Annotated in this window: 57 protein-coding genes (2 of these 57 only partly in view); 16 read left to right on the top strand and 41 right to left on the bottom strand. The window is 52.9% G+C overall.

Annotated elements, in window-relative coordinates; genetic code table 11:
* On the bottom strand, nt 1–98 hold the beginning of the coding sequence (catA, locus tag CJP46_RS15300; RefSeq protein ID WP_094596461.1) for a type A chloramphenicol O-acetyltransferase. Its footprint begins 553 nt before the window's first position; only the first 98 of its 651 coding nucleotides appear in the window; its start codon is at nt 96–98; its stop codon lies off the left edge, out of view.
* Between the two features lie 213 nt (nt 99–311).
* On the opposite strand from catA, the gene CJP46_RS15295 reads away from it, so the two are divergent.
* Nucleotides 312–470: a DUF1259 domain-containing protein gene (locus CJP46_RS15295; protein ID WP_306431050.1), complete on the top strand. Its 159-nt coding sequence runs from the start codon at nt 312–314 to the stop codon at nt 468–470.
* An 83-nt stretch (nt 471–553) separates the two neighbouring features.
* Here the strand turns inward: CJP46_RS15295 and CJP46_RS15290 are convergent, their stop codons facing one another.
* Nucleotides 554–679 (bottom strand): sporulation protein YjcZ, encoded by a 126-nt coding sequence (locus CJP46_RS15290; RefSeq protein ID WP_094596460.1) that lies wholly within the window; start codon nt 677–679, stop codon nt 554–556.
* A gap of 182 nt (nt 680–861) precedes the next feature.
* Here CJP46_RS15290 and CJP46_RS15285 point away from each other — a divergent pair, with 182 nt between their 5' ends.
* From CJP46_RS15285 to CJP46_RS15275, 3 genes are read left to right on the top strand one after another with little or no spacing between them, the layout of a single operon-like run.
* Nucleotides 862–2,214: a spore germination protein gene (locus CJP46_RS15285; protein WP_094596459.1), complete on the top strand. Its 1,353-nt coding sequence runs from the start codon at nt 862–864 to the stop codon at nt 2,212–2,214.
* Nucleotides 2,207–3,274: a GerAB/ArcD/ProY family transporter gene (locus CJP46_RS15280; RefSeq protein ID WP_094596458.1), complete on the top strand. Its 1,068-nt coding sequence runs from the start codon at nt 2,207–2,209 to the stop codon at nt 3,272–3,274. Before CJP46_RS15285 ends, CJP46_RS15280 begins: the two co-directional genes overlap by 8 nt.
* On the top strand, nt 3,271–4,365 hold the full coding sequence (locus CJP46_RS15275) for a Ger(x)C family spore germination protein (RefSeq protein ID WP_179281177.1): 1,095 nt from the start codon (nt 3,271–3,273) through the stop codon (nt 4,363–4,365). The genes CJP46_RS15280 and CJP46_RS15275 overlap by 4 nt, the downstream gene beginning before the upstream one ends.
* A gap of 166 nt (nt 4,366–4,531) precedes the next feature.
* Here CJP46_RS15275 and CJP46_RS15270 read toward each other — a convergent pair whose 3' ends face one another.
* The 21 genes from CJP46_RS15270 to CJP46_RS15170 all read right to left on the bottom strand — a co-directional run bounded on the left by CJP46_RS15270 (nt 4,532) and on the right by CJP46_RS15170 (nt 29,645).
* Entirely contained in the window at nt 4,532–4,657 is a 126-nt protein-coding gene (locus CJP46_RS15270; RefSeq protein ID WP_094596456.1) for a dihydroorotate dehydrogenase, read from the bottom strand.
* A 218-nt stretch (nt 4,658–4,875) separates the two neighbouring features.
* Entirely contained in the window at nt 4,876–6,204 is a 1,329-nt protein-coding gene (gene glnA / locus CJP46_RS15265) for a type I glutamate--ammonia ligase (RefSeq protein WP_094596455.1), read from the bottom strand.
* Nucleotides 6,205–6,237: 33 nt separating this feature from the next.
* Complete coding sequence (locus CJP46_RS15260) at nt 6,238–6,651, bottom strand: MerR family transcriptional regulator (protein ID WP_076171220.1); 414 nt, start codon at nt 6,649–6,651, stop codon at nt 6,238–6,240.
* Nucleotides 6,652–6,738: 87 nt separating this feature from the next.
* Nucleotides 6,739–7,992, bottom strand: coding sequence for a methionine gamma-lyase family protein (locus CJP46_RS15255; protein WP_094596454.1), 1,254 nt, complete (start codon nt 7,990–7,992; stop codon nt 6,739–6,741).
* 22 nt (nt 7,993–8,014) lie between these two features.
* The gene (gene hflX, locus CJP46_RS15250; protein ID WP_094596453.1) at nt 8,015–9,319 is read right to left on the bottom strand and encodes a GTPase HflX; all 1,305 of its coding nucleotides are present in this window, start codon (nt 9,317–9,319) and stop codon (nt 8,015–8,017) included.
* Nucleotides 9,320–9,368: 49 nt separating this feature from the next.
* Nucleotides 9,369–10,367, bottom strand: a complete 999-nt coding sequence (locus CJP46_RS15245; RefSeq protein ID WP_094596452.1) for an AAA family ATPase — start codon at nt 10,365–10,367, stop codon at nt 9,369–9,371.
* Nucleotides 10,368–10,451: 84 nt separating this feature from the next.
* On the bottom strand, nt 10,452–11,108 hold the full coding sequence (locus tag CJP46_RS15240; RefSeq protein ID WP_094596451.1) for a YdcF family protein: 657 nt from the start codon (nt 11,106–11,108) through the stop codon (nt 10,452–10,454).
* Nucleotides 11,105–11,662 carry a ribonuclease FAU-1 family protein gene (locus tag CJP46_RS15235; protein ID WP_094596450.1) on the bottom strand — a complete coding sequence of 186 codons (558 nt, stop codon included), beginning with the start codon at nt 11,660–11,662 and terminating at the stop codon, nt 11,105–11,107. Before CJP46_RS15235 ends, CJP46_RS15240 begins: the two co-directional genes overlap by 4 nt.
* Nucleotides 11,663–11,795: 133 nt before the next feature.
* A complete protein-coding gene (locus tag CJP46_RS15230) occupies nt 11,796–14,486 on the bottom strand; it encodes a penicillin-binding protein 1A (RefSeq protein ID WP_094596449.1) in 2,691 nt (896 codons plus the stop codon).
* A 190-nt stretch (nt 14,487–14,676) separates the two neighbouring features.
* The gene (gene hfq, locus CJP46_RS15225) at nt 14,677–14,916 is read right to left on the bottom strand and encodes an RNA chaperone Hfq (RefSeq protein WP_076171204.1); all 240 of its coding nucleotides are present in this window, start codon (nt 14,914–14,916) and stop codon (nt 14,677–14,679) included.
* A gap of 19 nt (nt 14,917–14,935) precedes the next feature.
* A complete protein-coding gene (gene miaA, locus CJP46_RS15220; protein WP_094596888.1) occupies nt 14,936–15,916 on the bottom strand; it encodes a tRNA (adenosine(37)-N6)-dimethylallyltransferase MiaA in 981 nt (326 codons plus the stop codon).
* Nucleotides 15,906–16,697 carry a class I SAM-dependent methyltransferase gene (locus CJP46_RS15215; protein ID WP_094596448.1) on the bottom strand — a complete coding sequence of 264 codons (792 nt, stop codon included), beginning with the start codon at nt 16,695–16,697 and terminating at the stop codon, nt 15,906–15,908. The genes miaA and CJP46_RS15215 overlap by 11 nt, the downstream gene beginning before the upstream one ends.
* A 140-nt stretch (nt 16,698–16,837) precedes the next feature.
* Complete coding sequence (mutL, locus tag CJP46_RS15210; RefSeq protein WP_094596447.1) at nt 16,838–18,943, bottom strand: DNA mismatch repair endonuclease MutL; 2,106 nt, start codon at nt 18,941–18,943, stop codon at nt 16,838–16,840.
* A gap of 57 nt (nt 18,944–19,000) precedes the next feature.
* A complete protein-coding gene (gene mutS / locus CJP46_RS15205; protein ID WP_094596446.1) occupies nt 19,001–21,778 on the bottom strand; it encodes a DNA mismatch repair protein MutS in 2,778 nt (925 codons plus the stop codon).
* A gap of 63 nt (nt 21,779–21,841) precedes the next feature.
* Entirely contained in the window at nt 21,842–23,101 is a 1,260-nt protein-coding gene (locus CJP46_RS15200; RefSeq protein WP_094596445.1) for a putative amidoligase domain-containing protein, read from the bottom strand.
* Nucleotides 23,102–23,214: 113 nt separating this feature from the next.
* Nucleotides 23,215–23,775 (bottom strand): outer spore coat protein CotE, encoded by a 561-nt coding sequence (locus tag CJP46_RS15195; RefSeq protein ID WP_094596444.1) that lies wholly within the window; start codon nt 23,773–23,775, stop codon nt 23,215–23,217.
* Nucleotides 23,776–24,037: 262 nt separating this feature from the next.
* Nucleotides 24,038–25,015 carry an aromatic acid exporter family protein gene (locus tag CJP46_RS15190; RefSeq protein WP_094596443.1) on the bottom strand — a complete coding sequence of 326 codons (978 nt, stop codon included), beginning with the start codon at nt 25,013–25,015 and terminating at the stop codon, nt 24,038–24,040.
* Between the two features lie 225 nt (nt 25,016–25,240).
* Nucleotides 25,241–26,023, bottom strand: a complete 783-nt coding sequence (locus CJP46_RS15185) for an ABC transporter permease (RefSeq protein WP_373558007.1) — start codon at nt 26,021–26,023, stop codon at nt 25,241–25,243.
* 89 nt (nt 26,024–26,112) lie between these two features.
* The gene (locus CJP46_RS15180; RefSeq protein ID WP_094596442.1) at nt 26,113–26,883 is read right to left on the bottom strand and encodes an ABC transporter ATP-binding protein; all 771 of its coding nucleotides are present in this window, start codon (nt 26,881–26,883) and stop codon (nt 26,113–26,115) included.
* Between the two features lie 23 nt (nt 26,884–26,906).
* Complete coding sequence (locus CJP46_RS15175) at nt 26,907–27,917, bottom strand: ABC transporter substrate-binding protein (RefSeq protein ID WP_094596441.1); 1,011 nt, start codon at nt 27,915–27,917, stop codon at nt 26,907–26,909.
* Between the two features lie 210 nt (nt 27,918–28,127).
* The gene (locus tag CJP46_RS15170; protein ID WP_094596440.1) at nt 28,128–29,645 is read right to left on the bottom strand and encodes a carboxypeptidase M32; all 1,518 of its coding nucleotides are present in this window, start codon (nt 29,643–29,645) and stop codon (nt 28,128–28,130) included.
* A gap of 123 nt (nt 29,646–29,768) precedes the next feature.
* Here CJP46_RS15170 and CJP46_RS15165 point away from each other — a divergent pair, with 123 nt between their 5' ends.
* The 6 genes from CJP46_RS15165 to CJP46_RS15140 all read left to right on the top strand — a co-directional run bounded on the left by CJP46_RS15165 (nt 29,769) and on the right by CJP46_RS15140 (nt 33,495).
* Nucleotides 29,769–30,092: an iron-sulfur cluster biosynthesis family protein gene (locus CJP46_RS15165; RefSeq protein WP_179281176.1), complete on the top strand. Its 324-nt coding sequence runs from the start codon at nt 29,769–29,771 to the stop codon at nt 30,090–30,092.
* Nucleotides 30,093–30,141: 49 nt separating this feature from the next.
* Nucleotides 30,142–30,705 (top strand): beta-class carbonic anhydrase, encoded by a 564-nt coding sequence (locus tag CJP46_RS15160; RefSeq protein ID WP_094596438.1) that lies wholly within the window; start codon nt 30,142–30,144, stop codon nt 30,703–30,705.
* Nucleotides 30,706–30,945: 240 nt separating this feature from the next.
* Nucleotides 30,946–31,506 (top strand): PadR family transcriptional regulator, encoded by a 561-nt coding sequence (locus CJP46_RS15155; protein ID WP_094596437.1) that lies wholly within the window; start codon nt 30,946–30,948, stop codon nt 31,504–31,506.
* 138 nt (nt 31,507–31,644) lie between these two features.
* Complete coding sequence (locus tag CJP46_RS15150) at nt 31,645–32,082, top strand: hypothetical protein (protein WP_094596436.1); 438 nt, start codon at nt 31,645–31,647, stop codon at nt 32,080–32,082.
* A gap of 5 nt (nt 32,083–32,087) precedes the next feature.
* On the top strand, nt 32,088–32,384 hold the full coding sequence (locus CJP46_RS15145) for a YxcD family protein (protein WP_094596886.1): 297 nt from the start codon (nt 32,088–32,090) through the stop codon (nt 32,382–32,384).
* 166 nt (nt 32,385–32,550) lie between these two features.
* Entirely contained in the window at nt 32,551–33,495 is a 945-nt protein-coding gene (locus CJP46_RS15140; RefSeq protein ID WP_094596435.1) for a hypothetical protein, read from the top strand.
* A 172-nt stretch (nt 33,496–33,667) separates the two neighbouring features.
* Here the strand turns inward: CJP46_RS15140 and pdxK are convergent, their stop codons facing one another.
* Both pdxK and CJP46_RS15130 read right to left on the bottom strand, forming a co-directional pair.
* A complete protein-coding gene (gene pdxK / locus CJP46_RS15135; protein WP_094596434.1) occupies nt 33,668–34,480 on the bottom strand; it encodes a pyridoxine/pyridoxal/pyridoxamine kinase in 813 nt (270 codons plus the stop codon).
* A 276-nt stretch (nt 34,481–34,756) separates the two neighbouring features.
* Nucleotides 34,757–35,920, bottom strand: coding sequence for an alpha/beta hydrolase family protein (locus tag CJP46_RS15130; RefSeq protein WP_094596433.1), 1,164 nt, complete (start codon nt 35,918–35,920; stop codon nt 34,757–34,759).
* Between the two features lie 222 nt (nt 35,921–36,142).
* On the opposite strand from CJP46_RS15130, the gene CJP46_RS15125 reads away from it, so the two are divergent.
* Nucleotides 36,143–36,406, top strand: a complete 264-nt coding sequence (locus CJP46_RS15125; protein ID WP_094596432.1) for a hypothetical protein — start codon at nt 36,143–36,145, stop codon at nt 36,404–36,406.
* 97 nt (nt 36,407–36,503) lie between these two features.
* On the opposite strand, the gene CJP46_RS15120 is transcribed toward CJP46_RS15125, so the two are convergent.
* Nucleotides 36,504–37,457: an aminoglycoside phosphotransferase family protein gene (locus CJP46_RS15120; protein ID WP_094596431.1), complete on the bottom strand. Its 954-nt coding sequence runs from the start codon at nt 37,455–37,457 to the stop codon at nt 36,504–36,506.
* Between the two features lie 44 nt (nt 37,458–37,501).
* Nucleotides 37,502–37,906 carry a CBS domain-containing protein gene (locus tag CJP46_RS15115; protein WP_094596430.1) on the bottom strand — a complete coding sequence of 135 codons (405 nt, stop codon included), beginning with the start codon at nt 37,904–37,906 and terminating at the stop codon, nt 37,502–37,504.
* A gap of 397 nt (nt 37,907–38,303) precedes the next feature.
* Between CJP46_RS15115 and CJP46_RS15110 the strand changes: the two genes are divergently transcribed.
* Nucleotides 38,304–38,819 (top strand): sigma-70 family RNA polymerase sigma factor, encoded by a 516-nt coding sequence (locus CJP46_RS15110; RefSeq protein WP_094596429.1) that lies wholly within the window; start codon nt 38,304–38,306, stop codon nt 38,817–38,819.
* Nucleotides 38,816–39,667 carry an AMIN domain-containing protein gene (locus CJP46_RS15105; protein ID WP_094596428.1) on the top strand — a complete coding sequence of 284 codons (852 nt, stop codon included), beginning with the start codon at nt 38,816–38,818 and terminating at the stop codon, nt 39,665–39,667. Before CJP46_RS15110 ends, CJP46_RS15105 begins: the two co-directional genes overlap by 4 nt.
* A gap of 116 nt (nt 39,668–39,783) precedes the next feature.
* Here CJP46_RS15105 and CJP46_RS15100 read toward each other — a convergent pair whose 3' ends face one another.
* From CJP46_RS15100 to CJP46_RS15090, 3 genes are all read right to left on the bottom strand, one after another.
* Nucleotides 39,784–40,968: a hypothetical protein gene (locus CJP46_RS15100; RefSeq protein WP_143812978.1), complete on the bottom strand. Its 1,185-nt coding sequence runs from the start codon at nt 40,966–40,968 to the stop codon at nt 39,784–39,786.
* Nucleotides 40,969–41,199: 231 nt separating this feature from the next.
* On the bottom strand, nt 41,200–42,354 hold the full coding sequence (locus tag CJP46_RS15095) for a serine hydrolase domain-containing protein (RefSeq protein ID WP_094596426.1): 1,155 nt from the start codon (nt 42,352–42,354) through the stop codon (nt 41,200–41,202).
* A 168-nt stretch (nt 42,355–42,522) separates the two neighbouring features.
* Nucleotides 42,523–43,335: a helix-turn-helix domain-containing protein gene (locus CJP46_RS15090; protein WP_256992352.1), complete on the bottom strand. Its 813-nt coding sequence runs from the start codon at nt 43,333–43,335 to the stop codon at nt 42,523–42,525.
* A gap of 134 nt (nt 43,336–43,469) precedes the next feature.
* Here CJP46_RS15090 and CJP46_RS15085 point away from each other — a divergent pair, with 134 nt between their 5' ends.
* Nucleotides 43,470–44,279 carry a phytanoyl-CoA dioxygenase family protein gene (locus CJP46_RS15085; protein ID WP_094596425.1) on the top strand — a complete coding sequence of 270 codons (810 nt, stop codon included), beginning with the start codon at nt 43,470–43,472 and terminating at the stop codon, nt 44,277–44,279.
* Between the two features lie 112 nt (nt 44,280–44,391).
* On the opposite strand, the gene CJP46_RS15080 is transcribed toward CJP46_RS15085, so the two are convergent.
* From CJP46_RS15080 to CJP46_RS15055, 6 genes are all read right to left on the bottom strand, one after another.
* Complete coding sequence (locus CJP46_RS15080; RefSeq protein WP_094596424.1) at nt 44,392–44,868, bottom strand: GyrI-like domain-containing protein; 477 nt, start codon at nt 44,866–44,868, stop codon at nt 44,392–44,394.
* Between the two features lie 59 nt (nt 44,869–44,927).
* A complete protein-coding gene (locus CJP46_RS15075) occupies nt 44,928–46,412 on the bottom strand; it encodes an effector binding domain-containing protein (protein ID WP_094596423.1) in 1,485 nt (494 codons plus the stop codon).
* A gap of 2 nt (nt 46,413–46,414) precedes the next feature.
* Entirely contained in the window at nt 46,415–47,194 is a 780-nt protein-coding gene (locus CJP46_RS15070) for a VOC family protein (RefSeq protein ID WP_094596422.1), read from the bottom strand.
* Nucleotides 47,195–47,198: 4 nt separating this feature from the next.
* Entirely contained in the window at nt 47,199–48,017 is an 819-nt protein-coding gene (locus tag CJP46_RS15065; RefSeq protein ID WP_094596421.1) for a VOC family protein, read from the bottom strand.
* On the bottom strand, nt 48,004–48,825 hold the full coding sequence (locus tag CJP46_RS15060) for a VOC family protein (protein WP_094596420.1): 822 nt from the start codon (nt 48,823–48,825) through the stop codon (nt 48,004–48,006). Before CJP46_RS15060 ends, CJP46_RS15065 begins: the two co-directional genes overlap by 14 nt.
* An 89-nt stretch (nt 48,826–48,914) precedes the next feature.
* Entirely contained in the window at nt 48,915–49,673 is a 759-nt protein-coding gene (locus CJP46_RS15055) for a sigma-70 family RNA polymerase sigma factor (protein ID WP_094596419.1), read from the bottom strand.
* A gap of 309 nt (nt 49,674–49,982) precedes the next feature.
* Between CJP46_RS15055 and hmpA the strand changes: the two genes are divergently transcribed.
* The gene (hmpA, locus tag CJP46_RS15050; protein WP_094596418.1) at nt 49,983–51,203 is read left to right on the top strand and encodes an NO-inducible flavohemoprotein; all 1,221 of its coding nucleotides are present in this window, start codon (nt 49,983–49,985) and stop codon (nt 51,201–51,203) included.
* Nucleotides 51,204–51,313: 110 nt separating this feature from the next.
* Here hmpA and CJP46_RS15045 read toward each other — a convergent pair whose 3' ends face one another.
* The 3 genes from CJP46_RS15045 to CJP46_RS15035 form a co-directional block, all read right to left on the bottom strand.
* Complete coding sequence (locus tag CJP46_RS15045; RefSeq protein WP_094596417.1) at nt 51,314–52,324, bottom strand: phytanoyl-CoA dioxygenase family protein; 1,011 nt, start codon at nt 52,322–52,324, stop codon at nt 51,314–51,316.
* A gap of 105 nt (nt 52,325–52,429) precedes the next feature.
* The gene (locus CJP46_RS15040) at nt 52,430–53,326 is read right to left on the bottom strand and encodes an AraC family transcriptional regulator (RefSeq protein WP_094596416.1); all 897 of its coding nucleotides are present in this window, start codon (nt 53,324–53,326) and stop codon (nt 52,430–52,432) included.
* 227 nt (nt 53,327–53,553) lie between these two features.
* Entirely contained in the window at nt 53,554–55,434 is a 1,881-nt protein-coding gene (locus CJP46_RS15035; RefSeq protein WP_094596415.1) for a beta-L-arabinofuranosidase domain-containing protein, read from the bottom strand.
* Between the two features lie 198 nt (nt 55,435–55,632).
* Here CJP46_RS15035 and CJP46_RS15030 point away from each other — a divergent pair, with 198 nt between their 5' ends.
* Nucleotides 55,633–56,487: a helix-turn-helix transcriptional regulator gene (locus tag CJP46_RS15030; RefSeq protein ID WP_094596414.1), complete on the top strand. Its 855-nt coding sequence runs from the start codon at nt 55,633–55,635 to the stop codon at nt 56,485–56,487.
* A 109-nt stretch (nt 56,488–56,596) separates the two neighbouring features.
* Here CJP46_RS15030 and CJP46_RS15025 read toward each other — a convergent pair whose 3' ends face one another.
* Nucleotides 56,597–57,421, bottom strand: coding sequence for a sugar phosphate isomerase/epimerase family protein (locus CJP46_RS15025; RefSeq protein WP_094596884.1), 825 nt, complete (start codon nt 57,419–57,421; stop codon nt 56,597–56,599).
* 216 nt (nt 57,422–57,637) lie between these two features.
* Nucleotides 57,638–57,671, bottom strand: partial view of an ADP-ribosylglycohydrolase family protein gene (locus CJP46_RS15020; protein ID WP_094596413.1) — the final stretch only. 1,274 nt of this gene lie beyond the right edge of the window; the window shows 34 of its 1,308 coding nt (coding positions 1,275–1,308); the start codon falls outside the window, past its right edge — the gene reads right to left on this strand; the stop codon is at nt 57,638–57,640.

Raw genomic sequence — 57,671 nt, 5'->3', positions numbered from 1 at the left:
TTGGCCGTCATGCTGAAGGTGCACCGACTCTGATTAAAATAGTGATCAAAATAAGGCTGTCTGTCCCACTGTCCGGTTTGTATCGGAATAAATTTCATTTATGAGCCCTCCTAAAATGTGTAATTCGTGATTTTAGGAGGGTAAATCAACGGATTTCACCACGACGCTCACTCCATTTATTTTATTACTATGCCATTGTAACCAATTTCGCTGGACAACAAAACATTTTATATATTCATAGACATCTGCTTTTCCCTTCAACCGCTATATTGCATAAGTTAGAGCAACAAGAGAGGAAAAGAGAGTCTGTTATGAACATTTCCAAATCACTGTGCGACCGATTGGCCGCCATTCATAATCACTGGCTCTTTGAAAAGCCAAGGCTGATGTATCTTCATTTGGAAACGGTCGGGAACCCCGTCACGTTTGCCAGAAAATTAAGAACGGCTTTAAACGTGCTGAAAAAGTAAGCTTGGCGCTCGTTAAAAACCGTTTCATTCCCTATAAAAAAAGCCCGCCAGCATGTGCCGGCAGGCTTTCAGATCCCTTTATCTTAGTAAATGAAGGCTCTCGTGATGATGACCAGCAGGATGAAGAGAACCAGGATTGCTCCTACGCCTCCACCCCAGAGACCACCATAACCGTATCCTACTCCAACGCCTCCAACGCCGTCGCTCATGTGATAACCTCCTTGATTTATAAGGTACACTATATTCATATGGTGGAATGCGTAATAAGGTATAGGCTAAATGGTAAAAAGAAAAAGGAGATATTCGCGGCACTGGGCAGGGTTTAGACCATTGGGGATTTGAATAAATTCTTTTTCCAACGACATACTACTTTGCAAAGAGGTGATCCTGTTTGCAGCCTAAAGATGAGAACATTCTCCATAATATAGAGAAACGGCTATATGAGCGGTTTGTAAAAAGCTCTGATTTTATGTGCAAAAACGTGGTTATCGGCAGTGGAAGATTCAGAGCCTATTTCCTGGAAACGCTGGTTGATTTGCCGGAGACCATGTCCGCAATGAACTATACATCAGCAGAGCATAACGATCATTCTGAACCGGATAAACCCGAACCGATTGTAAATGATTCACCGAAATCGTTGGACGAGTTGTCCAACGATTTGCTGCAGGGAAAGCTTGTTCTGTTCAATATGGACGGTTTACTCACGGTCATTGAACCGAAACAACCCCAAATTTCCCGGCCAATATCCATCCCGAACAGCGAGAATCCTCTTCATTCCGCATTTGACGCTTTTACCGAAGACATTAATAAAAATATCGGATTGCTGCGCAAAAAAATCCTAACGGATCAATTGATCGTTGAAACTCGGTATGCTGGCGTCCAATCTACAAAGAAACTGGCCATAATCTACCTTGAAGGTGTATCCCAAAAGAAAGTCATACAAGCCATACGGGAAAAGCTGGACCAAAATCAAGACAAGGAACTGACCACGGTCCGTGATTTGACGAACATCCTGGGACATCCCAGAATCTCCATGACACCTTCCTATGTTCCATCCGAGCTCCCCGGTGAGACGGTGCAAAATCTGCTGAACGGAAAAGTGGTCATTATGATTGATCAATTTTCGTTTGCCTTTGCTTTTCCGGCCATCATTACGGATTTATGGTCAACGACGCTGGATGTCAGCTACCCGTATTTGTTTCAATGGTTTTTACGTACGATCCGTGCGGTGGCCGCACTCATAGCGCTTACCCTTCCGGGCCTATATGTCGTATTTAATTCCGTAAATCAGGAACTGCTCAGAATCCAACTGGCCGTGAGCGTTGCGAAGAGCCGTGAAGGGGTGCCTTATCCTTCGATCATCGAAATGCTGCTGGTCATGCTGCTGCTGGAAATGGTTATTGAGGCCACGATCAGGCTTCCTAAAAATATCGGTCCCACCATTACGATGATTGGCGGAGTTTTGCTGGGACAAGCCATTGTTCAGGCAAAGCTCGTCAGTAATCTGTTAATTATTATTTTGGTTGCTTCCGCTATTGCCAATTTCGCACTATCGAATTACATGAATTCCATAAACGTCCGCTTATACAAATACGTTGTCATGTTTTCCAGTGCCCTATTCGGGATATGGGGGTTGGAGGCAGCGATGATTTGGATTATTTTCTATTATGCTTCTTTGAATCATTGCTCGGTTCCTTATTTAAGTTTCAGCGTTAAAGAGAAAGGAAAAACCCCGGATGAATAAAAATCAAATCCTGATCTTGTTTTTTTTGGTGCATCTCACCTCAATCTTTGCCATATTTCCAGAGCGCATCATTTCATCCTCTGCAGAAGGGCACTGGTTGCCCATCCTTGTTATATTTTCCGTAGAGCTGATTATGCTATGGTTTTATTTAAAAGCGTTATCGCTGTTCCCGGGAAAAACGGTGATAGAGATCTGCACTGAACTTCTGAAGAAATGGGGTACCGGAATTATTCTTGTTCCGGTTATTTTGTTTTTGCTTATTGAGCTAGTGCTGTTAATGTATTACCAAAGCGTACAAATTAAGGCGGTTTTACTGCAAAATACTCCTAAAGCCGCAACGTCAGCCCTCTTTATTATTCTCTGCTTCTACGGAGCATGGAAAGGTATTACTATGCTGGTCAGAGCAAGCCTTGGATTATTTTTCCTTTGTATGCCATTTGTTCTTTTTTCCATGCTGATTGGCATCAAAAATTTCAGGTTTCATTATATTTTTCCCATTAAACCTGATGTATCGTTTTTTACCCATCCGGATTTCTATGTTTGCACGGTCGTTATCGCCGGCTTTTTGTTTCTTGGCATGGTTCCCACAAAAAAACGAATACGCTTCGGAAAGTTAGCCGCGGTTATTGGCATCATTTTTATGTTTGGTCTAGCCTCCGTCTACATCCCTCTCACCGTGTTTGGGCAGGAGACCGTTGTTCATCTGGAGTATCCTTTGCTCTTGGCATCAGATACGATCGATCTGGAGTGGGTTGTGTTTGACTGGCTCCCCAGTTTCTACTCCGTGTCATCCGGTGCTTTGGGGATTATAAAAGTCTCTGTTCTGCTTTGGTTGACCGTGACATTCTTGAGTCAGATATACTTGCCGATGGTTAACTCCAGATGGATACTCGCGATTACTTGCATAGTCCTGTATATTATTCTCCTGAATATACCAAATGTGAGTACGCTAAATACATATCTGTATCTGAATTCATACTTTTGTTTGTACAGCATCATTTGCTTCCCGCTGCTGGTATTCCTGGGAGCAGGGTGGCGACGAAAGAAGGGAAGCACATGAACATCCGTGCAACGCTGCTTTTGTTCGCATCCTTATGCCTCATTTTACCGCTGGCAGGCTGCTGGGATGTAAAGGACATCAACAAGCAATATCTCCCTGTCGTCATGGGGATCGGGAAAGGCGATAAAGAAAAATACAGGATCATTCTTCAAGTACCCAGTGCATCCGGACGTACCCTTTTTCTGGACAAGGAGGCGAAGTCCATCAGCAAAGCAATTGATTTAATACGTACCGATTCTGAGAAGAGCATCGATCTGGTTCATCTCAGATTATTTCTCATTGACAAGGAACTCGCCCAGCAGGGTATCCGGGATATCATCGATTATGCCGTGAGAGCGAATGACATCTCTATTAAGGGCTTATTGGCCATTGTCGATGGAGATTTCCAAAAGACCTTGTACCATCAAATTTCACCGACACCCGAAGTTTCTTCTTATGACTTTTTTAGCGAGGAAGCGGGATGGACGCCGAATCAATCCATCGTCAGAATTTGGGAAGCCTATCGAAGCCAAAATTCCTATTCCGAAGAAATGGCCATCCCGATGCTGAAAAATGGGAAACGGACCTTGTTTACCTTTAAGGGTACAGCCATCATGCGTAATGATCGCATGGCAGGAACATTAAGCAGGGACGAAACACTTTTGTACAATTTATTCAAAGGAAGGTATAAAGGCGGGACGATTGAGGTGGCGCAAAACACAAGCGTACTTATTCAAAGGGCTAAAATCAAGCACCATACAAAGTGGCTTGCAAAAGGGCCTAGCCTATTGACTGACATTCGATTAAACGTTGTGGTCACGGAAACCCCTGAGGGCAAAAGCCTCAAGCAAATCGAAAAAGATGTCGAGCAGGAATTGACAATGAGATTTGATCAGACATTGGCCAAAATCCATAGCTTGAATACGGACGTCATGGGAACCGGGCTGATATTCCGGCCACACTTGTCGGAAGAGAACATAAAACAGTGGAAGACCAAATGGTTTCCTCGGCTGGATCAAAGAATCCACGTTGATGTTAACGTTTTAAACGAAATTTATTTTAAAGAAAACAATTCCAAGGACCAAAATCAGGGATTTTTGAAGCATTCCTAACCAATCCCCCTTGGTCTATATGCGATAAGTTCAAAAGAATCCCCTGCACCGGGTGAGATGCAGGGGATTGTCCAGGCGTGGTACGACCAAAACTTACCGGGTACCTCGACCGGCCAATTTAAAACAAGACCCCGCCGGCATATAGCCAACAGGGTCTATCATTACGTTAGAATAAGAAGGCTCCGGTGATGATAACCAGCAGAATGAACAGAACCAGAATAGCCCCTACTCCTCCACCGGCAAATCCTCCGTAACCATAACCAGCACCAACGCCACCTACAACTTCACTCATGAGTACACCCTCCTTACATTTAAGGTACATCATTATCTTATGAATCGTTGGACTTTTGGTATGGGCAAATTTCTCAAGGGCAAACACTCATTTTTATTTTTCGGACTTTGTACCTTTGTGGGAATCTTGTGGGCACCGAAAACCACCGCCCAGAATGAACCTCTTCTCCCACAAAACAAAAAAACCCTCACGCCTTACGGCGCAAGGGATTCATTGGATTAGTACAGCGTGATGTATTGATCACGTTCCCATTGATGAACTTGGGTGCGGTACATATCCCATTCAATTTCCTTCAGCTCGTAGAAGTGAGCCAGGGCATGCTCGCCGAGTGAGTCGATGATAACTTCGTCGCGGATGAGCTCGCCCAGAGCTTCCTTCAGGTCGGCCGGCAGGCTTGGGATGCCTTCTTCAATGCGTTCTTCTTCGGACATCACATAGATATTGCGGTCGATCGGCGCCGGAAGCTTCAGCTCGTTGCTGATGCCGTCCAGGCCGGCTCTCAGCATGACGGCGAGCGCCAGATACGGGTTGGCCGCAGGGTCCGGGTTACGCACTTCGACGCGAGTGCTCAGACCGCGGGAAGCCGGAATCCGGATCATCGGGCTGCGGTTGCTTCCGGACCAAGCCACGTAGCACGGAGCTTCATAGCCTGGAACGAGACGCTTGTAAGAGTTGACCGTCGGATTCGTGATGGCAGCGATCGCACGCGCATGCTTCAGCACGCCTGCCATATAGTAGCGGGCGGTTGCGCTCAGGCCCAGTTCGTCGGACTCGTCGTAAAAGGCGTTCTCGTTGCCTTGGAATAGCGACTGGTGACAGTGCATACCGGAACCGTTCACGCCGAACAGCGGTTTCGGCATAAAGGTCGCATGCAGTCCATGCTGACGGGCAATCGTTTTAACGACTAGTTTAAATGTTTGAATTTGGTCAGCTGCCTTCACGGCATTTTCATATTTAAAGTCGATCTCGTGCTGTCCCGGTGCCACCTCATGGTGGGAAGCCTCGATTTCAAATCCCATTTCTTCCAGCGTCAATACGATCTCGCGGCGGCAGTTCTCTCCAAGATCTGTCGGAGCCAGGTCAAAATATCCGCCCTGATCGTTCAGTTCCGTCGTCGGATTGCCTTTCTCGTCGGTCTTGAACAGGAAAAATTCCGGCTCCGGACCTACGTTCATGGACGTGTAGCCCAACGCTTCAGCTTCCTTCAGGTTGCGTTTCAGAATACCGCGAGGATCTCCGGCAAACGGAGTGCCGTCCGGCATATAAATATCACAGATGAGGCGCGCAACGCGGTCTTCAGTCACCCAAGGGAAAATGACCCAAGTGTCCAAATCCGGATACAGATACATATCGGATTCCTCGATACGCACATAGCCTTCGATGGAAGATCCATCGAACATCATTTTATTGTCAAGCGCCTTCTTCAACTGGCTTACGGGAATCTCCACATTTTTGATCGTTCCCAGCAAATCCGTGAATTGAAGACGGATAAAACGGACGTTCTCTTCCTCTGCAATGCGCAGAATATCCTCTTTAGTAAAACTCATGATATCCTCTCCCTTTCTCACAAGTGATTCCTGTTATTTTTTATTAAAAAACCGGGACAGCTCGCCTTGAATCAATGAGACCTGGCCCGGTCTCTTACCAGATACCAGCTGCTGCTTCAGCAAACGGTGCAGCTGAGATTCCGACAGTTCTCTGCGCTTCACCTCGGTGTCGGCATTAAGGACAGTGGCTTCCTCAGACTCTTTGGATACAGGATTCATGACCTGCTTGATTCCCGCGATGTTGACGCCCTTCTCAATGAGCGCCTTGATCTCCAGCAATCTCTCCACGTCGTTAAACGAGAACAACCGCTGGTTGCCGGATGTGCGCGCAGGCACGATCAAATTGTGCTGTTCGTAATACCGGATCTGCCGCGCGGACAAATCGGTCAGCTTCATGACGATACCTATCGGGAATAATGCCATGTTTCTGCGAATTTCATCACCCATGACTCATCTCAACCTTCCACATGAACTATTTCTCATGTTCCATTGTACATTTCATGATATCGGACGTCAATAACGTGTCAGATAAACTTACAATAATTTTCGGTCTTTCATGGTCTGTAACGCTATCATTACGCCATATTTGACATGGGAATAAGTGAGTCCGCCCTGCATGTATCCGATATAGGGCTCCCGAATCGGTGCGTCTGCGGACAGCTCCAGGCTTCCCCCCTGGATGAACGTCCCTGCCGCCATAATGACTGGATGCTCGTAGCCGGGCATGTCCCACGGCTCTGGAACGACGTGGCTGTCGACCGCTGCCGCACGCTGGATGCCTTGAACAAAAGCGATCAAATGATCGGGCCCTGTAAAGGAAACGGCCTGGATCAGGTCGGTGCGCCGCTCATTCCATGCCGGCTTGCTCTCGAATCCCGCCTGCTCAAACATCGCGGCCGCAAAAATGCTGCCCTTGACCGCTTGTCCCACCAGCGTCGGTGCCAAGAAGAGGCCCTGGTAGATCCCCCGGGTAGCTCCCAGCATCGCGCCCACCTCCCCGCCGATGCCGGGGGCGGTCAACCGATAGGCGGCAAGATCAACGAGGGCTTGTCTGCCGCAAATATAGCCGCCGGTTTCGGCGATGCCGCCGCCCGGGTTTTTGATCAGCGAACCTGCCATCAGATCCACTCCGACCTGCGTCGGCTCCAGTTCCTCCGTAAATTCGCCGTAGCAGTTGTCCACGAACACGATCACATCCGGCTTGATTTGCTTCACGCGCAGGACCATTTGGCCGATCTGCTCCACCGTGAATGAGGATCGCCAGTCATACCCACGCGACCGCTGGATGCCGATCACCTTCGTTGAGCCGGAAATGCCGGCTTCTACGGCGTCCCAGTCTACGTCCCCTTCCACAGTCAAGGCAGCTTCGCGGTAAGTAATCCCGAAATCGGCCAGGGAACCCGTCCCGTCACCCTTGCGGCCGATAACCTTATGTAATGTATCGTACGGCCGTCCGGTAATGTAGAGCAGCTCGTCCCCAGGACGAAGCACCCCGAACAAGGCCGTTGAAATCGTATGTGTCCCTGAAGCAAAATGCGGGCGTACCAGAGCGGCTTCGGCTCCGAATACGTCCGCATACACCAAGTCAAGAACTTCTCTTCCTCGGTCGTTATAGGCATAACCGGTCGAGCCGGCGAAATGAAAATCGCTCACCTGATGGCGCTGGAACGCTTCAATGACCTTCCACTGATTATGGTCCACGATTCCGTCCACCATCCGGAGCTGATCTTCAATCCGCCGCTCGGCTGTATTTTTCCATTGTATAAGTTCGTCTGCAAATGCTACCATGTTCCCGGTTTCTCCTCACTTGTCATTGGTCAGAAGGTCTGACCTGTTCTTTATAGCTCTCTACGATGTAGCCATACTTGTCATAATCAGGCTTGTGTACCTGCACCGTATAGATCATATCATCATTGTCCGTATCCTGGCTAATCACTTCGCCGACCCGGTATAACTGGGATAAAATATCACCCCGTCCGGCAGGTACGCGGAAGGTTAACGTATCCCCTGTCAGCCTCGTCTGTACTGCTTCGCGAACGGCCAAAAGATCTCCTTCCGATAAAGCACTGATTTTTAAATATCCCGTTCCGGACGGCAGCATCTCCAGCTGCTCCCGGGTACAGGCGTCTTTCTTGTTAAAAAGGATCAGCTGCGGCTTGTCAGCCGCCCCCAGCTCTTCCAGGATGGAATCCACGACCCGCATCTGTTCGTCGCGCATTTCGGATGATGCATCAACGACATGCAGCACAAGATCGGCCTCATTTACTTCCTCCAGCGTGGCGCGGAACGCAGCCACGAGGTCATGGGGAAGGTTCTGGATGAAGCCGACCGTATCAGTCAGGATGACTTCGCTGCCGCCGGGCAGCTTCATGATGCGCGAAGTCGGATCCAGCGTCGCAAACAGCTGGTTTTCGATATAAACGTCGGCATTGGTCAGCTGCTTTAGCAGCGTCGACTTGCCCGCGTTGGTATATCCCACCAGCGCGACCTGGACCACCCCGCTCTTCTGCCTGCGGCCGCGGTGCAGCTTCCGGTGCTTGGTGACCTCTTCAAGCTGGCGCTTCAAGTCGCCGATCCGTCCGCGGATATGCCGGCGGTCGGTTTCGAGCTTGCTCTCCCCCGGTCCCCGCGTCCCGATTCCCCCGCCGAGGCGGGAAAGGTTTTTGCCGTGTCCGGACAGCCTTGGGAGCAGGTACGTAAGTTGGGCCAGCTCCACCTGGATAATCCCTTCGCGCGTTTTGGCGCGCTGGGCGAATATATCCAGAATGAGCTGGGTGCGGTCGATGATTTTGGCATCGAGGGCCACTTCCAGGTTCCGGACCTGGGCGCCGGAAAGCTCCTGGTCGAAGATGGCCGTATTGCCGCCATGCATCTCCAGGATTCCTCTCAGCTCTTCCACCTTGCCCTTGCCGATAAACCATCTCGCGTCCGGCACATCCCGGTTCTGCACGAGCACTTCCAGCACTTCCACGCCGGCCGTCTCCGCCAGCCGGACGAGCTCTTGAAGCGAGTGCTCCGTGTTTATGCCGGACCTTTTCACTTCGTCGGTCACCAGGCTGACCAGAACGGCCCGGTCCGGAATTTCATGATTCGTGTCATACGTTTGGTTTGCCATGATGATCTGCTCCTTTTCAACTCCAGCGTCCATTGCTGCAAAATGTAGATCAGTTCAAACTGCCCGATGCGCCTTTGGCCTCCAGCTTGAAATCCTCGGTCCGGAGCGTCATCAGCTCCAGCTTGCCGGGATTGCTGTTCGAATAATGATTCAGCAGCCGCACAGCCTGATTCCGGATGGATTTCTCGATCGTGTTGCGCACGTATCTCGCATTGCTGAAGGCATGCTCGCTATGGTCTTTTTCCTGAATCAGGTGCTGCCTCAATTTTAGTATCGCCTGCGGCATCAGGATGTAGTCCCGCTCCTTGGCCATCAGCTCGGAGATCTGGATAAGCTGGTCAATCGTATAATCGGGGAAATCCACCTGGATCGGAAAACGCGAAGGCAGCCCCGGATTCGTCTGCAGAAAAAAATCAATCTCCTCGGAATATCCGGCAAGGATCAGAATGAATTGATTTTTGTGGTCTTCCATCGCCTTGACCAGCGTATCGATCGCCTCTTTGCCGAAGTCTTTCTCGCCGCCTCTGGCCAGGCTGTAGGCTTCATCGATAAAGAGAATGCCGCCAAGCGCCTTCTTCACCAAATCCCTAGTTTTCTGCGCGGTATGTCCAATATACTCGCCGACGAGGTCGGCGCGTTCGACTTCGATCAGGTGGCCTTTGCTCAGCACACCCATTTTTTGAAACAGCTTGGCGATGATTCGTGCTACTGTGGTTTTACCCGTACCGGGGTTTCCTTTAAACACCATATGATATACATGTCCGCCGCTGGCCAGCCCCGCTTCTTGACGCATATGGGCGATTTGGAGCATGGCGTAAATTTCAAACACGAATTCCTTGATGCTGTCCAGCCCTACCAGCTGATCCAGCTCTTTTTGAATTTCTTGATACAAGCTGTGCTGAGCTGTGTTTTTCTGGGCAGGGACCGGTTCCTTCTCCGGAACGGCGCTGCTGACGACAGGAGGCTCCTGGCTGCGCAAAATCACATTGATTTGTCTGGATGGCCTGCCTTCCGGCCGGCCGTTCGCGGCCGCTATACGCCCGTTCATGCATCCATCACCTCATTTATCTACAGAGATGTATTCTCTATTCAATGTATTCTACTTGCCCAGGCGTTATTAGCAGTTTCCCATCTATTTCAGGCCCGTCAGCAGCAGCAGCTCATCCAGCTTCCATTTGGTGTAGGCCAGCACTTCCCGCGGCTTGTGGTACTTCATCTGCAGCGTTCTGGACTCTGTTAAACCAAGGGCCGGGCGGGTATAGTTCAGAAATTTCGCGATGTCTAGTGAGCGCATGCCATGGTATTGATGCGTGACGATGACGGTGCTTTGCCATCCCCGTTCTCTCATAATCTCCTGGCTGAACAGCAAATTTTCATAGGTGCTCGTTGCCTTGTTTTCAAGAATGATAGCCGATGCCGGCACGCCGTGGTCCACCAGATAATTCCGCATGCCTTCGGCCTCGGTATACTTGTAATCCGCCCGGTCCAGGCCGCCGGTAACCATAATATACGAAAACTTGCCCTCCTGATAGAGACGAAGCCCTTCGTCCAGACGTTCCCTGAGTCCAGGGCTCGGCGAGTCCCCCCACATCGATGCACCGAGGATAATGCCGACGTCGCTCGCCGATGCCGGTACGGAACTGTGAGCCGCGTTCATGAGCCGCCATGCGTACCCGATCCACATCAGCCCGAGCAGGATCAGAACGGCGAAAGCAATCAGCAGCTTTCGAAGAACGGACATCTTTTTGCGCCTAGTTACGGTCACCGGTCCCCCGCTGCGGGCGTTCATGGCTTCCTCCGGAATTCACCGTTGTCAAAAAGACGCTTCCGGTCCTCAAGCGACATCAGGAAATACGGAAACTGGTGCGCATCAATGGCTTTTAGAACGCTTTTCGCCGTTGAGATGGCCAATTGGTAATCTTCCTTGGTAATATCCCCCCGGGTCAGCGCCTCTTCCAATTCGTCCTCATCCAATAGGAACACCTCACCGTTGCGGAGGACGACCACATCCAGATACAAATCGTCAAACCAAGGTACGCCCTGCTCCGTGACTCCCTGCGTTTTGCAGGTATCGATGTACCACTGGATGATTTCGCTCCGCTCGTCGAACATCGCCGTCACGATGTAATGACTGTTATGGGGAAAATACTGCAGCCAAGAATATCCTTTATCCGCGATCCGGTATGTGTGGTTTCCGTAGTTTTTCCAGAGCGGCTCTTTCAGGTTGTATATCGTGTACAGCGTAATATAGCCTGTGAATGCTTCGCTCTCAACATAACGGCAGGCGAAGCGGCGGCGGGAAATCCGGCGCCAGTTCGCTCGATCTCCAAATTTTCGTTTCATAGAGAATTCCCTCTCCAATATGGTGTCTTCAGCTTATCACATTTGGGAATCACACTCAAAATATTGCCTGATCGAGAGCGGGCAATAAAAAAAAGACCCCCAATGTAAGGGGGTCTGAAACTCATCTGATCGGTTAAGGGGTGGTCACGGTTCCCGTACTGCCGCCGCTGGAATCACCCGGGCTTTGCGGTGGCGTTCCGTCGGTGCTTCCGGTTCCATCACCGCTGCCGCTGTCGGTCGTTCCGCCGGTCTCCGGCGGGGCCACCGTACCTGTACCGCTGTCGCCGGTTGTGTCTCCGCTTGAGCCCCCGCTGCTGCCATTGCCATTGCCGTTGCCGTTGTTTCCATTGGAGGCGCCGTTACCGTTGCCGTTCCCGTTATTGCCCGGGAAGCCGTCATTCCCATTTCCGTTATTGCCGTTGTTGCTTCCATTTCCGTTACCCATGTTACCGTTGCTGCCGTTGTCACCGCTTTGGCCATTGTCGGGATTGCCGTTATCCGGATTACCGTTTCCATCCTGACCGTTGTCTCCGTTGTTCTGATCAGGCGGGTTTTGTTCGTCAGGCGGTGTATCGATCGTGATCTGTACCGTGTTGGACGGATCCGACTCAGTACCCGAATCCGGGAAGTATGCCGTGACATAGTATTCGTACGTCATACCAGGCAATGCCCCCATGTCCTGGGCTGTTGTACCGGATACGCCATCCAGAATCAGCGAGTAGTTCGCTTCAGACGATTCTTTACGGTAGACGCGGTACTGAGCGTCACCGGAGTCGACGCCGTTCCAGCCCAGCGTCACCGTCTGCGTGTCGATGTTGTAATCCGCACTCAAGCCGCTTACGTGGCCTTGATTCTGATCCTGTTCCGGCTCATTCACAGGTTCCTGCTCCTTCACGTTGTCCGGAACCGGGAATTGTTTCTCAGGGAATTCCTTCACGACCTGCTCCATGACCTTGCCCCAGAAAGAGGCCGCCAGTGGACTGCTGTTGTGCAGAAGATGCGTTTTGTCCGGCTTGTCGTAGCCCATCCAAACCGCTGCGGTCAGCTCCGGCGTGTAACCGACGAACCATACGTCGCGGTTCGATTTGACGCCGGTATAGCCGCTCTGCGTCGTGCCCGTCTTACCCGCCACCGGACGGTTGATCTTTGCCTTCCGTCCCGTGCCGTCTTCAACGACCTTCTTCATCATTTCGGTCATTTGGTATGCGGTATTTTCGCTCATCACTTTCTTGGCGCTGTCTTTATGCTCATATACCGGTTTCTCGTCGCTGTCGACGATTTTCTTGATCGAGTATGCCTCGTTCATCTTGCCGCCGTTGGCAAAGGCGCTGTAGGCCTGGGCCATTTCCAGCGTGTTCGTTCCCTTGCTGATGCCGCCGAGCGCCATCGCCAGGTTCTTGTCGTCTTCGGTCAGCTGAATGCCGAGGGATTCAGCGAATTTAAAGCCGGTATTCACCCCGATTTGATTCAGCAGCCATACAGCTGGAATGTTCTCGGATTTCTGGATCGCTTCGGGCATGCCGATCGTGTCCGAATATCCGTGCAGGTTGCCTGGGCAGTAGCTGCCGAAGCACTGCTTCTTGTTACTGAGCGGCGAGTTCATATCGAACTTGCCGCTTTCCAGCGCTGGCGCGTAGGAGACGATCGGCTTAAAGGCCGAACCCGGCTGCCTGCGGCTGTTCGTGACTCGGCTGTAGCCGCCGCGCTGGTAATCCCGTCCGCCGAGCAGCGCGACGAGCGCGCCTGATTCCTGGTTCATGATGACCATGGAGCCCTGTACCGGCTGGTCATCGGGGCTTTTCTCGAAGTTCGATTCGTCCGCGAACTCTTTCTCCAGCACCTTCTGGGCGTTCGCGTCCATCGTCGTATAAATTTTATATCCGCCGATGTTCAGATCGTCTTCGCTGAGACCGGTAACGTCTTCTGCCTCGTTCATGACATAGTCCATAAAGTTCTGGTACTGCTGCTGTTTTTTCGGCGGTTTATACGTATATTCGACTTTTTTCGCGGCATCGGCCTCTTCCTGCGTGATGTACCCTTCCTGGGCCATCAGGTTCAGCACGACGGCGCGGCGCTGCATGGACAAGTCCGGATTGCGCACCGGGTTGTATTTCGAAGGCCCCTTCGGCATTGCCGCTAGGGTGGCCATTTCCCACACTTTCAAATCATTCAAATTGCTTTTGCCGAAATAATACTTTGACGCTTCTTTTATGCCATATATCTGCCCGCCGAAAGGAATACGGTTCAAATACATCGTAATGATTTCATCTTTGGTCTTGTTCCGTTCCAGCGCCATGGCGATGGACACCTCGGTCGCCTTCCGGAAGAACGTTTTGTCCCGCGTCAGGAAAATGTTTTTGGCGAGCTGCTGCGTAATGGTACTGCCGCCTTCGACCTTAGATCTGGCGATGACGTCCTTGACTGCCGCCCGGCCGATCGACCACAGGTCGACGCCGCTGTGCTCGTAGAAGCGTTTGTCCTCGGTTGCCACAAAGGCATCCTTCAGCAGCTTCGGAATATCCTCGCTCTGGACCGGATCGCTCTTCTGCAGGGACAGCTCGCCCATCAGATTGCCGTTGCGGTCGAAGACTTTGGATGTTTCGTGAACGGTCAGCTTATCCTTGTTCGCCTGCAGCAGGCGCTCCCCGTTGACCGTAATATACAAATATCCGGCAAGCGCACAGAAGATAGCAAATGCACAGGTGAAAAACAATGTCCAAAACACGCGCTTTCCGGATATTTTTTTCTTCTTCTTGGTTGTCTTTTTCATTGTCTTGGGCTGTTCTTTGTTTTTATCAGACCTCGACAGCTTGTTGTTATCCATGGTACCCTCCTGACTCCCTTTTAATTTCTAAGCTCGGAATGAAAAGAACAACCCTTGCAGGTTGCTCCGCTCCAATTCCTATGCTTACAGAATGAACGTCTATAACGGATTTACCCGCATCCCCGCCATCCTATACTCTTTAACGAAAGTCATTTGAAAAAGTTTCAGCTATGAGGCTAGTCCTGTTAAATTATACCTCGTTTTGGGTTTCCTGCATCAGGGATACATTGCGTTGAGGCGTGACCGTTGAAATCGCATGCTTAAACAGCATTTGCTGCTTGCCGTCCGTATCCACCACAACGGTAAAGTTGTCAAACGCCTTAATTAAGCCTCTGATTTGAAATCCGTTCACAAGAAAAATGGTGACAGGGATGTTTTCTTTGCGAAGCTGGTTTAAAAATGTATCTTGGATATTGATGGATTTGTTCATTAGCCGTACCCCCAACGATTCAATTAGATTGTTTTGAAGTATATTCAAGATTTAAGAGAAACTTTCCTGCTATTATATCACGGATTGCGGCGAAATTCGCGAGAAAATTTCCCGTGTCCGTGACGTCCACCCACTGAATTTCCTTCATATGGCGGAACCAGGACAGCTGGCGTTTGGCAAACCTGCGCGTATCTCTCTTTAAAATTTCAACAGCCTCTTCCAGGGTCGCTTCACCCTGCAAATACGAGATGATCTGTTTGTAACCCAGTCCCTGCATCGAGACCAGATCCGGTCCGTAGCCCTTATCCAGCAGAGAAGAAACCTCTTCTACCAAACCCTGCTCCAGCATCTCATCGATACGGGCTTCAATACGTTTATATAGCATTTGCCTATCCATTGTCAAACCGACAAGGCATAATTGATACGGCGACTCCCGGGTTTGGCTCTTCAACTGGGCCGAAAGAGGGACTCCCGTCAAATGATAGATCTCAAGCGCCCGGATAATGCGTCTTTGGTCATGGGGATGCAGTCTCATGGCGCTTTCCGGGTCGACTTCCGCCAGCCTCGCATGAAGCGCCTCGGCACCGTACTGCTCCGCATAGTCGAATTGTTCCTGCCTGAACGCTTTGTCCTCTCCCGCATCGGCAAACTGGAATCCGTAGCAGACCGACTCCACGTAAAGACCGGTGCCCCCGACGATAAAAGGCAGCTTGCCCCTGGCATGGATATCCGTGATCAGCCGGGAGCATGCCTCCTGGAATTCGGCGACCGAATAGGCTTCATTCGGATCATGAATGTCGATCAGGTGATGAGGAATGCCCTGCATCTCTTCTTCGGTTATTTTCGCAGTCCCGATGTCCATCTGGCGGTAGACCTGCATGGAATCCCCGGAAATGATCTCGCAGCCCAGCGCCTTGGCGATCTCGATGCTCATTTTGGTTTTACCGACGGCGGTGGGGCCGATCAGCACCAGCAGCCGCGGCTTCGTCTCAGTTGTCAAGCGGTCGGTCAACAGATATCACTCCATACGAAATTTTTGAATGCGGCCGGTCGAGCGGCATGAAGCCGAGGCGGGCAAATTCGCCGCTGCCCTTCTTTTCCTTCAGCACGACGGTCTTGCGCGCGACCCTGACGGCTTCGCGGATGCTCTCCGCCTGCAGCGGGTCTTTGTTGGCAAATCCACGCAGCGGGCTGATGGATGAAGAGTCCATCAGCGGCTCGCGGAACATCGGGTCGAAATACACGATGTCCACGCTGTTGTCGGGCTGCTTACGCAGCACGTCCAAATGATGGCCGCATGCCACCTGAATCCGCCGCATGGCCTCATTCACCTCGGTCAGGCCGGAACGGTAGTAGGCGAGCCCTTCAGCAAGCAGCGCCGCCAGCGCCGGCGAGCTTTCAACTGCGGTGACATGCGCGCCGGGCCCGCCTTTGACCGCAAATACAAGCGAATCGGATCCCAGGCCGGCCGTACAGTCGAGCACCGTATCCCCCGCAGTCATCGACGCCGCTTCGAGCATCGGGTCGCTCTCCCCCTTGATCAGCCGCTTGGCGCGGACAAAACCCATGCTGGGGTGAAACTCCATCGGCGGATTTCCCGGCCTGACAAGCCTCGCTCCGCCGTCCAGCACGACGATAATTTCGTCATCGCCGTGCTTTTTGGCCATTCTCGTTAATGGGGTGTGGCTTCTCGGGACGTACTTGCCCCCTGTCTCGCCGGCCAGGACGATGGCCCGGCCCACGATCGATTCGGCCGCTTTATCCCCCGTCGTAATAATCATGACAATCTCCAATCTTGTATATTATCGGGCACCTGCCAAGCAAATGCGCTGTTGATTTAGTTATACACCTTAAACCGTATTATGAACCGTCCCTTCCAGTCGCTCTCCATCACGCTCCGTGATGAACTGCCTCTGCCGCGTTACATGACACGCTTAAACAGCTTTTCCAGGTCATAGGTCGAAAAGGAAACGACGATCGGCCGCCCGTGAGGGCAGGTGTAAGGCTGCCTGCATGCCGCCAGGCGGTCCAGCAGCGTCGTCGCTTCGTGCTCCGTCAGCTTCTGGTTCGCCTTGATCGACGCTTTGCAGGAGCAGAGAATGGACGACGTCTCGCGGAGCTTGGCCAAATCGATGCTGCGCTCGCTGAGGACCCATTCGGCCATCTCTTCGATCAGTGCTTTCTCCTCACCTTTGGGGAACCAGTACGGATGGGAGACGACGCGGAAGGTCTGTCCGCCGAAATGCTCCAAATATACCCCGACCTGCTCAAACCAATGCAGTTTCTGCGCCAACTGCTCCGTCTCCGAAGGCGTAAACTCCAGCGTTATCGGCAGCAGCAGCTCTTGGGAAGCATCGGCCGGGCGTCCGAATTTCTCGTAATAATACTCGTAATTGATCCGCTCATGCGCTGCGTGCTGGTCGATCAGAAACAGCCCGTCCGCGTTTTGGGCGATCAGGTATGTCCCGTGATGCTGTCCGATCAGCGTCAGTTCCGGAAAAGGCGGAATTTCGGGCGGAGCCTCCGTGCTCGCCAGCAGACGGCTGGCCAGCGCCGGATTCGAGCTCTGCGATACCCGGCCGCTCTGCGACAAGTTCAGCCGGTAGCCGGGAACCGCGTTTTCGCGGACCGTCTCGCGCGCCGAATATGGAAGCTTCCGCTGCTCATAGGCAGCTTCACCGGGCTTCTGCACGCTTCCCGTAGTCGGGCCGCTCTGGCCGGAATACGCGTGCTGCCCCGGCGTCTGGTTACGCAGCTCAGGAAAGCCCGTACCGGCGTTTCCAGATCCTGCGGTCAAAGGAGACTTCACCGGCTGACTGCCGGGTGTATTCATCGGAGCAACAGAGCTATTAGCTTCCGAAGTCGCTGTTTTACTGTCTGGGCCGGGATCCTGCGGCAGCGGGCCCTCCCGGCCGTCCATCGGTCCGTCCATCGGTCCGTCCTGCGGGGACGGGCTTTTGGAGAAATGAAACTGCTCCTGGATGAACGACCCTTTATCCTTACCGCCGATGCTCTGCTTGACCGGCTGCGGAATGAGCACTTCCTGCCGGAGCACCTGGTGGATGCTTGTCTCTACAAAAGGGAACAGCTCCTGCTCTTTACTGAAGCGTACTTCCAGCTTAGCCGGATGAACGTTGACGTCCACCAGGGAAGGATGCATCTTGACTTCCAGCACGGCGAGCGGATAGCGATTGATCGGCAGCAGCGTATGGTATGCGCGCTGAATGGCCTGATTCAAGCCGTAGCTGCGGATGTAGCGGCCGTTGACGATGATCGAAATCCCGTTCCGGTTCGAACGGGTCCAATCCGGACGGCTGACATAACCGTCGATCGTAAAATCCAGGTTCTCCGCATGAATCGGCAGCAGCGCCTTAGCGGCCTGCCGGCCGTATATGGCAGCCACGACCTGGAGCAGATCCCCGTTCCCGACGGTCTGCAGCAGCACATTCCCGTTATGCCGCAGCGTAATCGCGATATCCGGATGCGACAGGGCGATGCGGTACATATAATCGGAAATATGCCCCAGCTCCGTCTGGATCGTCTTCATATATTTCAACCGCGCCGGCGTATTGTAGAAAAGCTCCCGAACCGTCAAGTCGGTTCCCTTCGGCGCCGCCGTATCTTCTTCGGTGACGAGCCTGCCGCCTTCGATGACGATTCGCCGCCCCAGCCCGTTATCGGTGCTGGAAGTGACTAATTCCACTTTCGCCACGGCGGCGATACTCGGCAGCGCTTCACCGCGAAATCCGAGGCTCGTGATGTTGAACAGATCCCTGCTGTTCTCGATTTTGCTCGTCGCATGCCGGTAAAAGGCGGTGCTGACGTCCTCAGGCTCGATACCCGCGCCGTCGTCGGTCACGCGGATGCTTTCAAGCCCGCCCTCCTCTACCGTAACTTCTATCCGAGAGCTTCCGGCATCAATGGCGTTCTCCACCAGTTCTTTCACAACCGAGGCGGGACGTTCCACGACTTCACCGGCCGCAATCTGGTTGGCTATGTGCTCGTCCAAAACGCGAATTTTCGCCATACCGTTCCCCCATTTCATAAAAAGATATGAACGGACAATAGGCCTTGTCCCACTTATTTACAGATCCTTTGCCTTCATTTTCAGCTCGTTCAGCAGCTGCATGGCCTGCAGCGGCGTCATGTTCATGACGTCGGCGCTCTTCACCGATTCCACGATTTGCGATATCGACGGATGCATCGGCTGCGGCTCGGGAGCGGCAGCGTTCCGCTTCACCGGCTCCAGGTCCTCGTCCCCGAATATCGAGAGCTGCACGACTTCCGCCGGGCTTCCAGCTGCCTGTCCGGCAGCCGGAGCAATCTCCGGCCCGGAAGTTCCAGCGTCCGGTACGGCGCGGCCAGCTTCTATATCCGCCAGCGGACGGTATTGACCTGTAGTGTCCATACGCTCCCTGAGCTGCGCAGTCGGTTCCGCCTTGGTCGCCTCTGCGGTTGCTGCCGCCTGAGCCGCGCTCTCCTCCAGGCCCTGCAGCAGCGTGTATGCCCGTCCGATGATGGTGGACGGCAGCCCGGCGAGTCTAGCGCAGTAGATGCCGTAACTGCTGCCCGCAGGCCCGGAAATCAGCTTCCGCAGGAAGTGGACCTTGTCTCCGCTCTCCTGGACCGCCATGGAGTAATTGCGCAGGCGCTGCAGGCTTTCCTCCAAATGCGCCAGCTCGTGAAAATGGGTCGATACGAGCGCCTTGCAGCCGATCGTATCGTGCACATACTCGATCACCGCCTGGGCGATAGCCATGCCTTCGCTGGTGGACGTGCCCCGGCCCAGCTCATCGATAATGATCAAGCTCCGCGGCGTCGCTTTTTCGGTCATGACCTGGATGTCGGCCATTTCCACCATGAACGTGCTCTGGCCGCCAATCAGGTCATCCGCCGCACCGATCCGGGTGAAGATCCGGTCCACGAGCGGAATTTCCGCCGCCTTGGCCGGCACGAAGCAGCCGATCTGAGCCATGATCGATATGAGCGCCACCTGCCTCATATACGTGCTCTTTCCGGCCATATTTGGCCCGGTAATGAGCAGAATCGCCGCTTCCTCCCGGGTCAGCCGGGCCCCGTTGGCAATGAAGGAGGCATCCTTCATCACCGCCTCGACCACCGGATGGCGCCCGTTCTCTACGACCAGGTCATAGCCATCGGTCAGCTTGGGCTTCACGAAGCCTTGCTCCGCGCTGACGGCAGCCAGCGACTGGTAGACGTCAGTAACGGCAACCTTCTCGGCCAGTGCCTGCAGCCGCGGAATTTCCCCGCTCAACCTGTCCCTCAGTCCGCTGAAGAGGGAGTATTCCAGGTCCACCATTTTCTCCTGGGCTTCCAGAATGAGCCCCTCTTTCTCCTTCAATTCCGGCGTCACGAACCGCTCGGCATTGGCCAGCGTCTGCTTCCGTTCGTACCGGCCTTCCGGCAGGGTGCCCAGATTCGATTTGGTCACTTCAATATAATATCCGAACACTTTATTGAATCCGACCTTCAGCGAGCGGATGCCCGTCGCTTCACGTTCCTTGGCCTCGAGCTCGGCAATCCAGCGTTTGCCGTTCACGCTGGCTTCCCGCAGCTCGTCCAGGTAATCGTGATATCCCGGCTTGATCAAGCCTCCGTCCCGCACGGATACGGGCGGATCGTCGACGATTGCCGCTTCGATCGCTTCATAAAGATCCCGGCATTCGTCCATCTCCGCCGCTAGCTTCTGCAGGGTGGAAGAAGCCGACGATGCGCACAGTTCCTTCAAGGAAGGAATTTGCGCCAGCGACAGCTTGAGGGCGTTCAGATCCCGCCCGTTCGCATTGCCGAAGGCGATTCGCGCGACCAGCCGCTCCAGGTCGTAAATATCTTTAAGCGCAGCCCGCAGATCTTCCCGCAGAATAAACTGGTTGTAGAGATGTTCTACAGCTTCCAGGCGCTCTTCGATCGGTCCCCGGTGCAAAAGGGGCTTGTCGATCCATCTGCGCAGCAGCCGGGCCCCCATCGATGTTTCGGTCCGGTCCAGCAGCCAGAGCAGCGATCCTTTCTTGGATCGGTCGCGCACCGTCTCCACCAGCTCCAGGTTCCGCCGCGTAAACGGATCGAGAATCATGTAATGGCCCGGCTCATAAGGTGAAATTTGCGTCAGCTGGCCGAGCGAACGCCGCTGAGTCTCACTTAGATACGAGATGAGCACGGCGACGCATGCCTGGCGCTCCGGATCTAGCCGGGCCCAGGCCGATTCGCCGAACTGCGCCCGGACCGTCTGCTCCTCCCGCTTCTCCCATGGCGTGTAGACGACAGGCCGGCTCCATTGGAGCTGCTCGGCCTTGATCAAATCCACCATCTTCGCATCGCCGATCACTTCCACCGGTTCGTAGATGCCGATTTCGTCGCGCAGCCATTCCACCGATGCCGACATGGAAGTCACGTACAGCTCGCCAGTCGACAGATCGCAGGCCGCCAGTGACATCATCCGGTCGGTCTCGGTTACGCACACCAAATAGTTGTTGGATTTGTCGGCGATGTTTTTACCTTCCATGATGGTCCCCGGCGTTACGACGCGGACGATGCCGCGCTTGACCATACCTTTGGTCACTGACGGGTCTTCCAGCTGTTCGCAAATGGCAACCTTGTAGCCCTTCTCGATCAGCCGCTGTATGTAACTCTCAGCCGAATGGTAGGGAACCCCGCACATCGGGATTTTCTCGTCCCCTCCGCCTTCCCGGCCGGTCAGCGTAATTTCCAGTTCCCGGGAGGCCTTTAGGGCGTCCTCGAAGAACATTTCGTAAAAATCGCCCAGGCGGAAAAACAAAAATGCATCCTGGGCTTGCTGCTTGATTTCCAAATATTGTTCAATCATTGGCGTATACTTGGCCATGAGGTACCTCCAGACTTCACTTGTGCTCACGCCCTATTATAACAGAAAGTAAGTGGGCGGGAATCAAGGTTCGACCGGAATGTTCCACAGCGGCCTGATATCCCTGCTCTCGTTCCACGTCGTTCCCCGCTCGATATGCGCCAGCAGCGGCTCGATGGAGCCGGCGTAATTGCCGTAATTCGGCAGCTGCCTGATCTCTCCGAGCAGCGGCTGAACGGCTGTCTTCAGCACCTCGCGGTCTCCCTGGTAATACGCCCGATGGATTCGCTCGCTCGCGTCCAGAGGCCGCATCCGCAGCTCTCTATAATGGCTGACGATCAAATACGAGAGGTACACCACCCCTTTGGCCAGCAGGGGAGATACGAGAAAGCTCGGCAGCGTGCGGTATTCGAAACCGCCGTGCGGCTGGCGGCGAAAGTCGCCCAAATATCCGTATTTGGGCCGCCGCGACCGGCTGCTCTCGTCTTCGAGCAGCGAGACGGGCAGCGTTAAGTAGTTATCCAGCGCCCGCAGCAGCTCCGGGGTAAGCACGACGCCGCTGAAATGCAGATGCCCGCCGAGCGGCAAACCCGGTCTGGGCATGCCCCCCGCCTGCCAGATGAGCGACCGGTCCCCGATCATCCGGCCGGCAACCTGCATCGTGAACATCAGGCGCTTGAGCAGACCGGTGGGGTCTCCGCTTGGATCCGGGCGAAGCTCGGCAATGGGGAAGGTCGTGAAGCCCTCGCCGTGAACGGCATCGCAACCGACCTCCCCCTCCCGGTCCAAAAACCGGGAGGCGGGAACCATTTCGTTGCTGCCCGCATCCACAAGCACAAACTCCGGATCCATGCCCATCACGAGATGGATTTCTTCCTCCTCTTCCCGTCGCAGCCGGCGGGCAAGCTCCGCCTCCGCCCGGTCATAGCGCGCCCTGATTCGCGGATCTTTCACTCCGGGGGAAGGCGTGACGCGCTCGACCCCGTATTTCCGCTCCCCACAGGACGCCAGCACGACTTCACCTGCGTCCAGACCAAGCGTATAAAGGGCCCGCACCGCCGCCTTCTCCAGGCGGGCATACAGGCCAATGAGTGGTGCACCACCTCCATGGGCCGAACCTACGGGAACACGGAAGCCGTCTGCGCTTCCTTCGACACGTTTCAAGTCAACGGCCTGCAGGCAAGTGACGTTTACGGCGTATCTTCGCCGGTAACGCGCGGACTCCTCGCCAGCAGGGTCCTCTTCCGGCAGCAGAAGGGAGCTGATGCCGGATCGGACCAGGCGGGCATGCTTGATCCGGTCGGGCCATCCGGCATAGCGGGCTGCTTTTTCCACTTCTGTCACCCTTATCTCCCCTTCATCTTAGAAAATAAAATAAAAAAAGGAGGGCATCCGCCCTCTTCGCCGCCGCTCTCCCGGCATATAGTACATCATACCTCTTTTCCTTGCTCTACGATTTACAGCTCATCTTCAAGTGAATCGGGGTCGAGATCCTCATAGTCCCCATCATCGCTGGCGAACTCGAACTCTTTGTCGTCATAGTCGCCATGGCCGCGGCTGCACACCAATACGCGCACCTTGGTCTCGGCGACGAGCTCGACCGCGAATTCCCGCTCCACGCGAATGATGACATTGCCGCCTCCCGAAGAGACACTAGCTTCAACGCAGCTCGGCTCCTGCGTGGCCTCCGCAGAGACTTCGACGGTTGAAGCCCGGTGTTTCGGATCCAGGTAAGACAGCGGAACGAATTCTACATAAGATACCGTTTCTTTGCCGACGTCGGTTTGGGAGTTTTTGTCATAGGAATACCAGATGTTGATATCGTAAGTACCAATAACTTCAATTCCGTCGCCTGCGGCAACCGCTTCGTACTGATGGTTTATAATCCATGCCCCTAAAATACTGGTAGGATTATGAGGCGGAGTCACGGTATGTGTTACGGTAGAGAACTTACGACCCTTGCCGCAGATCGCTTTCGTGATGATCTCTCTACATTGATGTTTATCACTTAATGACATCTTTGAACCTCCTCCATACAATCATTCACTTAAGTGTATGCAGGACATAGGCATTTGTTGATTAAACGAGCATAAATGAATGAAATATTATTCTGGCGACCCGGCTAGAATAGGAATAATGCTATGACCGGCATCCGGCAATTCCTTGTCTGGCCGGGATTTTACGGCCCTGTTAATCTAGTCTGGAATCCTCTGGTTAATCTATTTTATGCGGCTTTCATTGTATAAAAAAACCTTGGCGGCAGCCAAGGTTTTTAGTGCATCAGGACATCTCGGAGCTTTTCCGGATCTTGCCCGGCGCCGGTGTTTTATTCTTTTTGGCGATTTTCAAATATTGTCCGAGCTCGCGGATCAGCTGCAGAATGGCCGACCTGACTTCAAACTCCTCCCGCGTCCCCGGAAGCTCCATTTCTTTAAATTCCTTCTCGAGGGCAATCAGCAGCTTCTCCGTGCGCCCCGTGTAGTTTTCCTCCGTGACATCCCGGCTGAGCTGTTCGAACAGCTCGGCTACGTCATCGGCCTGAGGCAGCTTCTGAAATACGTGGGAAATGAGCTGCAGCATATTTTGGATCGACTCCAGCTGCTCTTTTCTCATATAAAAATAGATGGTCCACGACTCGTCGGGATGCAGCACCTGGTTCTCCATCTCCCGGCTCGCAGCTTCCTTGCCGCTCTGAATCGCTTTTCCTGCGGCTATGAGCTCATGCCCGTCCCATACGTAGGAAGGGTCACGAAGAGTCAGTGCAATCTGTCTGAAAATTTTCGAAAACTGCTCATCCACCCGTTTGCGAATCGTCGTCATCTGCTCAGATGTCCTGGGCATGTACACCATATTGACGAGCATGGCCGAGCCAAGTCCGATCACGAGCAGTTCAATCTGCGTCACGATGACTTCCGTGCTGACTTCCGCGCTGCCAAAGACCCGGAACACCACGACCGAGCTTGTAACGATACCTTCCTTAAAGTTTGCGCGGGTGATGGCCGGAAAGGCGATCAGAATATAAATCGCGAGCACCCAGTAATGGAATCCCAGCAGCTCAAATAAAATGCAGGCAAAAAACAGTCCCAGCAGCGAGGCGAAAAAGCGCGCAGACACCGTCTTCAGGCTCCTTTTTCGCGTAACATCGACCCCAAGCACGGCCAAAATGCCCGCAGACAGCGGTCCAGTCACGCCGCAGGCATCCGAGATCAGAATTGCCATCAGCGTTGCAATAGCCGTTTTAATAATACGAAAACCCATGAAACCGCCTCTCTCTATACATGTTGACGTATTTCATGGTACTTGATTTTGATGGTTCACACAACGTGACATGGTTATGAAATTTTCAGAAATACATTCAATGTTAATCAAACACTGGTCATGCTGCGGTTCGGGAAAGGGCGAAGGCTCCCTGGAATAACGACAAAGTCCGTTGCATGCCTTCCCTGTCCCGTCTCCGCAGTACCGGCCACTCCAGGCCGCTCCCTACTGCCGATGCGCAAGCAGCTTTCTTTCGATATAAACGACCAGCTGGTACATGGCGGTGGCGACGACCGCGATAATAATCAGGCTGGCAAGTACCAGCGTAAAGTTGAATACCTGAAATCCGTATATGATCAAATAGCCGAGCCCCATTTTTGCGACAAGAAACTCGCCGACGATCACGCCGACCCATGCCATGCCTACATTAACTTTCAGCGTGGAAATGATCGTCGGGAACGATGCCGGGAGAATGACTTGGTTGAATATTTGCCTGCGGGTTCCGCCAAACGTGCGGACAACCTTGACCAGATTCGGGTCCACTTCCTTAAATGCGTTATAAACGACCAGCGTTGTCACAATAACGGTAATCGACAGCGTCGTAATGGTAATGGCCATAAAGCCTGCGCCGAACATCACGATGAAGATCGGACCGAGCGCCACTTTCGGCATGCTGTTGAATACGACCATATACGGATCCAGTACTTTTGAAAGAAACGGCGACCACCAGATCAGAACAGCCAGCAGCGTCCCCACAATCGTTCCCAGCAAAAATCCGACGACCGTCTCGCCCACCGTTACGCCCAAATGTCCCCATAGCTCGCCGCTGACCGCATCCTTCCAAATTTGCGCGAACACTTTGCTCGGATAGCTGAACAACAGCACGTCGATCCATTTCAAACGTCCGGCAACTTCCCACAAGGCAAAGAACAGCACAAGAATGGCCATCTGCACGGACAGTACCTGCGTCCGCTGCTTGCGCCGGCGGCGCAAATGATCTTGATGCAGAGCATCGAGACCGGAATTCCGGTCTCGCCGGATTACTTCATCCGATCTAAGCACGCTGTTCACACGCGCCGCCTCCTTTCTTACATTGATCAGTCTTCCTCCGACTCCATCTCGCGCCAGATTTCATGAAACAATTCATTGAAACCTTCCTCCTTTCTGGCGTAGAAAGGCTGCGTATCCCGTATATGCCCGGGTACCTCAAAGGTTCGGCGGATTCGGCCCGGATTTTTGCCGAGCAGAATGACCCGGTCGCTGACGGCCACCGCCTCGGATAAGTCATGCGTGACCAGAATCGCCGTCTTTTTCTTCTCTCTCAGCGTTCCGGCAATCAAATCTTCAAGCTGCAGCTTGGTCTGATAGTCAAGGGCTGAGAAGGGCTCGTCGAGCAGGAGTAACCCCGGGTCGGTCGACAGCGTCCGTACCAGTGCAACCCGCTGCCTCATTCCACCCGACAGATGCTGCGGGTATGAGCTGCCCGTTCCTACCAATCCCATTTCGTCAAGCAGCTGCGTCAGATTCGCCATCGATTCCCGCTGCAGGCGCCCCGTCACCTCGAGCCCGATGGCCGCGTTTTGAAGGATCGTGCGCCAAGGAAACAAATAATCCTGCTGCAGCATATACCCGACATCCGGCGAAGGCCCCTCCACCTTCCGTCCATACACGAGCACCTCGCCCTTCGTCGGAGGCAAGAGCCCGGCGATCATGGACAGAATCGTCGTTTTTCCGCATCCGCTCGGTCCGACCAGGCTGATGAACTCCCCGGGATTCACCGCCAGATTGAGTCCTTCGACAGCCAGCGAAGCTTCTCTGTCATTGACATATACATGCGTCAAATTTTTAAGTTCGACTACCGGCTCCATGCGCACGATCTCCTTTCTAAATTTTATTTCACGGACGATTTGGCCTTTTCGGCAAAACTGTTGTCTACGATGGCGGAGGCAGGCACCTTCTCCTTCAGTTCACCCGCCTGATCCATGACATCCAGCAGGTTGTTCCACTCCGTCTCATCCACGACGGGATCTGTGGCATAAGTCCCCTGATCCTTATACCGTTTGACCGACGACACGACAATATCCTTGTCGGTGTCCTTGAAATAAGGAAGAATGACGTCAGCGATCTCCTCGGGAGTATGCTGCTGCACCCAATTTTGCGCCTTTTGGAGCGCGTTCGTAAATTTCTGGACGGTTTCCGCATTTTTCTTGATATAGCTCTGCTTGCTCATAAAGACCGTATAGGGCAAATGTCCGCTCTCTACCCCGAATGAGGCGACGACATGCCCTTTGCCTTCTTTTTCAAAAATCGAGGCCTGCGGCTCAAACAGCTGCACGTATTCGCCCGTGCCGGACAGATACGCCGAAGCGATATTAGCAAAATCGATGTTTTGGATCAGGTTCAGATCCTGATGCGGATCGATGCCATGCTTTCTCAGCGTAAACTCACCGGCCATCTGCGGCATGCCGCCTTTGCGCTGCCCGAGAAAGGTTTTCCCTTTCAGCTGATTCCAGTCCAACTCACCCTCATCCTGTCTCGATACGAGGAACGTGCCGTCCGTCTGCGTCACCTGTCCGAAGTTGATCACCGGATCGTCCGATCCCTGCTGATATACGTAAATCGACGTCTCGGATCCCACCAGGGCCACATCGATGGCACCCGAGAGCAGCGCGGTCATCGTCTTATCCCCACCGGGAATCGTTTGCAGCTCCACATCCAGTCCTTCTTCCTTAAAAAAACCTTTCCCAAGCGCCACATACTCCGGTGCGTAAAATACCGAGCGCGTCACTTCGCCGATTTTGACCTTCACGTCGCCTTTGCTTCCGGAGCAACCGGACAGCACGGCTGCGCAAAGGAGAACCGCCGCAAGCACCAGGGCGAATCCACGTTTTCCCTTTCTCATTGTCATTGTCCTCCATCCTTCTTCGCGTTCCAGCCATATGCCATCTTATGCATGCGCCCAGCAAAGGGTTAAACATGGCCCGGGCGAAAAAAACACCCCTGCCATTTCCTCGGGAGCCGTGGGGCTCCTTTATGGAAGTGACAGAGGTGCTTCAGCGTCTAACGTAGCGCATGTATGGTTAGATCTTCGGTTAAACGCTCCAGTGCAAAATTACAATTGATAAATTTCTTTGTATTTGGTTTCCAGGTAATCGGCCAAATAATCCGGGTTCAGCTCTTCTCCGGTCACCTGCAGAATGATCTCAGAGGGCTTGCGGCTCTTGCCATAGCGGTAAATTTTCTCAATGAGCCATTCGCGGATCGGAGCCAGTTTGCCTTCCTTAATATGCTGATCCAGCTCAGGCATCTCCTTGCGCAGCGTGTTCATGATTTGCGCAGCGTACATGTTGCCTAGGGAATAGGAGGCAAAGTAACCGAAATCCCCGCCGGACCAGTGCACGTCCTGAAGGACACCCAGGCTGTCGCTTGGCGGCGTTATGCCGAGGTACTGCTCGTATTTCTCGTTCCAGACCTTAGGCAGATCCTTAACCTCAAGCCCTTCGTTAAACAGCATCTTCTCGATTTCATAGCGGATAATGATGTGCAGGTTATACGTCAGCTCGTCGGATTCGATCCGGATCAAGGAGTTTTCCACGCGGTTTACGGCCCGGTAGAAATCATCCAGCTGCACGTCTTTCAGCTGCTGCGGGAAATGCTGCTGCACTTCGGCGTAGTAGCGTTCCCAGAAGGCGCGGCTGCGTCCGATCATATTTTCCCACAGACGAGACTGCGACTCGTGAATGCCCATCGACGTCCCCTGGGCGAGCGGCGTTCCGGCCAGCTCCTTGCTTACGTTTTGCTCGTATAGGGCATGGCCCCCTTCATGAAGGGAGCTGAACAGCGCGCTGGTCACGTCGTCCTGAATATAATGGGTCGTAATCCGAACGTCTCCCGGGTTCAGGCCCGTCGCAAATGGGTGCACGCTCTCGTCCAGACGTCCCGCCTCGAAATCGTAGCCCATCTCCCCCAAAATGAAATGGCTGAGCTTCGCCTGCTGCTCCTGCTCGAACAGCTGGTCCAGGAAAGTTGTATCCGGTTTGTTTGGGGATGCCGCGATCGCCTCCACCAGCGGCACGAGCCGGTCACGCAGCCTGCTGAACACCTGGTCCAGCTTATCAACCGTCATATCCGGCTCATATCTGTCCAGCAGTGTATCATAAGGCGTTCCCTTGACGCCCCAATATCCGATGAATTCCTTCAGGATGCCCACCAGCTTCGTCAAGTTTGGCTCGAGCAAGGCAAAATCGCTCTTCGCCTTCGCTTCCTCCCAGATCGTTTGGGAATGGGACGACAGCACCATAAATTCCTGAAATTTCTCCGCGGGAATGCTCTTGTTCTCGTCATATTCTTTTTTACATTCGTCAACGATTCTTCTGGAAATATCGTCCAGCCCCGCATAGATGTCAGGACGAGTCAATTCCTCCAGATAAGAGCCCATCTCATCCGAAATTCTGAGTCTAAAATCTTCCGCCGACAGCATCCCGATCACTTCGGAACGCTGCTCCGCTCCTTTACGAGGTGCCCCCGTCCGCAAGTCCCAATGCATCAAGCTGATGGCTTCGTCATAGCTTCTGATTTTGCGGACCAGACCGAGAAAGGAGTCCAATGTCGCTTTTGCTTCTTTTTCCATTATTAGGTTCACCTCACGCCGAATTTTTTCTTCCTTCTTGATGATACTTTTACTGGAAAGTATAATCAATATTTAATAGACGCTATTATCCTTTTTACATAGGGAAGGAGCCTGAAACCTGCCGTGGATATCCAAGTTACCGAAACCGCCAAAACGTATATTGAGACGCTTGCCGGCTCGGAGTCGGCCATCATCCGGCTTGCCTACGATTCCGAAGGCTGCGGCTGCGGCGTTAACGGGCTGCCGGCGCTTTGGATCGTTTCCGCCAAAGAAACCGACGATTTGGAAATACAGAGTAATCGTCTGCATTTCGTTATTCACCGCCTGCAGGCGGTTTTTTTCGAAGAGCATTTATACCTTGACTCCGAAAAAAACGATCCATCGTTCCGGCTTACCGGGGACGGCCAGCTGTACGGTCAAAATATCAGGCTAGTGGATAAGCGTTGACGCCTTACATCATTGCATCATTACCCAACTATGGAAGGAGCAATTCATTATGACAACCGTTTCGCAGATTTTGGAGTTCAACCAGCAGTTTGTAGAAGATAAAGAGTACGAAAAATACATCACCGGCAAGTTTCCCGAGAAAAAGCTCGTCATCGTCACCTGTATGGATACGCGGCTGGTAGAGCTGCTGCCTAAAGCGATGAACGTCCGCAACGGCGACGTGAAGCTTATCAAAAACGCCGGAGCGATCATCTCGCATCCATTCGGAAGCGTCATGCGTAGCGTCCTCGTCGCTTTGTATGAACTGAAAGCTGACGAGGTCATCGTCGTCGGGCATTTGGACTGCGGCATGGCGGCGCTCAACGCGGATCAAATGATCCAGCACATGAAGGAGCGCGGCATCACCGATGAGGTGCTGTCTACGCTGGAGAACTCCGGCATCAAGCTGAACGAGTGGCTGCGCGGATTCGATAACGTTCAGGATGGCGTGAAAGGAACCGTGGGCTTGATCAAAAATCACCCGCTTCTCCCGCCGGGCTGCAGCGTTCACGGCATGGTCATCGATCCGAAAACGGGCCATCTCGATCTGGTTGTTGACGGTTACGATCAATAGAATACGCTTGGATTGATGAAACACGGATGAAGACCATCCGTGTTTTTCTATTTTGTGAACAACATGCAAGATCCCTGCACCGTCCCTTCTCCTCAAGCTCGATCTCCCTTTGTTAGCTGTATTTCACACATTTTATTCCTGCCGATCAGCGCTTTCCAGTCATGACCTCAGGTTGAAAACCATACAGTTTAAGTGTACACTTTGGATGAAAAGAACATCTCACGTATAGGAGATATGCTAATGAATACACTTTCCTATGGACTACTAGCTTTCCTTGCACGGGGACCCGGATCAGGATATGACGTGATGCTCAAGATTCAGCCGTTCTGGCAGGCCAAGCACAGCCAAATCTATCCGCTGCTGGCGCAAATGGAGGAGAACGAGCTGCTGAGTTCCCAATGGGTGAAGCAATGCGACAAGCCGGATAAAAAGGTATATTCCATTACGGACAGCGGCATCCGCAAGCTCAAGGAATGGATGTACAAACCGCTTCCCGATCCGATAACCCGCGACGAATTATCGATGAAGACCTTCTGTATGTGGATGACCGACAGGGATAACGCAATCGATATCGTGGAAACCCGCAAATCCTACTTCATCCGCCGGCTGGAATCTTTCCAATCGATGCAGGGCAAGGTTACGGAGGAACATAAGAAATTCGGAACCCGGGAATTTTACGATTACATGCTGATCCAGAAAGGTATCTTTAATGCTGCAGCCGGTTTGGAATGGTGCAACTGGGTTCTGGGCATATTGAGAGAATGCGAGTATTCCGATCCTCCGTCATTAGTCAATTCGTAACACTTAAGCATCAGGCATCATTCATCTATTTTCGGCAAAAATTAATTTAATTAATTTTGAAACCTTAAGACATTTGGTACGTAATGTATTATCAGATAGACATGCTTTGACCATTCTCAGGGAGGTATATTTCAAACCATGAAAAAATCATTGCAGAAGTGGATGCTGATTGCATTGGCGTTTACGTTCTTCTTCGCCGTTACCGTACCGGATAACGCGGACGCCAGACGTGCAGGCGGCGGATTTAAATCCGGCACAAGATCCTACACGAACACGCCGAGCAAGTCGACGCCGAACAGCAATGTCAAAAAGTCGACCAATAACACCTCGAGCACGGCCGGCACAACGGCAAAACGCGGCTTTTTCAGCGGCGGCAGCTTCATGAAGGGACTTATGATCGGCGGATTGGCCGGACTTCTGTTCGGCGGCATGTTCAGCAACATGGGATTCATGGGTGATTTCTTCGGATTGATCATCAACCTGCTGGCCATCTACGTTCTCTTCTCGCTCATCCGGGCCGGGTACAGAGCGTTCCGCAACCGGAAGCGACCGAATCCAAATGACGGACGGTACTAATCATGTTGATTCTGACCATGGATGAAATCGTGAACGCGATCTGTCTTCATATCGCCGAGCGCAAGCAGGTTCGTCCGACGGATGTGCAGGTGGAGCTCAGCTGGGATGAGGAAACGGGTTATTCCGCTGAGGTTTGGGCGCAGGGACGGAGCCAGTTTTTGGTCGAGTCCAACATGATTGAAGCCATCCTCCGCTACCTCTACAGCGAATATAACATCCGGGCTTACCGCGAACAGGTGACGCTGGATTTGGATGAAGAGATCACGGCGCATGTTGATGTTGAGGTTGAACAGGCGTATTAATTCTATACAGAAGGCTGAGTGTCCGATTCGGATGCCCAGCCTTCTTTTCATTTCCAGGATTTATTTTCGCCGTTATCCTTGACATGCGTTCCACCACCTGCCTATAATTCCCCTAATTAGGGAGCCTCTGTCATTGGTGCAGATTAGCTCAAGGGAGGGATAGCGGGTGTCCGAAGAAACCAAAAGACGGATTCAAGCGGACCGAACATCGGATCAGGGACCGTTATGTGAAACATTAAGCAAACAGCTGCCTGGCTCGGAACTGAACACGCTGCTGCTGCAAGTGTTCAGGGAACGGACCAGGGCGGCGAATGCTTCCGATTTGTTGAAAAGATACCGCGACAACCGGTTTGTCAAACCGTCCGAAGTGTCCGCGCTCGATTTAAAACGGCTGGAGCTGGACGTGCTCGAAATCGCCGATGCGCACGCCTTTGAACCCATTCAACTCTCCCCTGCCGCCCCGCTCGGGTCGTGCTCGGTCGTCGCCACAGTCGACCAGAACAAGGTCATATCCGCCTTAAGGGGAACCGAGCTTGTGGCGGATGCCACCAACATGCTCGCCCTGCATATCGGCGACGGGTTAAAGACCGGTACGCTGGATAACCGGAGCCGCCGCATCCGGCTCAGCACAACACACCGTCACATGCGAGCCCAGCAGTTTCATGCGCCCGGGATGGTGCCTCATTTCCATACTTATTGCATGGTGTCTTCCGGCGTCGACCAAGGATCGTACAGCTTTGAAATCCCGGCTTTTTGGGAGCATATCAGGGTATATCGGGACATTTTCGACCGGTTGTTCCACAGTCCCGTCAGCGTTGAAATACAAGCCCGCCAAGGATACACGGATCCCGAGGGTCTGGTGCGCCGATTAGCCGAGGCCGGCAAAACGGAATCGGTCGACGTAACCGTCTCCCTCCATTCCGCCAAACAAAATACCGCTTATTACAAAGGTGTCCGATTCACCTTGGTGACCGAAATTCAAGGAAACGCGTATGCGATCGGCGACGGCGGATTCGTCGACTGGACGCAGCAGCTGCTGGGGAATAAAAAGCAGCGGCTGCTGATCAGCGCTATCGGTCTGGAACGGCTAACGCCTCACTACCGGCGCTGAATGATCTCATCTAACTGTCGATACGTCAAAGAAATAAATGAAAAAAGGATGCACATATGTGCATCCTTTTTCTTCGTTGTTCCGAGCAACCTTCTGCAGGTCGTTCCGCATATTCCGGGTTAGCGCAAAAAACTCTCGTCCATTCTCCGCCTGCTGCCGGTTAGCACCGAAATTACCGGTTCAGACGATACCCGCCGTGGAAAACCGGCCCCACGTATTCGTTGAACGGGTATCCGCTGCGAATGGCCGCCGATACAAAGTCTTTGGCTTTGGCCACCGCCTCTGCTACCGTGAGTCCATTCGCCAGTCCGCCCGTAATCGCCGCGGCGAAGGTACAGCCGGCACCGTGATTGTAAGCCGGTTCGATCTTGTCCGTCTCCAGGACGGTAAAGTCCTTGCCGTCGAAGAAGACGTCGATGGCGCGGTCGCCTCCGAGCGCTTTGCCGCCTTTGACGACGACGTTTTCGGCGCCGAGCGCATGGATTTTGCGAGCCGCCTCCTTCATTTCCTCGATGCTTGTCAGCTTGCCCAGACCGGATAGCACGCCGGCTTCAAACAGATTGGGCGTTACTACCGTGGCCAGCGGAAGAAGCAGGTCGCGAATTGCCTCTGCGCTCTCGGGATTCAGCACTTCGTCTTCGCCTTTGCAGACCATGACCGGGTCAATGACCACGTTTTTCTGCTGGTTGCTCTTGATCGCCTGCTCCGCCACGCGGACGATGTCCACGCTGCCAAGCATACCCGTCTTCATCGCATCCACCGGTCCTCCGGCAAAGACCGTCTTCAGCTGCTCGGCAACCAATCCGGAATCCACCGGATATACGTTATGGTGCCAGCCGTTGTCCGGGTCCATGGTCACGATCGTGGTCAGCGCGCTGAAACCGTATGTGCCGTACTCTTCGAATGTTTTCAAATCCGCCTGAATGCCTGCTCCCCCGCTGGAGTCGCTGCCGGCAATGGTTAACGTCTTCATAATCTTCGGCATATGAATTTCCCCTTTGTTCTGCGTAAATGCTTATTTCTGAAACTGAGTTGATTATACCAGAAAATTGTCGAATGCGTTATTCCAAAGACCTCCATATTATGCGTCCAAAGCATATGAAATAGCCAAACGTTGGCATTTCCCCAACAACTGGCTGCATGAAGCTGAAGGTTGGCGATCCTTCTTCTTTCCGCTAGAATTCATAGGCTTTTTCTTCGTGCAAATCATTGGAGCGTATCCGTCAAGCATTTGTCATGCCTTAACCCTTGATGAGAAATGCTAAGGATGGTTTGGTAAGCGGATTGGCGTGCTCATGACGCATCCCCGCGCATCGATGATTTGAAGAAAATACGCCTGGCTGTCCAAGGGGATTCGGGCTCTGATCCATTGGGTACTGCCTTGGACATACGCACTTAAAGAAAACCATTCCACGCTGAACCAGTCGGAACGTTCTACGGCGTAATAGATTTTTGCATCGTTCACATCGACCACGGCATCGTACTTCACATGAAGCCATCCCTCTTCCTCTTCCATATGTACAAGCTTCGTCAAGGTTTGTTTGCCCAGGGCGATCTGGTCGGCAAAAGCATAGATTTCTTTCCGCTTCCAGCCGTTCGCGTGCGAGTGCCCCAATCCAAAGTGAATGCTCAGCATGGACCGCTCATCATGCCGTGAAGCTTCAAACGATTTACTGAATAAAAGGAGGGGAAAATGCGGGTCGTTACTCCAGGTGAGCCACAGCATGGGCATCGTCACTTGACTGAAATAAGCCGAAGGATCCCAGTGCTGTTTTACCCGTTCCGCATCCGGCGCCGGCATTCGCCGAAAACTTTGTCCATACTGATTGTCGGCTTCATACAAATAACCGCATCCGTATACCGGAATGGCAAAAGCGAAACGGTGATCAATACCGGCGATGAGACTTGTCACAATGCCTCCCCATGAAATACCATGGATACCGGTCCGTTCCAGATCAATGTCCGGTAAGGACCGAAGAAAAGAATGGGCCAGCATAACATCCGCCGCAGCGTGATACATCCACTGGTCTTGCAGAGGGCCCGTGTAATCCGCGAATACCCCCTGGCGCGCCGGTCCGCGCAAGCGATGAACTGGCCATTCGCCGTTCTCGTTTTTGTTGGCGGGAACATGGCCCTCCAGATCCATCGCAATGGCCGCATATCCACGCTTCGTCCAGATGCGTATCCATTCCTTAAAGGCAGTTCCCCCTCCTCCATGCACCAACACGATGGCCGGAATCTTCCCATTTAGGCCTTTTTCGGGAAGGCCATAGTACGCAAAAACATGCGTAGGGTGACCCTGATACGCTTGGCCTTCATAAAAGATGGCCCTGATCCCCCCATCGTCCATCTCTGTGCAGGAGTACACCTCAGGAGTTTGGAACAGCAGATCCAAATTCCAAAGGTTCGTTCGATGTTTGCCCATAAACCCCGAATCCACTTCAATCACCGTCCTTTTTCTCAAGCCTAACACTCAATCGCATTCAGCGGCTTTCACTGCACTAACGAATGTTTGTAAGAAATGAACTTGTTACGGATTTGCAAACAAGGGATAAGGATGCCGATGTCCTGCAAGGTTCATGTCTAGCACGTTTCATATCATTTCTGCATTAAATATAGCGATCTACTAGAAAAGAGGTGAGACGCTATGTCCCGTCGTGTGAACGCTACCCGGCAGCCGGACCTCGTATTGATCAGCTGGTCCAGAAACCCGCTGGTTCCCGGTTCTGCACGCAGGATCGTCGCTGCCCGTGTCATCGGCAGTGCCTCTCCCTGCAGGCAAGACCTAAGACCCAACGCACTGCTCAGCACTGCATTGGCTTGTCTACAGGATCATGATGTAGGATTTAAAGTGGTATTCCGCAAAAAGACTTCCGATATCAGCGGGTATCTGCTGCTGCAGCGCAATTGATATCTATGAAAAGAGGAGGAAACCAAACGGCTTCCTCCTCTTTTCACCTCGCGTATGATTATATAAACATGTAAGATCAAACTCAGTAAGCACGGGATCATTTGATTTCCAGCAACTCTTTCTCTAAACTCTGAAGGGTCGATGTTCGTTCTGACGGCGATTGACGGTCAAACAACAGCTGTTCAACAAACTCCCATACATCCTCCAACTTCCGACTGATTTGGTAGAACAGTAGCGTCTTGCCATTCAGCCTGAAATCGGGATGAAATTGCCGATAAATCTGCATAAATTCATCAAAGTAGGGTTGGTCTACCACAAACATCAGGTCAGCTTCCACAGGAGCTAGCTTGAGGCCCTCCCAGTCAATCAGCATCAGCTGAGGGTGGCTTCGAGGCTGCATCATATTCCAAGGATGGATATCCGTATGGCACAGCGCGAGCGGAAGGGTGCTTCGTTGTAACTTAGCTGATAGTTCATCAGCATGGAAGATCATCCGATTCAACGCTGCAAGGTATGGCCCCAGCAGATCCTTCAAATCGCCTGGAAGATCGATGCCCTTAGTCGTCAGGATATCCTTCAGGCTTGATGTAAACGGCAGCTCGAAATTCTCCTCGAGATTTCCGGTTTGAACAGGTATCTCTTTGCCGCAGCCATGCAGTTCGGCCACGATGGCCGAGAGCTGGCAAATTTGTTCCCGTGTTAGCGGATTGTCCCCAATGGTCTCTCCATCAATATAGTCATAGAGGAGATAGATGCCATAATCATCTTCACAACGATAATGTCCATGGGTCGTCATGATCGGAACAGGAATTTTCCCCCGCAGCCCTGTAGAGCGCTCCAGCCAGCTTATGACGGGTACATACTGATCAATCCGCGCGGTCCATTTGGGCGTGGATGCCCTGGCTTTTTCATATACCTTCAGAAAGTAGGAGCGGCGGCTTTCCGTTACCGTCACCTTATAGGCGAGCGCGGCCCATCCGCCCTTCTGCCGGAAAATTTCCACCTGCTCCAGTCCGTAATACATGCTCAGGATCGTTGTGAACTTGTTCATTCGCTTCATTCACCCATTGTTTCAGTTTTGGTCAGACCGTATAGTCAATCACTAATGTTGCTCGTGTAATACTCGATAATGACCTTGCGGCGGATAATGCCGATAAAAATCTGGTCATCGTCCACAACGGGTACAAAGTTTTGGTCGGCGGCCAATTCCAGCATATCTTCCAAATGCGCATTGATTGAAACGCATTCATTTTTAATCCGGCGCTTAATCTCATGGACCTGGACGGTATCCAAATTTTGAAAGCTCAGCCCGGGGGTATTTTTCAATTTCCATAATAAATCCCCTTCGGCCAGCGTACCCGCATATTTCCCCTCGTCATCAATAACGGGGATCGCCGAATACTGGCTTTGCTCCAGCTTGTCCATAGCTTCCTGCATATTGGAAGAAGAATGGATGTAAGCCACCTTGTCTTTGGGGAACAGAAAATCGGATATTTCCATCGAACAAATGCTCCCTTCTCATTCAATTTGCGCCGCAATGTGCGTCTGCAGTGGACAAGAGCGATTTACCGCTCGCTCTTTACCTTTGTTTTAGTGTAGCATACTCGGAAAAAAGAGAAAACTTCGAGTAGAGCGGAGTCACGGTATCCAGGGTACGCGGACACAAGCTGCCTGCTCCCCGCTCAAATACAATCGACACTCTCTTCCTTCGCTTGTATCTCATTGTCACCTGATCATACATAGGAAAATTTACGGCTGCTGAAACTTTTTTGCTTCCTTTCCTGTCTAACGATCGCATGCCTATGCAGAAACACACAGGAACACATGAAATTTGTCCAGGAAGGAGCGGCATAGTGATGACCAAACTTACGCAGCCGCTGCAAAAGAGGTGAACCCCATGATGAATCGCCCCTTGCATCTAACGGAGCAGGAGATCAGCGAGCGAATCGACGCATGCAAGGAGAAGTTGTACCGTTTAGCTTTTTGTTATGTAAAAAATGAACATGAAGCGCTTGAGATCGTCTCGGAAGCGGCTTATAAAGCGTTTCTTTCCTTTAAAAAACTGAAGCAGCCCCAGTACTTTGAAACCTGGATCTCGCGGATCGTGATCAACTGCTCGATTGACCATTTAAAGCGGAAACGAAAATATACGTACATTGAGGATACATCGCAGCCGCTGGCGGCCAAGGAAAGTACGCTGACGGTGGAGGAAAAATGGGATCTGTATGAGGCTCTCGATCTTCTCCATCCTGAAGACAAGGCCTACATCATCTTGAAATTTTTTGAGGACCGGCGTTTTAGCGATATGGCCGAAGTGCTGTCCCTGCCTGAAAACACGGTCAAAACAAGATTTTACCGGATCTTAAACCGGTTGAAAAAGCAGTTGACCCAAGGAAAGGTGGATGCGCCATGACAGGCAAAGAACAATTCGACAACATCGAGATTCCGGCCGGTCTTTCCGAAATCATTCAGGACGCCCGCCGGCGTGCACGGACAAAGAGACACGGCGGGAACGTGAGGCGCGGGTCCATCGTAACGGCCGCGGCATGCGCCGCCGTACTGATCACAGCCAATTACCCCGGTGCCGCATCGGCCATGTCCGATGTCCCCGTGCTCGGACAGATCGTCAAGCTGCTGCAAATCGGCGGGGGAGGAGAACGGACGGACGGCGTTTCGGTAACGACGCGGGCCCATTCAGACACGCTTGACATTCATTTTGCCGCCGGCGGCGATCAGACATCGGCTGCTCCGGCCTATACGGTTCAGAGGCAGAACGGCCCCGATCGTTTGATTTTCACGTTTAACGGGGTGCGGAATCTGAATCCCGATCAACTGGAGGCAGACATTCGCACGCTTGCCTATGTGAAGGACGTGTACCGGGACATCATTTTGGACGACTCCGCCATTCGCTTTGTCGTTGAGCTTAAGGACCACACGGATTATACGGCGACTGAATTCAAGCAGCCGGGAATGATCCGGCTGAGCCTCTTCCCTGCTGAAAATGCTCCGGCCCCAAATAAACTCTATTTTATCCGGAGCCAGGAAATGAAGCAGGGCGAATCGTTGGCCATCCTGGAAGAACAGTATGCTGCAGAAGGCAGCAGCGTGGTCAAGACCCGCAGCGGCAGCTTCGCGATGGTGATCGGCAGCTTCGCCACCCAGGCGGATGCGGACGCCGTTTTGGAAAAACTGAAGGCCCGGGACGACTACACGGAGCCTCTGACCGTGGACAGCTGGATGGGCAATGAGCATCCTCAATGAGTAGACAGCAGTCCGCATCCCTATAAGCAAAAGCCCATCAGGCGTCTATACCGCCTTGGATGGGCTCTTTGTTCTGATCATTTTTCATGCATAAATCGTCAGGCTTCAGGGGTCCGCTAGTTCTGACGGCCAGCAGCGTCAAGTTTCATGAGCTTATAAGACCCGTCCGCGGTGCCGATGAGCAGCGTCTGCCCGTTCTGTAAAGGCTGTACGAATTCACCCGCATTGTAGTTGGCGCGGTTAATCACTTTCGACCAATTCGTAACGCCATCAGGACTGATCCCCCATACCCATTGGCGGGATACCGTCCCGTGCCAATCTTCATTTACTTTACCCGTGGCGATGAAACCGCCGTCTGAAGCAGGCTGGATATCGTTCGCCATACTGCGGTCAAACGTAGAATCGAGTACGCTTGTCCACTGCAGCATGCCGCTGTGATCAACCGACAGCGCATAGCCTGTCGTCAAATACCGGATGGGATCGTTCGGGTTCGGATGGTTGTAATAGCCGGCGGCCACGATACTGCCGTCATTTGCTTCGGCGATCGACAATACGTCAACGTTCTGGGAGTCATCAGCGACCGCGATCGATTGCTTCCACTTGACTTGACCTGAGGGGGTGAATTTGGCCAGCACAACATGACCCTTCTCCCCGTCCTGATACTCACTGCCGGATACGACAAACCCTCCATCCGACGTGTGCTGCAGGGAATGAATCCGGTCAAAGGCAACACCTTCCAGATCTCCTTCATGCAGGACTTTTCCTGCTTCGGAAAATAGGATCCAATGGAGCAAACGGCTATTGGACGTGCTGCCCGGTACATCCATTGCAGCCGCATACTTTCCGTTTTTCAGCTGATCCACCGAAGCGATGTAGCTGTCCGCCTTCTGAAGGGCATAACCCCACTCTTTTTGGCCTTTTTCGCTCACCTTTAAAATCTGTGACCCGCCTCCAGCAATATACCCCTTGTCCTGGGCGTGATGGAATTCCGCGATATATTCAAGCTCCTGTTTGGGAAAGCTGATCTCCTCTTTGATTTGGCCATAAGCGCCGATGGAGTGAACAACAACCTGATCGCCTTGGATTCCGGCATACGAAATCTGGTTCATACCGTGTTCAAAAACTTCACCAGCACTTACATCCAAGTCCGTGTAAGAGAGCATTTCCGGAGGTTTCAGGGCGGATGGTTCCGCAAATACACTGCTGCCCGCCATTATACCCCATAGGCTTACTGCTGCCCCAAGCAGCCATCTCCGGACATTCGTTTGTTTCTTTATTGGCTTCGTTATCTTTATTATCATTTCATCAGCTCCTTGTCGGAATTGGGACTCGTTTCCATTATGGGCGGCGATCCCCTCTCCAACAAGCGACCAAAGGGCCGGTTCACCCCCTGCCAAACTGACCAATGGACAAGTACATTCAGACTAGATTCGTTGCGATCAAACCCATCTACTGAAAAAAAGTATGAAAGCGGCGATCCTTTCGCCAAGTTGAGCATAAAGCAGTCAGGCTCGGGCCTGTTCAGCTCGTAATTAATCCAGCGCGCCGTAGACGACGTTGCGGATCCGGTTGGAAATGTATGGCTCGCGACTCGGCAGCATCTGCTGCATGTACACGAGGGTCAGTTCTTCCTGCGGGTCGATCATTGCCCAGGAACCGGCCATGCCGGCCCAACCGAATTCTCCGATCGAGCTGCCCGTGCCGCCCGCCGCAGGATCAATCATCACCCGAACGCCAAGCCCATAACCGTATCCGCTTAAGTGCCCCCAATTGTAATCGTTCTTTTGCTGAGGAGTTAGATGGTTCGTCGCCATCAACTGAACCGTCTTCGGGCTCAGCAGCCGGAAGCCATCCAATTCCCCTCCTCTGACAAGAGCTTGTGTGAATCTGGAGTAATCGCCGATCGTCGACAGCAGCCCGCCCCCGCCGCTCTCGAAGCGGCACTCCGGTTGATATGGGGTTTCGAGCGAGTTATTTGGGGATAACGTTCCGTCTTCCGCAAGATTGTACATCACAGCAAGACGATCACGCTTGTCTTCGCCGATCCGGAACGAGGTGTCCTTCATGCCCAGCGGATCGAAGATTTCCCGCTTCAAATATTGTTCGAACGTCTGTCCGGACAGCACTTCAATCAGCGCGCCAAGTACGTCGTGACTGAGGCCGTACTGCCAGTGCGTTCCGGGATCGAAGGCGAGCGGAACTTCCGCCAACGCGCGCGTAAAGGCACGCACGTCCATCGCCGTCAGCGCATTTTGGTAAATCGGCGCCGTTAACCGTTCCGTCTCCGATCCGTTCCCGCCATAGGTGAGACCGGACGTCATCGTAAAAAGATCCCTGATGCGAATAGGACCGCATGCAGCCGTGGCCGAATTGGTACCGCTTTCATCTTGACGAAATACCGAAGGCTGCTTGAACTCCGGCAAATATTCGTCCAGCGGATCATCGAGCAGGTAAAGTCCACGTTCATACAGCTGGAGCGCTGCTGCGCAAGTAATGACTTTCGTCATGGAATAAATGCGGTAAATGGTGTCCGATTGGATAAGCTGCTTTGTTTCCAAATTCGCATATCCGAAATTCTCGTCGTAGACCGTCTCTCCTCTGCGCATCACCAAGCATGCGCAGCCGGCCGGTCCTCCTTGTTCCATATACCTTTTGAACAGCGGGGTCAATCTTTCAAATCCGTTCATCACCATTCCCCTTTCATAAAATACTTGCAGCTAGAGCTTCGCAAGCGGCCATACTGCCTCTCCTATGCATAGGTCCAAGCTAGCCGCCCGATTCGTGATCGTCTCTCCCGTTCATATATACCACTATTGGGCTGCCAGGTTCAAGACTAGTTCCCCCACTTAAGAGCCCTATCCTGTCGTAGGGGACGGGTTGCGGTATTCACGGGGCGTAACTCCGTAATATTTACGAAATTGCTCGGCAAAATGGTTGTAGTTGCCGAATCCCACTTCCATGGCGGCCTCAGATGCCAGCCTCCCGGAATGCTTCATCAGCAGGGCCGCTTGGCGGATCCGCATTTGATTGACATGCTGCAAAATGGTGTGGCCCGTCTCTGCTTTAAACAAATGAGCCAGGCGGGAAGGGGACAGCCCTACCTCCCGGGCCAAAAGATCAACCCGGATCTCCTCCTTCATCCGGCTGGAGAGGATGCCCAGCGTCTGTTCGATTCTGGGGTCCACCCTTTTCTTAGACCGCTGGGCAAGAAGGAGCAGCACCTCACGGATCGCGTTCTCGCATAAAGGCTTCCACAAAACCGATCTTTCGCGCGAATCCTGAAGGACGTAGCGAAACGACCGCTCGATTCGGTCTCTGATGCGTTCCTCCGACAGCGTTTCAATCAGGATGTCCTCTTCGGGTAGATAGGCGTTTTCAGGGAGTCCGGGATAATGAACCCACAAAAAATTCCAGTATGTTCCACGAACCGTCCCGTACTCGTGCGGCACGCCTGACCTGAGCAGGCCAAGCTGCCCCGATCCGCACTGTTTCTTTCCACCGGGTGTCAGGAAATAGCCTTCGCCGCTGAGCGTATAGACCAGCAGCCAGTCCCGCATTCCACTAGGCCGGTGAAGCCTGTAGGTATCATCTTTTTCAAAATAGTCACCGAATATCGCTGTGCCGGAGTTTCCTTCAAGAACGTCTGGTTGATGGACATACTCTGTCACATTCGTAACCTCCCTTCTTTCGGACGATAGCAGGATTCCGTGACTAAATAGCAGGATTCCGTCTTCACCTTAACATAGAGTTACCGTATGCTATTGTCAATCAGAATTCATTACGAATCAGGGAGGGACACAACATGCAAGGGAAGCCGAAAGTATTGACGGAAGAACAGCTGCGAATGTTTGAAACGGAAGGTTATTTGATCGTAAAGGGTCTGTTTCAGCCGGAAGAATTGAGTGACATTGACGCTACCTTCGAAGAGATCGGCAATACCGTCGTGCCCGGACATTTTGAACCGGTGCTCGATCAGGATTCGAGCGATCCGCTGAAACGATATCCACGGGTTATGCATCCCCACCGGTTCAATCCAAGCGCAAAAAAGTATATGCTCCATAAACCCGTGATGGATGTGCTTGCCGATCTGTACGGCGAGGAGGCGCTTGCCGCACAAAGCATGTTCTATTACAAGCCGCCGGGCTCGCGTGGGCAAGCACTCCATCAGGACAATTTCTATTTGCAGGTCGAACCGGGTAACTGTATTGCAGCCTGGACCGCAATCGATCCGGCGGATGAAGAAAACGGCGGGATGCTCATCGTTCCCAAAACGAGCGATTATGCGCTCGTCTGTCCGGAGGAGGCGGATTCCAGCGAGTCGTTTACGACCCACTTGGTCAAGCCGCCCAAAGACAGAAAAGCCGTGCCGGCCATCATGGACCGGGGAGATGTCCTGTTCTTCAATGGAAACCTGATCCACGGGTCATACCGCAACAAATCGCAGAATCGCTTCCGGCGTGCTTTTATATGCCATTATGCCAACGCCTCCGCAACCCAGATTAGTACATTTTATCGGCCGTTGTTCCGCCAGGATGGAAGTGAAGTCAATCTCGATATCAATCCGGACGGCGGTCCTTGCGGCATCGAATTTGGCACCGCCTACCCGCATTAAACCTTTATGAACTTCCAACCATTCACCACGTCTCAACCGGTAGGGGCAGGATTTCACAGCGGCTCCCCCAGGCAAACGGCTTGGAGGAGTCAGCCCCTTCTATTCCGTGAAATCACGATACAATCGGTATGAGTATCTCTACCTGCTCTTCCTCTGCTTCTTCATCAAGATAGTAGACTTCGACCGGGCAGGATTGGTCCAGAAATTTCTGCCGGTAGCCCTGTTCGTTCATCCACCTGAAAACAATGTCGTAGGCTTCGCCGATCGTCTTGTTCGTACAGCTGATTTTGGCATAGTCCTGTATAGGCAGTTTAAATCCGATCATCCCATCGGGAACGTAAATCAAGCTGCTTACTTCCAGACAAGCGAAATAAGTGGCCACGATTCCGTTGCACATATATGGCGAGGATATGACCCGTGTATCCTTCGCCTCTTTGATTTCGGGTATTCTCGGGTAAAACTCGCGCTGTACTTTGACCGCTGCTTCCGGGAACCCCTCTGGAAAATTTGCTGTCGTGCATTGCCCGATGAATGCAAACTCCCTGGTTATCGTTTCGCAAGTAAACCTGCCTGCATCCTTTGTCTGCATCGAACTCACCATCTCCTATGCTCAGTTGGTCGCTTCCATCGGAACCATTTCGATCACGCTCAGCTGTGACCCTTGTGCTTCGCATAAGTTTCCAGGAGCAGCGTCACCGGAACACCATCGATCATCATGCCATCGAGGCGGCAGTCACTTATGTTCACACCGCTTAAATTACAACCTTCAAACTGGGCGATGCTAAGATCGCTATCGCGGAAGATGACCGGTTCCACGTTGACCCAGCCGTCGGTTCCAGGTTCCCCTTCCAAGCGGCTTTCGTCCGCATCGGGACGGCGGATATGCTCAAAAATCGTGCCTCCCATTTGGATTTCGTCCACATGAACGTTTGAGAAATACACATGCTTCCATTTGGCCCCAACAAAGTTTACGTGACTCAGTTCGGCACTCCGCGAATCGATGCCATACAGACGGGCATCCTGGAAGCTTACCATCCGGATGCTTTCTCCCCGAAGGTCCTGCAGAACGTGACCGCCTTTCTCATCCACGACGATCTTGTCCGTCAAACGCCGATCGACCAGACGCCTGCGGACCGGAAAATACATCTCGAATACGGAATTCTCATCATCCGCTCCAAGGAAGCGTTCATCATGCCGTTCGTATTCAAAATCGTCGACCGCATCGTATTCATGTTGCTGCAAGCGCCAGAACCCATGGAAATAATCCCACACCTGACCGAACCCGGCGGCGTTCCCGCGATAGGTGATGACTACGCAGTCATCCCCCGGAACCGTTACCTCTGTCATCCCTTCCGGAACTTCGGCCTGCGATTCCGCTTCGACTTCCACTCCGGCGACATACCGGAAGTTTTGCTGCGGTCCAAAAGGCGGCTCATATTGATACAGTCCGATCGTCGCAAACGGTGCCTTCACACCGGCGATCTCACCGATCCTTGGCATGAAACTAGCCCAAAACTTCGGAATGGCATACCCGGCTTTCGTCTTTTGTTGGTCTATAAACGTCTCCATCCCGATGACTCGCCGCGGGCGACCTTGCCGTACCTCCACATTGATGACGCCAGGGAATCGGTCCGGTGCCTCAAACTTTGGTTCGTCTTTGATCGGAGCATAAATATCATAATCAAAGTAGTCAATGACATCAGCCGCAATCTCAAAGGGATTTACCGGTTGAAGCCGGTTCATTTCAAATCCAAATGAACCTTCCCTAACATCCCTTTCATAAGGCCCCTGCTCAAACCACCCGAACAAGGCGCCGTACGCCTCCTCCATATGAGCCCGATTCCCACGGACCGTGAGCTTGGCAAATCTTTTCGCCGGAATCGTGATTTTCTCCAGTTCCGCCGGCAGTCCGTCGAAATGGTCAACCACTATGCCAACCCATAACGTGGTCACTTCCGTTGACCATTGCCACTCCGGAATGAACACATACCCATGATCCCGATCCGCAACCGCAGGCTCATGATCAAGCCATGCAGCCACTTTGGCCCATGCTTCCCGTACAAGGCGTCCATCTCTCGGAATTTGCAGCACGGCCGCTTTCATCTCCGGCCTTTCCACGATTTCTACGTTCATGTTCACACCCCCGTATGATCTTGGCAAATCATGATGATGTTGCCGTCCTCATCCCTGATATTGAAGAAGGATACCTGCCGAAGCCGCTGGATGCCGTAGACGATGTCGAATCCGATCTCCTGCGCTTCCTTCGCGGCTTGATCGATGTCATATGTACTTAGTTTAAAAAGAACAGGACCCTTATCGGGAACCGGAACATCTTCCATACCGTTGGAATCCAGCATCATCTCCGAACCATTGTCGAGATGAAACAAATGAAGATGATCGTAACGGTCCTGTTCCCGAACCTCAAGACCCAGCAGCTTCGCATAACGATCCACCGCATGATTCAGGTCCCTAACCCATAAAAATACGGATTGGATATGAGGGTCGATGCTGCAATGGGCGCGGCTGCCGTCCACCCCGCCGAACGCCAGGTGATATCCGTCCGGATCGGCGACCACGAACTCCTTCCAGGGACCGCCGTCCGCGTAAACCGTTGGCTCCATGGCGATGATGGCCCCTTTAGACCGGAACTCCTCATACAAGCTGTCCAGCGCGGCCCAAGTGTCGACATAAGCCGAGACGTCGATTCCGAGTTCCGAACCAGGTTCCGGCAGGTTGGGATAAATCCGGGCAGAATCCGGTGACTGATGGAGCTTGAGCGCAAGCCCGGACAGTCCGTCCCGCTGGGCCCACCAATCCGTCACGTCAAAACCGAGAACGTCACGGTAATAGGCTCTGGATCGAGCCAGATTCGATACGGATAATACCGTTAGTGAACTGCTGATTTGTTTAGGCATGTCTTCATTGTCCTCCTCCAGGGTGCATTTGCGCGATCACGATCCGGTTACCGTCCGGGTCCAGAAGCGCAAATTCGCTTAGGTCAGGGAAGCGCTGCGGTTCATCCGCCAAGTCAAACCCGTTTGTCCGCACGAATTGGAGTGCCGCGTCAAAATCCTCCGTTTCGAAGAAAAATAACTCCGTAAACGACTCCCGGTTCAAATGACGGTTGTGGTCAAGCAGCAGCACCGCCCCGGATGCTGTCGGAACGGAATAAATCCGCTGGGCCGCAGCCGCATCATCATATTCCACGCCAAGCAGACCCGAGTACCACTGAGCAGCCGCCGGCATATGCTTCACGTCAACAAATACGCCGCCGATTCTCGGCGGGATCGGACTTTGGCTTAATCCTGCCAAGGATGGGTCATCCTCGCGGTTCTCGGCCCAGCACGCCATCTGTACGTTCCCTTCCGGGTCACGGAAGTTGAAGTAGGCCATCGGCCCGTGTCTTTCCGGTTCAAAGAGCGGTGTGCCATGTTCCCGAATAAAAAAGTATGCCTCGTCAATATCCGTAGCCGGGAACATGATGCGCGGCATCACGTCTTCACTCCAATCCGGATTTTGCCTGTTCACCGAATTGGAATCAAGGATCAGATGCGTTCCTTGAAAATCAAACCAATACACCGGTCCGCCGCTCAACCGGTCTTCCTTGATCGGGAGTCCCAGCAGGCGGCTGTACCACTCCGCCGATCTGCGAAGATCATTAACATGCACAAACACGCTCGCAATCCGGTTCTCGAACGGAATCGCCGTTTTACGGATCATTTTTTCATGTTGAGACAACCTGAATCAGCTCCTTTTCCGAAATACGTATGATTAAACCTTCCGGAGAACAAATGTGAAACCTGTTTACTCCATCCTGCTGCCGGCATGGCTCCACTGTGGCGCCTATTTGGGATAACTGCCGGTAAGCATCGTGAATGCTGGACGTTTGCAGCGAATAATAAGCCTGGCCGTTCATCCTCCGCAACGCTTGTCGATGCAGTTCCTCGCCCATAACAATCATCGTAACGATGGTTTCTCCCTTGCCGATTTTGAGGTCTGCCCCCTGACCCCAATGGTTTACCAGCTCAAAACCAAGCATGTCGGCGTACCACTGGATCGAGGACTCCAAATCCAGAACGGGAACAAAAACGGCAAGAATCCGGTGAAACATCGGGGGAACCGGTCCGGTAGCCGGCGTATAGAAGAGCGAATTTCTCTTTTCATGGCAGATCCCCATCACGTTTCCGTATGGATCGGTCATCTCGCAAACGTTCATATAAGCCGTCTGCATCGTTTCCGTGACCGGGATGTTCCTGGAACGAAGCCACCCGCAGTGTAGATCGTCCCAATGACTATAAAAATTGAAGCATGGAACGTGGCCGCGGGCATCCAGAGGGGGAAGCGGCTGACAATGCTGGCTCCCGGCGGGTTCCGTCAGTGTTAGCAACGTTTCGCCATCGTGTATCCGGAGGTCGATCTCCTTGCTGCCCCTCCGCCCGATCCGAAATTCAAACTCGTTGACGTACCATTCCGCAGCCGCCTTGGCATCAGGTACCGGTAAAATGACACTGTCGATGCATGCAAACGAAGCGCTGCCCGATGGCATGATACTCTCCTCCTCTCTAAACTTAATACGCTTACGTGTAAATAACGATGAAGTCGCCTGCAACCATACACAATCATCCTGGAAGATGATTAAAAAGTTTCGCTCACCATGAAGGCGTTGCCGTCCGGATCCTGAAACGTAAAATAAAGTCGGCCGTCCCGGGTGCGGATGTCCATGCGGCATCCGTTCTCATACACCCGGAGATAAGCATCATAAATCAAGCGGGGATCATGGCGGATAAAAGCCGTGGTAACCGCTTCCAGAAGCCTGGCGGCCGACCTGTGATCGCCTTGCCGGTTCCGCAGCACGCACGCATCGTTCCAGATCCCGTCCGGCTGCTCAAGCGCCAGCAGGCGCAGCCGTTTGCGCGCCCTGGAAAGGGCGACTTGAACGGTCACTTCCGCCATGTTGATGCAGTTTCCCGCTTCCTTGGCGGTGAACCCGAATACGTCGCACAGGAGAACCATAACGAATGCCTTCGGCTTCAAGCGGTACATCAGCTCCTCCAGCAGATCGCGCGTGATCAGGGGGTCCGCAAAGGATTCCGGTTCTGTCCCGTATGCCGATTCAAATTGTTCGACCGGCATCGATACCAGCCGCCGGCTGGACCTGCACCGGTCGATCCACAAATTGCGTGCCGTGCGAAACACATACGGCTTGCTTAAGGTTATTTCCGGCATTTGTGTACACCGGTTCATCATTCTAACCATCGTATCCTGAACCAGGTCTTCGGCTTCCCACTCCCGACGGGTCAGAGACAGGCAGTACTTCAGCAGCTGGGGCCTCAGATCGGCCAAAAATCCGGCGAGTTCGCCCGGGAAGGATGAATAAGGAGCGGTGTCAATCATCCGTTTTCACCTCGCGCCCTGATCCCAAAGTCACATACATCCCTCCCTACTTGGATTGTTAATAAAAAACATAACCCAAACAAGTGTTCCTATTCATGATATTCTACGTCTGCTTTCCTTTTTCCTCTTTTTCTCAAAAAAATGTTCTGGAAACATCGGATTTGGACCTTTGGTCCTTTTGTGTGGTTCCCATTCCCTCCCTGCTACCGCAAATAATGCGGCTCTCGAGCGGGAAAATTTTGACTAACTCGAAATGAAATCGGTCAAGATAATGGTTGGTATTGAAATACGGATGGAGGATCAATAGACATGCTAGACTCTAATACGATCGAAATCGTTCAATCAACAGCGCCGGTTCTACAGCAGCACAGTGAGCAAATCGGAAAAAAGTTTTACGAATTGTTGTTTGCCAAGGCTCCGGACCTTTACAACCTCTTTAATCAAACCAACCAGAAGCGCGGACTTCAGCAGGAGGCGTTAGGCTATGCGGTTTACGCCGCAGGTGAGCATATTTCGAATCTGGATGCCATCATGCCGGTCATTACCAGGGTCACCCAAAAGCATCGCGCGATCGGCGTAAGACCGGAGCAGTATCCGCTGGTCGGCGAGACGCTTCTTGAAGCGGTCAAGGAGGTGCTCGGCAGTGCAGCAACGGATGGAATTATCGGGGCGTGGGGTAAAGCATACGAGTACATTGCGGATGCCTTTATTCAAATTGAACATGATTTGTATAAAGAAGCAAAAGAACAAACCGGAGGGTGGGAAGGGTTCCGCAGCTTTGCGGTGACCCGAAAAGTGGCGGAAAGCGACGATGTAACCTCTTTCTACCTGGAGCCTGCGGACAAACAGGCCCTTGCCGGATTTGAGGCCGGCCAATATTTAACGATCAAAGCGCAAATCCCGGGGGAACAATATACGCACATTCGTCATTACAGCCTTTCTGATGCCCCGGGAAAAAGCTATTACCGGATCAGCGTGAAGCGGGAGCGTTCGAACGAGGGGAAACCGGCCGGCATCGTTTCGAACGATCTTCATGACCGCATTCAGGAAGGGGATTCCATCCTCTTTTCTGCGCCGGCAGGAGACTTTACCCTGGACCATACCGACGACCATCTGGTTCTCATCGGCGGAGGAATCGGGGTTACCCCCTTGCTGAGCATGATCAATACCGTCGCCGATCAATTCCCAGACCGCAAAGTTACCTTTGTGCAAGCAGCCTCAAACGGAAACAACCATCCATTCAGGGAACATCTTTCCGAGCTGGAAAACGGTCGTCCGAATGTCCGCTGCTTCACAGCCTATTCTTCCCCAACCGAGCAAGACCTGGGTTCGGGAAGCTTTTCGCACAAAGGATATATTGATGCGGAGTGGCTGCGCTCCATTCTTCCATCCGGGCAAGCCGTGTACTATTTCTGCGGTCCCATCCCCTTCATGAAAACGATCAACAAAGCGTTGAAAAAACTGGGAATCCCCAAAGAGCGCATTCATTTAGAAGTATTTAGCCCTGTCGCAATGCTGGATGAAGAATAGCAGGACTGAGGGCAAACGCCTTCAAAACAAAAAAGAGCGCGACACGGGTGCCGAGCTCTTTTTATGAATCATGCAGGCTTGAATCATGACCCGAAATAAGTGTCCGTGTTTCAGTCCTGTTCGTCTTTCTCCTGAACGACCGGCATCATCATGCCGTCATCCATTCCCATCATCGTCACGCTGGTGGACTCGGGAATCTCATCATGCTGCGTAATATCAACCGGCGTGTCGAATATCGTTTCCGCATAAGCCAAGTGCGTCCGTCCGCGCGCCAAGATTTGGCGGTAATTCCCGCTCTCGCCTTCGTAGCCGTCATGGTCCCAGGGAACGAACGAACGGGCATTGCAGTAGTGGCACACATACGAGCGGCGATATCGGTCCTTCGTTCGATTCGGATAGGAGCGGTGAAATAGGTGTGAATGGAAAAATAGTACGTCTCCCGGCTTCAACCGGACCGGAATCGGAGGCGGATAATGGGACACCACATTGGATAGTGTGTTCACTTCGTCATCCAGGTGACTGACATGCTCAACGGAGTGAAGATCGGCGAACGCATCCCTGGCATGAACGTTTCCGTCATTATCTCCTGGCGGCGGATAGATCGGCTCGTGGTTGGAGCCGGGAACGACCCACAGGCACCCGTTCTCTTCATCGGCATCCTCAAGAGCGATCCAGGCTCCGATCAGCGTGTCGGGATGAGTTTTGATGTAATATGCGTCCTGATGCCATCCCTGCCCCCCTTTACCGGGAGGATTAAAAAAGATCATGGACTGCAAGGCATACACATCGGGACCTGTCAGCGCCTCAAGCACGTCGAGGATCCTGGGGTGAAGCATCAGCTGCTCCCCTTCCGGATAGAGACGGGAGATCATATGAACCCGCGTTTTCTCGGCGAACTCCGCTTTCAGAGGGTCCGTATTCTCCTCGGATGCCTGCTCGCGCTTTCCTTCATTCTCGATCCGCAGCCGTTCTGCCCACGCGGCGTACTGTTCGATTTCTTTCGGATCCAGCAGCCCTCGGGCGATGACGAATCCGTCCCTGTGATACTGCTTATACTCTTCCACCGTCACATAATAACGGTCCTCTCTTAATTTGGCTTTCGGCACATAGGTCTTGCCCATTTGTTGATCCCCTCCACACGCATTGATTACCTTAAGTGTGAAGGATTTCGAAAGCGTTCTCAATGGAGAGGACACGGAAAACGGTGGACTGATTTGATATCCGCTTCACGGAGATTCGCCGTGATCCAGAACGACAAAATGCCGGTTCAAAGGATACGCGGCCTCCTCCTCCTCGATGACGGCCAAATGCCGAAACAGCGGATCCGCGAATCGGTCGCGAAACTCCAGAGCCGTCATCCCCCGGGTCCGCTTGAACATGCGGGAGAAGTAATGCTCGTCGGTAAACCCGACGTCATAAGCGATCTGCTTGATCGTCCGCTCCGCCTGAATCAGGAGCTGTTCTGCTCTCCGGAGGCGGCGTTCCAGCAGCGCTTTTTGGGGAGGAATCCCCATCCAGCGGACGAACATCCGGGTAAAATGCTCATGAGTCCAGCCCGAGCTGGCCGCAATTTCTTCAATGGAAACCTGACGGTGAAGCTGCTGCTCCATATAGTCCATCGCCCGCATGATTGGAGCGGGCAGCGATGCGGACGACATCGTCTCGTCTTCCTCGATTGCCTTCCATTCCTCAAGGACGCTCATCAGCAAAACAGAACTTCTTCTTGCCCAGCCGGCGGGCTTTACATGCGCGATCTTCAGCATTTGTTTTAGCAGGGAGGGAACGAGGCTCCCTCCTGCAATAACCGACCAGTCACGGAAATCTTTCCGGTCATCGTCCGGCCTGCTGAAGGATTCCCGGAACGCGGCATATTCGAAGTGAACGAATAAATGCCTTGTGGGAAGGCTTGGATCAAACCGGTACCGGTGCGGCTCTCCGGGGCAGGTAAACACGACTCCCGGACGATCCAGCACAAACGCACCCCGATCGTTTTCGTAGACGGTTCGGGTCCCTGCCGGAAAGTATACCAATTCGAAATCTTCGATCGTTCGCATCCCGAGAACGGATGCCGGCTTCACGGCGATGTCCCCCATGGCATGGATAGCGGGTAAAGTAAGCAACAATGCACAACCTCCCTAGTCTTTGGCCCTATCGCTCCCGGAACGGGACCGCTCGCTTTAATAGCATGATACACCATTAAAACTTATCCTGCAGCAATCGATAAAGACCGACAGTCGCATGTCGCATGCCCCGCATCGACCACAGCATATCCCTCCCGAGACGAACCAGTGACGGTTTCCCGTCACCGTCACGCCAAGCAGGAACGGCGGGAAGCTCGCCCTAACTCGTATTATTTCTCGGTAAACCGCTTCCGGCTGCCGATGAGCGGAAACTCCCCGATCCGCAGCCGCGCGCTTCCGTAAGGGACTAGCTCAAGTTCCGCCACGGGCTGACCTTCACAGTCTGGATGAATGGGCGGTGTGCCTGCATTGTTGCCTTCCATCTTCCAGTCTTTTATCAGTTGGCCCGAAGCTTTGATCCGCACCGGAGCTCCATCCCCGGAGAACGGCTGGCTTGGAATATCCGCCTCGCTTACCTCGAAGCCGGTATCGGCCAACAGACCGTATTTCCAGGCCGATCCCGGGTACAGTTCCCAATCATGGAACATTTCACGCTCCCGCACCATTTGCCATTGTTCCCGGATCGGCAGCACATAGACAAGCGGTCCCCGCTCTACGCTGACCGCATAGAGATTGCGCGAAGTCGTGATGACGGTCATTGGCAGCTTCAGGTCGATTCCGTCTCCGTCCGTCCATTCGCGGTTTATTTTGGCATATCCGTTCTCGATCTGAACGTTTACCGGTGTGCCATTTACCTTGATGACGGGCTGTGTACACCAGGACGGGATCCGCAAGGAAATCGTGAATTTTTCCGGGCGCTCCAAAGTCATCGAGATGCGGACATGGTCCCGGAAAGGGTATTCCCCGCTGACGGCCAAATTGGCCATGGACCCGCTGCCAACCGCCGTCTCAACGGTGCATGGTGCATAAGAAACGGCTGCGAGCCCGCCTTCAAGGTCCTTCATCCACAGATGCGACGTCAGCTTGGGCCAGCCTTGATGCATATTCGAAGTGCAGCATCCGAAATGCGGTTCCAGGCCGAAAAGGTTCGCGTCCGGCCCGTTCACCCAGCTGCGAGGAGCGACGTTGCACAAAATCTGGTTCACCTGCTGATCGTACTGATGGGACATCCAGTCCGGAGAGATCGCCGCCGGCAGCGCATTAAACGCCACTTTCTCAAGAATGTCGCCAAACCTGCCGTCACCGAATACCCGTGTCAGCTGCTCCATCGAAAACATGTATTCCACCACGGCGCACAGCTCGACCCCCTGGCTCGGATGCGTCCCGGAGAGCCACTCGTCACCCGAAAACATGCCGTGTGCCTGACCGTGGTATGTCATTAACGAATCGATCCCGCGGTGCACGGACTCTCTCTCAACGACATCTCCGGTCAGCTCGTACAACACGCCCGGCGTCTTGATCCCCATCGCGACATTCACCACATGCGTCGTCCAATCCCACTCCTCCACCTTGCGCCAGAACGGGAAGTCATAAAAAATATCGGACCAGTCCGTCGTCTGCTTGGCCACGACCTCCGCCACTTCCAATAGCAAAGGATCCTGCGTCCTTTTATATAGCCACACCAGGCAGAGCAGCATTTCAGCCCCCCGGGTTTTCGCCCAGCCGCTCAGCGGATTCTCTTCAATGGTACGGTGTACATAGCCAAAGAATTTCGTCAGAAAGGGAACGATCCTCTCATCTTTCGTCGCTTCTTCATGCTGCATCATGACCTTTAGCATGATCATGTAATGCCACCAATCGTGCTTTTCGTCCACCTCGTGGTTGACGGTTTCGATCCGTTTCGGCCCGAAGCGGCCGTCGTCCTGCTGGCTGGCAAGCGACCATTCAACCCACCGGTTGGCTTTGGCGATTAACGCCTTATCCTCAAGCAAATAGGCCAGCGGTAGAAGTCCGTCCAGGTAGTACGGTCCGCGTTCCCAGCTTTCTCCCTTGCCTCCGACCCACCCGTTTTCGGGTCCGACATCCGCCCAATGCTCATCCAAATGCCCGGTAAGTCCTTTCGCTTGAATGTTCAATTGATCCTTAAGCCAACCGGAAGGTTTAATCGCACAAAGCGGCAGTTGTTCGAATGCGGTTTTAACTAATTTCAAAGTTCGTCACTCCCTTATGATCATCGGTTTACAACGGCTAACGCTTTGAAATATACCATGTCCTACGCTATTTACCGATACCTGATAACAACCTGTTTTTATCCAATCACAACCTCATGACGATGGCAAAACATATGGATTCGCCATGAGCAATCCTTTATGATAGAAGCAATTCTATTCGAAGGAAGAATGATAGTTATGTTCCAATTCATAGCGCCGCCTTTACCCCATTACGTCACCTGCGGGGATGACACCTACCCGATTGGCGGTACCCATCCGGACCGCAGCAGCATCGGCGTTTTTGATCTGATCTTCGTGACGAGGGGATGCCTGTTTTTGGAGGAAGAGCTTACGAAGGTTACCATCCCGGCGGGACATTACGCCATCCTTCGGCCGGACCGGTCGCATCGGACCGCTCGGCCTTGTCTGGAAGAAACGCATTTTTACTGGCTGCATTTTCAAACGTTGGGCAGCTGGAATGAAGTTTCCGAGCAGGATTCCTCCTTCCCGGCATATGAAGGCAATCCGCTGTTCCAGATCGAGAAATTCTCGATCTATATTTCCCAGCAGGGAGCCCCGCTTCTTCCAAGTCAAGTCGATGAACTTCTCCGCAGGCTGATGATGCTGCACTCAGAACAAACCGTATCCGCCCGCTGGAAGCAGCAGATCTGCTTTCAGGACTTGCTGTCCATGCTGCAGCAGGCGGAGGGAGGCGATATACAGAATCCTCATCTGAAGGTGGCGGAGCTGGCGGGTGAATTTCTGCGCCGGCATTACCGAGAGCCCATCAGTTATAAGCGAATGTCGGAATCCCTGCACTTTCATGCCAACTACATTTCCTTATGTATGAAAAAGACCTTCGGCTGCACGCCGCTGGAGTATTTAACGAGGCACAGGATTGAGCAGGCCAAGCAAATCTTGATTCATACCGACGATCCGATCGGACGCGTCGCCGAGCAAACGGGATTCGGATCCTTTCCTTATTTCGTAAGGAGCTTTGCCCGTTATACCGGTCATACCCCGAAGTCCTTTCGGCAGCTTTATCGAAAATAGCACGCCTTCAGCCTCCATGCCTGCAAAAATGACGAAAGGCTGCCCGCATGCTGTGGAAGCAATGCGGCAGCCTTTTTGCATTCTTTTACTTGAGGTGCAGTCGTGTCTGTCAGGTGGCTTTCACGGATTGGATTCGTTCGAAAGTATCGCGGTATTGTTCTACCGTCCATTTGCATACATCCCACAAATCCGTAACCGGCTGATTGGTAAAAGGCAGCGTGTGAAGATAACCCGGCGGACCGTATTCCGGCGTAAAGGTCAATTCGGTAGCACCGGCAAGCTGCCTCGCTTCGGCAATTCGCTGCCACCAGTCAAAATGCCGCGCGACTTCATGCGCGTACTCAGGTGCCCTCGGATCCGGGACTTGGGGTCCTTGCGCATAGCCGACACGCCCATGTATATGTACGGTGCGGGCGATGGCCAGGTCCAACTCGCTCTCTAAATGTTCCAGCGTCGATTCGGTAACACAGCACCAATGGCTAAAATCGGCCGTCAGCCCGAGCCCTGGGACAGCATTCAGCACTTTCCCCGTATCCCAAGGATTAAATAAAGCCCGGCCCCGGTGGGTTTCATGGCCAACCTTGACGCCCATCCGCTGCTCAAGCTGTACAGCTCGCCGGAAATAATCGATCTGCTCTTCAACTGGAAGATAATCCTTCAAGGAATGGGCAGTGACATGGATGGGTCCAAACGACTTCGCCCGTTCCAATTGTGCTTCGAAAGAAGCATTGTGGTCCGGCCCTTCGGTAAAAATCATCCCCACGTAATCAAGCCCCTGGCTTGCGAGGAGCTCCTTAAACCGCTGTTCATTTTCAGGTGCCGGCAGGGGCGCCTCGACGCCATCGTAGCCGGCGGAAGCGATACGCGCGATCTGCTCTTCCAACGTGCCCGTACCCTCCATGCCCCACAACGCCTTGATCAATTTTAGTTTCATCCTTTTCCACCTCTCCCGGTTGATTGGATCCCGCTTTCCCCATTGTTTCCGATACTTCGCCGGTTGTCCATGGATCAAAGGGCATGATTCGTGGATGGATTTGATATCTGATTCGGAGGATTCCGAATCGTGGTGCTCTTCAAGCCGTCTTTTGTTCGAAAAATACGGATTCATGCTGGATCTTTCTTAAAATGGGCTAAGGCGAACGGCGCCACATTATGCGTCGTGATGCGTTTTGCCGGCAAGGATC

The organism is Paenibacillus sp. XY044, from assembly GCF_002257645.1.
Taxonomy (GTDB): Bacteria; Bacillota; Bacilli; order Paenibacillales; family Paenibacillaceae; genus Paenibacillus_AQ.
This window is presented reverse-complemented; position numbering and strand designations above follow the sequence as displayed.

Coding starts and splice junctions, on each gene's coding strand:
- CJP46_RS15295 (WP_306431050.1), top strand. CDS start 312: ATGAACATTTCCAAATCACTGTGCGACCGATTGGCCGCCATTCATAAT.
- CJP46_RS15290 (WP_094596460.1), bottom strand. CDS start 679: ATGAGCGACGGCGTTGGAGGCGTTGGAGTAGGATACGGTTATGGTGGT.
- CJP46_RS15280 (WP_094596458.1), top strand. CDS start 2,207: ATGAATAAAAATCAAATCCTGATCTTGTTTTTTTTGGTGCATCTCACC.
- CJP46_RS15275 (WP_179281177.1), top strand. CDS start 3,271: ATGAACATCCGTGCAACGCTGCTTTTGTTCGCATCCTTATGCCTCATT.
- CJP46_RS15270 (WP_094596456.1), bottom strand. CDS start 4,657: ATGAGTGAAGTTGTAGGTGGCGTTGGTGCTGGTTATGGTTACGGAGGA.
- glnA (WP_094596455.1), bottom strand. CDS start 6,204: ATGAGTTTTACTAAAGAGGATATTCTGCGCATTGCAGAGGAAGAGAAC.
- CJP46_RS15260 (WP_076171220.1), bottom strand. CDS start 6,651: ATGGGTGATGAAATTCGCAGAAACATGGCATTATTCCCGATAGGTATC.
- CJP46_RS15255 (WP_094596454.1), bottom strand. CDS start 7,992: ATGGTAGCATTTGCAGACGAACTTATACAATGGAAAAATACAGCCGAG.
- hflX (WP_094596453.1), bottom strand. CDS start 9,319: ATGGCAAACCAAACGTATGACACGAATCATGAAATTCCGGACCGGGCC.
- CJP46_RS15245 (WP_094596452.1), bottom strand. CDS start 10,367: ATGAACGGGCGTATAGCGGCCGCGAACGGCCGGCCGGAAGGCAGGCCA.
- CJP46_RS15240 (WP_094596451.1), bottom strand. CDS start 11,108: ATGAACGCCCGCAGCGGGGGACCGGTGACCGTAACTAGGCGCAAAAAG.
- CJP46_RS15235 (WP_094596450.1), bottom strand. CDS start 11,662: ATGAAACGAAAATTTGGAGATCGAGCGAACTGGCGCCGGATTTCCCGC.
- CJP46_RS15230 (WP_094596449.1), bottom strand. CDS start 14,486: ATGGATAACAACAAGCTGTCGAGGTCTGATAAAAACAAAGAACAGCCC.
- hfq (WP_076171204.1), bottom strand. CDS start 14,916: ATGAACAAATCCATCAATATCCAAGATACATTTTTAAACCAGCTTCGC.
- CJP46_RS15215 (WP_094596448.1), bottom strand. CDS start 16,697: ATGATTATTACGACGGGGGATAAAGCGGCCGAATCGATCGTGGGCCGG.
- mutL (WP_094596447.1), bottom strand. CDS start 18,943: ATGGCGAAAATTCGCGTTTTGGACGAGCACATAGCCAACCAGATTGCG.
- mutS (WP_094596446.1), bottom strand. CDS start 21,778: ATGGCCAAGTATACGCCAATGATTGAACAATATTTGGAAATCAAGCAG.
- CJP46_RS15195 (WP_094596444.1), bottom strand. CDS start 23,775: ATGTCATTAAGTGATAAACATCAATGTAGAGAGATCATCACGAAAGCG.
- CJP46_RS15190 (WP_094596443.1), bottom strand. CDS start 25,015: ATGGGTTTTCGTATTATTAAAACGGCTATTGCAACGCTGATGGCAATT.
- CJP46_RS15180 (WP_094596442.1), bottom strand. CDS start 26,883: ATGGAGCCGGTAGTCGAACTTAAAAATTTGACGCATGTATATGTCAAT.
- CJP46_RS15175 (WP_094596441.1), bottom strand. CDS start 27,917: ATGAGAAAGGGAAAACGTGGATTCGCCCTGGTGCTTGCGGCGGTTCTC.
- CJP46_RS15170 (WP_094596440.1), bottom strand. CDS start 29,645: ATGGAAAAAGAAGCAAAAGCGACATTGGACTCCTTTCTCGGTCTGGTC.
- CJP46_RS15160 (WP_094596438.1), top strand. CDS start 30,142: ATGACAACCGTTTCGCAGATTTTGGAGTTCAACCAGCAGTTTGTAGAA.
- CJP46_RS15155 (WP_094596437.1), top strand. CDS start 30,946: ATGAATACACTTTCCTATGGACTACTAGCTTTCCTTGCACGGGGACCC.
- CJP46_RS15150 (WP_094596436.1), top strand. CDS start 31,645: ATGAAAAAATCATTGCAGAAGTGGATGCTGATTGCATTGGCGTTTACG.
- pdxK (WP_094596434.1), bottom strand. CDS start 34,480: ATGCCGAAGATTATGAAGACGTTAACCATTGCCGGCAGCGACTCCAGC.
- CJP46_RS15130 (WP_094596433.1), bottom strand. CDS start 35,920: ATGGGCAAACATCGAACGAACCTTTGGAATTTGGATCTGCTGTTCCAA.
- CJP46_RS15125 (WP_094596432.1), top strand. CDS start 36,143: ATGTCCCGTCGTGTGAACGCTACCCGGCAGCCGGACCTCGTATTGATC.
- CJP46_RS15120 (WP_094596431.1), bottom strand. CDS start 37,457: ATGAACAAGTTCACAACGATCCTGAGCATGTATTACGGACTGGAGCAG.
- CJP46_RS15115 (WP_094596430.1), bottom strand. CDS start 37,906: ATGGAAATATCCGATTTTCTGTTCCCCAAAGACAAGGTGGCTTACATC.
- CJP46_RS15110 (WP_094596429.1), top strand. CDS start 38,304: ATGATGAATCGCCCCTTGCATCTAACGGAGCAGGAGATCAGCGAGCGA.
- CJP46_RS15105 (WP_094596428.1), top strand. CDS start 38,816: ATGACAGGCAAAGAACAATTCGACAACATCGAGATTCCGGCCGGTCTT.
- CJP46_RS15100 (WP_143812978.1), bottom strand. CDS start 40,968: ATGATAATAAAGATAACGAAGCCAATAAAGAAACAAACGAATGTCCGG.
- CJP46_RS15095 (WP_094596426.1), bottom strand. CDS start 42,354: ATGAACGGATTTGAAAGATTGACCCCGCTGTTCAAAAGGTATATGGAA.
- CJP46_RS15085 (WP_094596425.1), top strand. CDS start 43,470: ATGCAAGGGAAGCCGAAAGTATTGACGGAAGAACAGCTGCGAATGTTT.
- CJP46_RS15080 (WP_094596424.1), bottom strand. CDS start 44,868: ATGCAGACAAAGGATGCAGGCAGGTTTACTTGCGAAACGATAACCAGG.
- CJP46_RS15075 (WP_094596423.1), bottom strand. CDS start 46,412: ATGAACGTAGAAATCGTGGAAAGGCCGGAGATGAAAGCGGCCGTGCTG.
- CJP46_RS15070 (WP_094596422.1), bottom strand. CDS start 47,194: ATGCCTAAACAAATCAGCAGTTCACTAACGGTATTATCCGTATCGAAT.
- CJP46_RS15060 (WP_094596420.1), bottom strand. CDS start 48,825: ATGCCATCGGGCAGCGCTTCGTTTGCATGCATCGACAGTGTCATTTTA.
- CJP46_RS15055 (WP_094596419.1), bottom strand. CDS start 49,673: ATGATTGACACCGCTCCTTATTCATCCTTCCCGGGCGAACTCGCCGGA.
- hmpA (WP_094596418.1), top strand. CDS start 49,983: ATGCTAGACTCTAATACGATCGAAATCGTTCAATCAACAGCGCCGGTT.
- CJP46_RS15045 (WP_094596417.1), bottom strand. CDS start 52,324: ATGGGCAAGACCTATGTGCCGAAAGCCAAATTAAGAGAGGACCGTTAT.
- CJP46_RS15030 (WP_094596414.1), top strand. CDS start 55,633: ATGTTCCAATTCATAGCGCCGCCTTTACCCCATTACGTCACCTGCGGG.
- CJP46_RS15025 (WP_094596884.1), bottom strand. CDS start 57,421: ATGAAACTAAAATTGATCAAGGCGTTGTGGGGCATGGAGGGTACGGGC.